We start from the raw sequence: 56,299 nt of genomic DNA on the forward strand, positions 1-56,299 counted from the left end.
GGCCGCATTGGGCGTGTTCACGAAGCCGCTGCCGCTGAAGCCGCCGTGGTCGCTGTCGACGGTCGACCCCGCGCTGTACGAGGCGTTCTCGGCCTCGTACCGGGCGCCGGTGCCCGACTGCGGCGTGGCGCGGATCAGCCGGGTCTCCCCCGGACGCAGCGTCGCGCTGTAGGAGCCGCTCACCACTGGGCTGCTCTGGCCCGACCAGAGGTCGGTGACGGCGGCGGCCCCGGAGAAGCCGACCTGCGACCAGTTCACGCTGACGGTCTGGTTGCCCGAGGTCCCGGTGTTGAAGAGCGCGACGATGTAGTCGCCGCCTGCCTCGCGCTTGCTCCAGACCTGCCTGGGACTGGAGTTGACGATGCGTTTCGCCGCGACGCCGTCCTGGTTGACCGCGATCAGCCGGTCGTTGGTCAGCATCGCCTTGTCGGTCGCGTTGAGCGCGGTGAGGTCGGTGCCGAGCAGCAGCGGGGAGGCGGCCATCGCCCACAGCGTCATGTGCGAGCGCCGCTGGTCGGCGCTCAGGCCCACCTGGTCGCCGTTGCCGATCTCCAGCGAGTCGAGGTCGTTCCAGCCGCCCGGTCCCGCGTACTGCTGCCAGTTCGCGGCCGAGGCGAAGCGGGAGGTCACCTTGTCCCACGTGGTGAGGGGGAAGCCGCTGCCGTTGGGCCCGGGGCCGCAGTAGCACTCGACATCGCCCTGGGTGCGCCAGCTGTTGGCGAGCTGCCGCCAGGTGGGTGCGTCGGCGATGGCGAGGTTGTTGGACAGGCCGTAGTTGATGGGACGGCCCGATGCGCGCAGGGCCTTGTCCCAGGCGCGGACGTCGGGGATGTCATGGCTGCCGACGCCGTCGATCTTCAGGTAGTCGACTCCCCAGGAAGCGAACTGGCGGGCCCAGGAGTTCACGAATTCCTGGGAGCCGGGCTTGCTGTAGTCGATGTAGTACATGTTCTTGCAGTTGTAGTTCTTCTCCAGCTTGGACGTGTCGGCGATGTCCTTCGCGTGGTACGAGGTGCCTTCGATGGGTGTGTTCCTGGTGACGGCGTTCTTGGCGATGCCGGGGGTGACGTAGAAGCCGAACTTCAGCCCCTTGGAGTGGATATGGTCGGCCAGCGCCTTGATGCCGGAGGGGAATTTCGCCTCGTCCACGGCCCAGCGTCCGTACTGGTCGACCGTGAAGCCGTTGGAGTCGCACTTCTGGTAGAAGTCGTCGAGGTTGATGTAGACGTAGCCGTGGTCCTTGAGGCCGCTGCTGACCAGGGCGTCGGTCTGGGTCTTCAGCTTGGCCTCGGTGGGCCAGCGGCGTACGAAGCTCCAGCTGGACCAGCCCATCGCGGGCCGCAGGGACAGGCCGTTGTCCGATGCGGCGGCGGGCGGCGGGGCCGCGGTCAGTCCGGCCGCGGCGAGCGGCAGCGCGAGCGCCGCCACCAGCGTTGCTCTCAGAAATCTCATGGCGCCTCCACGTCGAGGTGGTCGAGGTTGGGTGCGCCGTTCGCGCTGGTGGCGGTGACGCGTACGGAGTTGGCCCCGGCAGCGAGCGGGACGGTGAGGGTCGAATCTGCCCAGGTGGTCCACGCGCCGGTGCCGTCGAAGGCCCGGTTCGCGGACACAACCGTGCCGTTCACCACGACGTCCAGCGGACGGCCCGCGGCGGCGCCGTTGGCGTATCTGATCGCGATCGAGGCATGGCGGGCGGTCGCCGACGGGACCGTCCACTCCACAGAGGACCCGGCCGCGTTGGGCGTGTTGACGAAGCCGGTCCCGGTGAAGCCGGTGTGGTCCGAGTCGACCGTGGCACCGGCGGAGTAGACGGCGTCCTCGGCCTCGTAGCGCTGCGGCGCCGGGGTGCTGCCGCCGCCCGCCGCGTACGCGCTGCCGATCCATGCCTCGTCGATCCGCAGCCGCTTGTACCGGGTCGAATCGCTCGATGCGGCATGGGTGTTGACGACCTCAAGGCGCACATGGCGGGTGGTGGTCGCGGGGATGTCGATGACGGCGACGCCGCGGCGGCTCGGCAGGGTGCCGGTCTTGACGGGGCTCCCCCAGTTGGTGCCGTCGCTGCTGACGTACACCCGGTAGTCCCTGATCCGGGCGGACTGTTCGGTGTCCGAGCGTGCGTAACTCACCGAGTCCTCACGCTGGTTGATGCCGAGATACTGCACCCGCCTCGCCGACCCCAGGTCGAATCGGAGCGAGACGGGGGTGGTCTTGTTGCTGTCCCAGTAGGTGCGGTAGTCGCCGTCCGCGGCGGCCTCGGCGCCGTGTCCGCTCACCGATGCACTGGCGCTCATCGTGTACGAGGAGGCGGGGATGATGCCTTCGCGTCCGGCCGTCGTGACCTTGAAGACGGTGTCGTACGCATCCCAGCCGCCGAGCCCGGTGAGGCTGAGAGTTCCGCCGTTCTGGGTGTGGGCGATGGGCGCGCCGGTGCGGAGGTTGGTCACCCCCGTCACCCGGTAGCCGTTGTCCCGCAGCCGCAGGGTGGGGGTGGAGGGCGGGGTCAGCACATGGATGTAGTGCTTGTCCGGGTCGGCCTTGCTGACGGTGGTGACTCCGTGCGCGCCGTCGTTCCAGAACCCGGGCGCGAGGCCCCCGTGCAGATAGCCGCCGCCCTCGGTGGCGCCCAGCGATTCCCCGATGGCGTCGAGATAGCCCTTGGCGAAGTTGTTGAACGCAACCTGGTTGGCGGGGAGTTTGCCGTTGACCATGGCGGTCTCGGCCATCAGCGCCTTCACCGAGGAGCCGACGTTGGTGATGAGCCGGCCGAGGGTGAGTTTGCGGTCGACGGAGGGATCGGAGCCGGTGTACCACCACGATCCGGTGGAGGGGAGCTTGAAGTCGGCCTCGATCAGCCGGGGCGCCGCCGTGTAGACCGCCTGGGGGTAGTCGTACGACGGGCTCATCCCCGTCTTCTGCTCGTTGCTGATCATGTCCATGATCGGCGTGTCTTCGTTGTTGTTGCTGATCGTGTAACCCGGGCGCTTCTGGTACACCTGCGCGTAGAGGTTGTGGCTCTCCCAGTACGCGTTGTCGTTGTCGATCCAGAAGCCGCCGAGGTCCGGATAGCGGTCCATGACCTCGAAGAAGTTGTCGTAGCTGAACTCCCCGAAGCCGTCCCGGCCGGTCAGATCGACGCTGCGGCCCTTGTACTTCGAGTACGCCGCCGAGTCGAGCCACTCATGCCCGCCCTCGTTGTGCCACTGGGGGTCGTCGGTCATGTACAGGATCGTCTTGAGTCCCTTGGCCTTGGCTGCCGTGATCAGCTCACCGAGGAAGTCACGCTTCGTACTGCAGCTTCCGGGGATCTTGGACGGCCAGGGGCGTGCGTAGCCCAGGCGGCTGTGGAAGGTTGCGAGCACCAGGTACTGGGTGTGCAGCTTCTGCGCCTCCTGGACCCAGTAGTCGGGTGTCCAGCCGCCACCGGTGACATCGGTCTCCCACTGGCTGCAGCTGTTGTGCGACGGTGCGGTCCGCTGCCCCCAGTGCAGGAACAGACCGCCGACGGAGGCGCGCAGGAAGTCCTGGCGCGGGTGCTGGAGATCGGCACGGGCGGGTCCCGGCAGGGTGAGCGCGCCCAGGAGCAGCGCGCCCACCAGTGCCAGACGCGCCCAGAGGCGTGTGGTCATGCGGGGCCGTCCAGATAGTCGATGTTGGGTGCGCCGTTCGCGGTGGTGGCGATGGCGCGGACGATGTTCGACCCCGCCTTCAGGGCGGCGGGCACGGTGACGGTGCGCCAGGTGGTCCAGGCGCCGGTGCCGGCGAAGGGGGAGCCCGCGGCGACGGTGACGCCGTTGACGGTGATGTCCATCGGGCGTGCGGTGGTGGTGCCGTTGGCGTACGCGAGGGACAGGCCGGCGGTGCCCGCCTCGGTGGCGTTCACGGTCCACTCCACATACGCGCCCACCGCATTGGGAGTGTTGACGAAGCCCGCGCCGGAATAGCCGGTGTGGTCCGAGTCGACGTTCGAGCCGGTGGAGTACGTGGCGTTCTCGGCCTCGTACCGGGTGGGCGAGGGGCCTGGGCCGCCGCCGTCACAGTCCTGGCTGGAGCCGGTCTGGCTGATCCGCAGCGCGCCGCCGCTCGTATTGGCGCTGCCGGCCACGCAGTAGCCGTTCACCGTCTGGAAGAGGAGATCCGATGGGCTGTTGCTGCCGGGCTGCGCGGTGAAGCGGTCGAAGCGGATACCGGTGCTGTTGTTGGCGATGACAGCGGGCCGGCCGTCGTTGGCCGCGAACCGCACCTCGCTGTCGGCGAAGCGGACGTTGTCGGCGTTTCGGATGTACCAGCCGTAGGCGGGACGGGTGCCGATCGCCTTGGGGTTGTAGTCCCTCGGGTCGTTGCTCGGCGGGTTGGTGGACATGGTGCCGTTGCCGCCGGGCACGGTGATGTCGACGTTGTTGAAGGTGATGTCGTGGATGCGGCCGCTGCCGGACTCGCCCCAGACGGTCGGCGAGAAGGACGGGGTGGTGCCGGTCGCCTTGATGTTGGTGTACGTGATGTTGCTGATGGAACCGACGCCGGGATTGTTCCCGCACCGTTTTCTCGTACCGACCTTCTGCATGATCGGCGAGCGGACGTCGGTCATGGTGATGTCCTTGTAGTGGACGTCCGAGATCTTGGCGCCGTCCATGGAGACCAGACCGAGGCCGGACTTGTCCGAGCCCTTGATGGTGATCCGCTCGAAGCGGTAGTCGGTGAAGTCGCCACAGGTCTCGGAGCCGAACATCAGCGCGTTGCAGCAGCCGGCGGAGAGGTAGGAGTCGGAGACGGTGACATGCCCGTTGTTGAGCTTGGCGCCGAGCGCGTAGTCGCTCTTGAAGGCGAGCGCGTCGTCGTTGGCCTCGAGATGGGCATTGGTGATCTTGACGTTGGTGGTGGAGATGATGTTCCAGCCGTCGCGGTCCATCGCCGTGTCGATGGTGAGGCGGTCGGAGACGACGTTGTCGCAGTTGTTGAGGAGCGCGGCGAAGTGGCCGCCCTCGCGCAGCGTGATACCGCTGAGGGTGAGGTTCTTGCAGCGCGTCAGCGAGATGATCTTGTCGGCCTCGCCGGACTTGGGGTTTCCGGTGATGAGCGCGCCGTCGCCGTCGATGACGCCCGAGCCGGTGAAGCCGATGTTGCTGAGGTTGTCGCCGTAGATCATGGCGTTGTGGAAGTGACTGTGGCCGTAGTCCTGGTAGTTGTCCCACTGGTTCGACTCGGGCGGGTCATAGGTGTCCGCGCCGTTGCCGCTGATGGTCGACCCCGCGTCGAGCTGCAGGGTGACATTGCTCTTCATCTTGATGGTGTTCTTGGACTCGTACGTCCCCGAGGGGAAGCGGACGATTCCGCCGCCCACGGTGTTGGCGGCCGTGATGGCCTTGTTGATGGCGGCGGTGTCGTTGGTGGAGCCGTTGCCGACGGCGCCGTAGTCGCGGACGTTGAACTCGGCGGCAGCGGGTGCGGGTTCCGCTGCCGCCGCGGAGGCCGCGAGTGGGGGTGGTCCGGGCGGCGGCTCGGCCCCGGCCGGCGGCTGCGCGATTCCCAGCGCGACCAGGAAGCCGAGCAAGGCGGTGGCGGCAGTTCTCGTTAAGTTCTTCACGTCGTCCTCCTCAGACGAGCTGATAGCCGCGCATATTGGTGAGGAGCATGTGGCAGTTCTGCAGGGAGCCCGAACTGTCGCCCAGAGAGCGGTAGATGCCCCACTTGGGGCGCACCCGGTCGGCGAGGAAGGTGTCCACGCCCGACGTCGACTTGTCGATCACCGTGGTGCCGCCGCTCCTGAGGATCCAGCGGACCGATCCCGACGTGCCGTTGCCGATCTTGATCTGGAAGTCGACGTCGGTCCACTTGTTGTGCAGCGGTTCGAGGTTCGTACGGCCCACGAGCACATCGCCCGCGATGACCCTGAGCTCGATGGTCTGCACGCCGTTCACGCGTCGCAGCGACTGCACGACGATCGGCGAGGAGCCGGCGCCGGGCTGCTTCATCTGCATGATGTGCGTGAAGCTTGTGGTCGCCTTCAGCGTGCTCGGGATGTACATCGAGTACGTGACGCGCCAGGTCTGGCCGGACTTCCACTGGAGGTAGGAGCTGCCGTTGCGGCAGCCGGTGACCTCGTGGCGCTGCCGGTCGGTGCTGGTGTCCCGGTCCACGGTGTGCATGGTGAACCGGAAGTTGTCGCCCTCGGCGAAGATGTGCGGTGCGCCGGCCGGGTGGGAGCCCGCCCGGTCGTCCTCGATCGTCTCGAAGGCCTTGAGCTTGTCGCTTCTCGCGGAGGGCGACCAGCGCAGCTGCCAGGAGGCGGTGCTCGCCGCGGTCGCGAGCGACGGCACTCCTGCCGCCACTGCGCTGCCGACGGCTGCGCCCAGTACGGCTCTGCGGGATGTGTTCATTTTCCTTCACCTCGACCAGAGTTGTTCGCCCGGAGTTGTTCGTTCATGATGAGAAACGCACCGAGACCGTGGAAATCATTGGTCTTCCGGTCGCGCTGGATGTAGTAGCTGTAGTTCCCGACATTCGTCCCGATGGAAATGTCGGTGAGATTGGTGCGTCCGTCGCCGCCGAGCGAGATCTTCTGCAGCACGCCCTGATATCCGCGCTGCGCCACCTGTGCGTAGTGGGCATCGACATATCCCTGCTGCACGGCGCGGGAGAGGGCGAAGGTGAACATGCTGGAACAGGACGTCTCGGTCCAGTTGTCGCTGTGCGAGCCCTTGTCGACGACCTGGAACCAGCGGCCGGTTGCCGGGTCCTGGTATTTCTCGATGCCCGCGGCGAGATTCCGCAGCAGGGTCAGCAGCTGGGCTCGGCGCGGATGGTCGGCGGGCACGGCGTCCAGGACGTTGACGATCGCCATGGAGTACCAGCCGATCGCGCGACACCAGTGCTCGGGCGCGAGACCGGTCTTCGGATCGGACCAGCTCGCGTCGCGCGACTCGTCCCAGGCGTGCTTCAGCAGCCCACTGCCGACCTGCAAATGGCTGCCGTAGACGGCGAGTTGCTTGGCCGCCTCATTGCTGGTGTACGCCGAGTCGCCGAATTCCTTTCCGTACTCGACGAGGAAGGGATTCACCATGTAGACACCGTCGGCCCAGAGCTGGCTGCGCCGGGAGTCCGAAGTCGAATGCCAGAATCCGCCTTCCGAGGTGCGCGGATAGGTGGCCAGCCGCTCCCGGATCTTCTTCGCCGCCTTCTGGTAGCGCGCCTGTCCCGTCTCGTGGTGGAGGATGGTGAGCAGCCGTCCGGCCTGCATGCTGTCGAGATTGTTGAAGCTCTGCCCGATGTTTCCGGCGCTGTCGACGAATCGGTCGACATAGCTCTTGATGTAGCTGAGATAGCGGGCGTCGTGGGTGCGCTGATAGACGAGGTACTGGCCGTAGAGATACAGGCCCACGGGATAGGACCAGCCGCCGATCTGGCTCGGCGAGTAGCGCGCCGTAGTGGACTCGACCATCGCGACCGACCAGTCGGCGGCGGAGGGGCTTTCGCCGACGGTGAGCGAGTCGAGGTTGGGGCCGCCGACCGCGGTGGCGGAGGTGGCTCGTACGCTGTTGGACCCGGCTTTCAGGGCTGCGGTGACCGTCTTGGTCTGCCAGCCGGTCCAGCTTCCGGTGGATGCGAAGGCCACGTCGTCGGCGACCAGTTGGCCGTTCACGGTGATGTCGAGGGGCCGGTCCGCCGAGGTCCCGTTGGCGAATCTCAGGCCCAGCGTGGTGCTCTGGGCCTCGGCTGAGTCCACGGTGAATTCGACGTGGCTCCCGGCCGCATTGGCATAGTTGACGAATCCGGATCCGGTGAATCCGGCGTGGTTGCTCTCCACGGCGCCCTGGTGGATGACGGCGTTCTCGGCCTCGTACCGAGCGCCGGGGGCGGCGGACGGCTCTGCGGCCGACGGCTCTGCGGCGGACGACTGGACTGCGGTCGGCCGGGCGGCCGCGAGCGCGGGCACGGCGGACGGGGCGCTGCCGACGAGAGCGGCCGCCAGCAAGAGGGGAGTCAATCGCTTCATGGTCCTTCCTTGCGGTAGGCGTACGCGGGTGCGGCCACCGGCTCTGGGATCGGCGGGTGGTCGACGAGGTCGCGTACGAACGCGTGGTCCGGCGAGAGACGGCAGACCGGGTCTGTACGGGTGGCGTCGCCGGTGAGGGCGTACGCCTGGCAGCGGCAGCCGCCGAAGTCCTTGGTGCGCAGCTCGCAGCTGCGGCACGGCTCCTGCATCCACTCCTCGCCGCGGTAGATGGTGAACGCCTTCGACTCGCGCCAGATCCATTCCAGGGCGTGGTCCTTGACATTGGGTGCGTCCAGGCCGGGCAGCGCGGCGGCTGCCGGGCAGGGGTAGACCGTGCCGTCGGGTGCGACGGTGAGTGAGAGGGCGCCCCATCCGCCCATGCAGGGCTTGGCGGTGCCGTCGATGTAGTCGGGCACGACCCACACCAGGTCCATCCGCCCGGCCAGCCGCTCCCGCCAACGCTCGACGCGTTCGAGAGCGTCGGCGATCTGCTGCCGGTCCGGCAGCAGGGCGGCCCGGTTGCGCAGAGCCCAGCCGTAGAACTGGGCGTTGGCCAGCTCGATCCGCTCCGCGCCCCAGGCCTGACCGAGTTCGACCAGGTCGTCGAGCGCGTCCAGGTTGCCCCGGTGGAGTACGACGTTGAGGCCGAGCGGCAGCTCCGCCTCCCGTACGAGCCGGGCCGCGCGCTCCTTCGCTGCGAAGGAGCGGGCTCCGGCGATGAGCTCCGAGGTGGCGGGGTCGGCGTGCTGGACGGAGAGCTGCACACTGCGCAGCCCGGCCGCCGTCAGGGCCGCGAGCCGCTTCTCGTGGAGCCCGACGCCGCTGGTGACGAGCTGGGTGTGGATGCCCGCACCGTCGGCCGCGGCGACAATCTCAGTCAGATCGCGGCGCAGCAGCGGTTCGCCGCCGGACAGATGGCTCTGTACGACACCCAGGTCAGCGGCCTGCCGGAAGACTTCGGCCCACTGTGAAGTGGTCAACTCCTCTGACCGACCGACCAGTTCGACGGGGTTGGAGCAATAGGCGCAGTGCAGCGGACAGCCGTGGCTGAGCTCCGCGAGCAGCGCCCACGGCCGATCGACGTCCGTGCGGATGCGGTCCGTCATTTCAGCCAGCCCTCCTTGCGCAGTCGGCCCAGAAACACCGGGACTTCTTCGGCCACCGGCGCGCCCGGGTGCCGCTCGGCCAGCTCCGCCACGATCGCGTCGACGTCACGCGCGCCGTCGCAGAGCCGCACGATGGATCCGGCGTTGCCCTGGAGCACCACCACACGCTCCGGCAGTACGAGCAGATCGGTGCCGCGCACCCCGTCGTGTCGGAACACCACCGACCGTGAGAGCACCGGTTTCCAGCTGTCGGTCATGTCCGCTCCCCCGCGCCCTCGATGGTGCCGATGGCGTCGATGGCGTCGATGGCGTCGATGGCGTCGAGCAGGGACCAGAGCACGTCGCATTTGAACCGGAGGGCCCCGACGGCCGCCTCCTGCTCCTGCCTGGTCCGCGCCCATGCGAGTACCAGCGCGAGCGCCTCTTCGCTGTCGCGGCCGCCCTGCCCGATGCGAGTGCGGAAGTAGGTGAGTGCGTCGGCCTCGATCCACCGGTAGTGGCGTTCGAAGGCGTCGATGCGGGTGCGCATGATGGTGGGCGCGGCGAGTTCGGTGAGCGAGGCGGCGACGGCTTCGAGCGGGGAGCGCAGCCGGCAGAAGTTGACGTATCCGTCGACCGCGAGCCGTACGCCCGGGAGCACTTCCGCTCCCGACCACAGCCGATCGCGCTCGATCCCGGCGGCTTCGCCGAGCCGAAGCCAGCGCTCGATCCCGCCCTCGCCCTCGACGAGTCCGTCGTGGTCCTGGATCCGGCGCAGCCAGGAGCGGCGCAGCGCCGGGTCGTCGAACTTGGCAAGGATCAGCGCGTCCTTGACGGGGATGTGCCGCTGGTAGTGGAAGCGGTTGAGGATCCAGCGGCGCAGCTCCTCCGGGGTGAGGGCGCCTTCGTGCATCCGTACGTTGAACGGGTGCCGGTCGTGGTAACGCTCGGCGGGTACGGCACGTAAGTGCGCGGTGAACTCCGCCGGGCCCCACAACTCATCGGTGCCCGCAGCGGGCGGGGCGACTGTGCTCACAGCTCGATCACCATCCGGTCGGCGGCGACCTCGAGTCCCCATTCGCCGAGCAGCACATGCTGCGGGGCGTCCGGGTCCGCGAGGGGGTTGGTGTTGTTGAGGTGCGTATAGAGGCAGCGGGCGCGCAGTCCGGTGAGCCGTCGCGCCGTGCCGTTCGGCCCGTCGATCGGCAGATGACCCATTCCGGTTGCTGTCCCGGCCGAGATTCCCGTCCGCCTCGGCTCGTCGTCGTCCCAGAAGGTGCCGTCGAGGATGACGCAGTCGGCCTCCTCGACGGCCTGCTGAAAGGCGTCGGTCCAGTGGGCGAGGGCGGGCGCGTAGAGCAGACTGCGGCCGGTGGTTCTCTCCCGCAGCCGCAGGGCGACGACCCAGGTGTGCTCGTCCACTCCGGTGCCGGCGGCATAGCGCGGGCGTTTGGCCGAAACGGGTACGGCAGCTATCTCCACGCTGCCGCGCTTGTCGAGCGGTTCTGCTTCGCGGCCCAACTCCCGCCATTCGATACGGGTGTACGGGGCGAGCACCTCGCCGAGCCGCAGCCGGCCGAGCAGTGCGTCCCGTACCGGCCGGGTGGCGAGGATGTCGAAGCCCTCGGCCTCGCGCAGCCGGGCGATGCCGAGCGTGTGGTCGAGTTCGGCGTCGGTCAGGATGACGCCCGCCACGGGGGATTCACGCGGTCCGGGCCCGGGCCGCAGCGCGTGGCTCTCCTCTATCTGGTCGCCGATGTCGGGGGTGGCGTTGACGAGATACCAGCGGCCCTCGTCCGCGCGCAGGGCGAGTGAGGCGTGACGACGGCGCCGGTGCGGGTGCGCGCGTGCCCCGGCACAGCCGGGACACGCGCAGTTCCACTGGGGCAGTCCGCCGCCCGCCGCGCTGCCGAGCACCTGCAGCAGCATGGCGGCGGGGCCTAGCGGTCGGTCAGGGCGTAGGCGGTGACCTCGAGAGCGGTCTCGACGACCACATACTCCGGGGTCTGCCAGTTGACCGTTTCCTCCGATGTTTCCTTGCTGTCCTGCATGAGCCGTACCTGCCTTCCTGAGATGTGGGGGTCAGGAGTGATTCATGAGCGATTGCGCCGTGACGCATGGTGGAGCAGGACTGGACGCCTGTTCACATGAGCGACCGGCGTTCAGTTATGTGCCATAGAGTTGCGTCTTGATGAGACGCGGTCAATGGTCCGGACCGATAAGGTCGGAGCTGTATCACGCCAACTTCGGTGGCGGGAATGCACCCAGGGGGTAGATCGTTGACCCTTCGCGTGCATTCGAGTGCATCCGAGTACCAGCCGACGACGTAAGGATCGACCGCTCGTGAGCAAGGTCCCCTCCATCAGCCTCAACAATGGCGTCGCGATGCCGCAGCTCGGCTTCGGCGTCTGGCAGGTGCCCGACGACGAGGCGACGAAGGCGGTCGGCCTGGCCCTGGAGGCCGGCTACCGCAGCATCGACACCGCAGCCATCTACGAGAACGAAGAGGGCACCGGCCGTGCCGTCGCCGCCTCCGGCATCCCGCGTGAGGAACTCTTCATCACCACCAAACTGTGGAACAGCGAGCAGGGGTACGACTCCACGCTGCGCGCCTTCGACGCCTCGCTGGACAGGCTGGGCCTCGACCACATAGACCTGTATCTGATCCACTGGCCGGTGCCCTCGAAGGGTGTGTACGTGGACACGTACAAGGCCTTCGAGAAGATCTACGCCGACGGCCGCGCCAGGGCGATCGGCGTCTCCAACTTCCTTCCGGAGCACCTGACCCGGCTGATCGAGGAGACCTCGATCGTCCCCGCGGCGAACCAGATCGAGCTGCACCCGCAGCTCCAGCAGGCGGAGCTGCGCGCCTTCCACGCCCAGCACGGCATCAAAACCGAGGCCTGGTCTCCGCTCGGCCAGGGCAGGGGCCTGCTGGAGGTCCCGACGGTCGTCGCGATCGCACAGAAGCACGAGCGCACACCGGCCCAGGTGGTGCTGCGCTGGCATCTGCAGATCGGCAATGTCGTGATCCCCAAGTCCGTGACCCCGTCCCGGATCCGGGAGAACATCGACGTCTTCGGCTTCGAGCTGGACGACGAGGACATGAGCGCTCTGGCCGTCCTGGACGAGGGCAAGCGCCTCGGCCCGAACCCGGCGACGTTCGACTACGGCGCCTGAGCGACGAATCGGCCCGGCTCGGCAACAGCCTCCTCAGATCCCAATACGACAGCGCCGCCCGGCTCGTGCCGGGCGGCGCTGTCGTATGAGCCGCTCGACGCGAGCGCGTCGATTCATCATATTTACGACCACTATGTCTAGGGTTGGTGATCAACAGTTCCACGTTCCCTCACCCAGGAGAGCCCCCAATGGAGCGTTTCAGACGCGCATCCGTCGCCGGAGTCGCGACCGCCGCCGTGCTGGCCGGGTCGGTCGGCGTAGCAATGGCCGTCGTGTCCCCGACACCTCCCGCGCGGACGTCGGCCACCGGCCAGGACAGCGCGCGACCGGACCCCGTACGACCCGAGCTGACCGCGACAGCCACAGTGATTGGCGTCCGGGCGTGGGAGCAGTTCCGCGTCTACGGAGCAGCCAGGCACCTGTCCCCCGGCACCACGGTGACGCTCCAGCAGAAGCAGGGCGACACATGGGTGACTCTGCCGGCGTCCATGCAGCTCAATCACAGGTCGGCCTTCAAGATGCGCGTCTACCTCGGCCTCAAGGGCCAGAACAAGCTGCGGATCGTCGGAGGCGGCACGCGCTCGCCGGTCTTCAAGGTCGCGGTGCGCTGACCTGGCGGTGCGCCGATACACGGTGCACCGATAGGCGGTGCACCGGGCACGGGCTGAGCCCTCGCGGCCGTGAGGCGTCCGGCGAGGGCTTCGTTCCCCGGGACGGGCGGTCATTCGGCCCGGCGGTGTGTCAGACCCCTCTCGTACGATTGTTCTGCGCGAACGCGACACCGCAGAGCAAGGAGTACGGACATTGAGCGGGCCACTGAAACCCGGGCTCTATCTGGTGCGCAACATCGCCAGCGGGCTGCTCCTGGAGGTGTACGGCGGCGCCAAGGGCGGCGGCGCCGTTGTCCAGCAGGCCAAGGAGACGGGGACCCCGGGGCAGCAGTGGCAGATCGACCCCGTGCCGAACGGCAGCGGGCTCTACCACTTCGTGAACGCCGCCAGCGGCAAGCGGCTGGACGTCGCGAACGCGTCGACCGAGAACGGCGCCCGTATCCAGCAGTGGCGGCCCAACAACTTCGGCGCCCAGGAGTGGATCGTCGAGAGACATCTGGACGCGCCGGGCACCGTCACGATCGTCAGCTTCATCAGCGGTCTGCTGCTCGAAGTCGCGAACGGCAGCAAGGACGAGGGCGCGCGGGTGCAGCAGTGGGAGGACACCGACTCACCCGGCCAGTGGTGGCAGCTGGAGCGCTGCCCCTGATTCCCGCTCCCCTGCTCTCTACCGGCAGGCGGCGCCGTTACGACGAATGGTGTTGCAGGTCCGGCAAAGCGCCGCCCGCCCGGTGGCTCCTGCGGACTGATGCCCCGTACGCGTTTGAAGGCGGCGCTCAGCGCGAAGGACGGCTCGACGGGCACAACGCGAGTCTGACGGACTGCGCGGCAGGTCCTGGGCCGCGAGCAAAGGGAACGGGAGCAGTACGCGTTGGTGCGAGATCGCGGGCAGGTAAAGCCGGTTGTGGTACGTTCGGCGCCGCCAAGTGCCGCTGCGAACGTGAGGAGGTGAGACCGATCAACGCTGTGACAGGTCGGGGCTCCCTCCCTTGCATGGGCTAGGGAGTGCTCGCAGAAGGCATCCCGAAAGGCCTCAAACGCACATGCGCTTCACCTCTCAGACGTCGTCCGACGGCGTCACCGAACAGCTCTTCACCCTCTCCTTCACCTTCGGTGAAATCCCCGGCGTGCTGTGGACTCCGGACAGCGCCGCCGGAGCCCGCCCCCTGATCCTGATGGGACACGGCGGTGGCCAGCACAAGAAGGCCCCCGGCATCGTGGCGCGTGCCCGCCGCTTCGCGGCCGAGTGCGGTTTCGCGGTGGCGGCCGTCGATGCGCCCGCCCATGGCGACCGGCCGCGAAATGAGGAACACCACCGGGTCATCGCCCAGATGCGAACCCGCATGCAGACCGGAGGGGAAGTGGCTCCGGTGCTCGCCGAATTCCACACACTCCTCGCCGGCCAGAGCGTCCCGGAATGGCGGGCGGTCTTGGACGCGGTCCAGGAACTCGACCACGTCGGCGCCGGTCCGGTGGGATACTGGGGGATGTCGTTGGGTTGCGGACTCGGTGTTCCGTTCATCGCCGCCGAGCCTCGCATCCGCGCGGCGGTGCTGGGTCTGAACGGGGCGGAGACCTCGGCCGAGGCCGCCGCGCAGATCACCGTACCGCTGGAGTTCCTGGTGCAGTGGGACGATGAGAGAGTGCCGCGGGCGGCGAGTTTGGCGCTGTTCGACCTCTTCGCCTCAGCGGAGAAGACCCTGCACGCCAACCCCGGCAAGCACGCGGAGGTCCCGATGTTCGAGCTCGACAGCTCCCTGCGGTTCTTCGCCCGGCACCTGAGCTGACACCCTTGTTGTCCGCGACGTGCTGATCGGGTTCCACGCCCGATCAGCGCGTTCAGCACACACTGGCCGGCGTCGGCCGACCTTGATCCTTCTCTGCTCGCAGGGCGGGTTTTCTGCTAGGAAGCAGTCATGGAAGCTGCACTGGTCGGACTGGCAGGCACAACGGTGGGAGCGGTAACCGGCTTTGCAGGCGCATGGCTTGCTCAGCGCGGACAGGTACGAATCCAGCAGGAACAACGAGCACATGCGGAACAGGTCCGCTGGCTGGATGACAAGAAGGGCCTCTACAGGGACCTCTTGATCAGGCTCTACGGCTGGCATGACTCTCTCGCCTCCATCTTGAAGGACGAGGATGACGGGAAACTGCTCGACAATCGGTCGGCCGCCTACAAGTGGATCGTCGAGGCGTCCCTGATATCTGGCGACGAGGTTCGTTCCGCTGTGAGTGAGGTGCACAGTGCCCTGCTCCGCGTCCAGCCCGTGGCCTTCGGGGGCAGCTCAACGGCGGACGAGTGGCCGCTCCAGGGCGTGGAGGAAGGCCTTTCCGCGCTGGAAGACGCGCTAAGGGCCGAACTGGCCATGCCGGCGCGCGTGGGTTCGCGACCCCGGCCGGGCCGCCGTTGACGATCGACGACGGTCCGCCGCGTGACCGAACGGTTCCTCGCGACGCCACGCTGATCCGTCGGCGCGGCCACCGGCCCATGGGTCCGCGTCCCCGACGCGTCGGCTCAGCTCGCGCCGTGTCCTGCGGCGATGTCCTCCACCCGCTGGGCCAGCTGGAAGTCCTTCTCGGTGACCGCACCTCCCGCATCGTGGGTGTTCACCGACACAGCGACGGTGTTGTAGCCCAGCGTCAGATCCGAGTGATGATTCAGCTTGTCCTGGATCTGGGCGATGTGCACGACCATCGCGGTGGCCGCGAAGTGGTTGGGAAGGCGGTACGTGCGGGCGATCCGGTCGCCTTCCAGGGACCAGCCGGGGAGCTCCCGCAGGCGGTCCTCGATCTCCTTCTGCGACAGCGGCTCTGTGGGCATGACCGGGATCCCTTCAGGAAGCGGCTCAAAAAACGGCTCAGGAAACGGTGGCGGCTTCGGCCACCTTAAATGGGATGCCCGTGCAAACGCGCTCTGTGTACGTTCCACCGGTGGAGCCACTGACCGAAAAGCAGATACGCGGATCCTTCGTCAACTGCACGAAAGGCGAGGCCACGCGCATGAAACTGCCCGTCGACTTCGCCGAGCTCCCCTGGGACGACCTCGACTTTCTCGGCTGGACCGATCCGGGTGCGCCGCTGCGCGCGCATTTTGTGTTGCCCCGGGAGAGCCGTCCGGTGGGCGTGACCCTGCGGGTGCCTTCCGCCGGACGGACCAGTGCCGTCAAGTCCAGCATGTGCCAGGCCTGCTTCACGGGGCATGCCTCGTCCGGGGTGAGCCTGTTCGCCGCCCCGCTGGCCGGGGCCGCGGGGCGGGAGGGGAACACCGTGGGCACGTACCTCTGCGCGGATCTCGCCTGCTCGCTCTACATCCGCGGCCGGAAGCAGCCCAAGCTGCGCGGCGGACTGCACGAGGAGACGCTCGGCCTCGACGAGCGAATCACCCGCACGGTCGACAATCTCACGGCCTTCACCGAGAAGGTGCTGGGGCTGCGCTGACCCGGAGTCAGCCGCGGGAATCCAGGACCTGCTCGATGGTGTCGGCCTGCTCGGCCGGCTTGTCGGGGCGGTGGCGCAGCACGCGCGCGAAGCGCAGTGTGACGCCGGCCGGGTAGCGCGGGGAGCGCTGCACTCCGTCGTACGCGATCTCGACGACGAGTTCGGGGCGGACGGTCACCGTGAAACCGTCGTCGTCGGTTGCCAGTTCACGCAGCCGCTCCGTCTGCCAGCGCAGCATCTCGTCGGTGAGGCCCTTGAAGGTCTTGCCGAGCATGACGTACGTACCGTCGGCGGCCCGTGCGCCGAGGTGGAGGTTGGAGAGAAGCCCGGTGCGTCTGCCGTGGCCCCATTCGGCGGCCAGGACGACGAGGTCGAGGGTGTGGACGGGCTTGACCTTGAGCCAGGAGCGGCCGCGGCGGCCCGCGACGTAGGGCGCGTCGAGCGCTTTGACGAGGACGCCCTCGTGGCCGCGGCGCAGGGTTGCGGTGAAGAACTCCTCCGCGGCGGCGGTCTGCTGGGCGTCCGCCGGGTCTTCGATGAGGGTACGGCGCACGCGCATCGGCTCGGGTACGAGGCGGGCGAGGGCGCTGTGCCGTTCGGTGCCGGGGAGGTCGAGGGTCGGTTCCCCGTCGGCGGCGAGCACATCGAAGAAGACGGGCGAGAGAGGCAGCGTGGCCCGCGCGGCTTCCACGTCGACGCGTGAGCCGACGCGGGAGGCGATGTCCTGGAAGGGCACCGGGCGCCCGGCCGGGTCCAGCGCGATCACCTCGCCGTCCAGGATGAACTGATCGCCTGTCATCTGCCGTGCTGCGTCGGTGACTTCGGGGAGGCGGTCGGTGATGTCGTCCAGGGACCGGGTGTAGATCCGGATGTCGTCGCCGCGGCGGTGCAGCTGGATGCGGATGCCGTCCAGTTTCTCCTCGACCGCGCAGGGAGCGTCGAGGGCCCCCGCCGCTTCGGTGACCGTCTTCGCGGTGTGGGCGAGCATGGGCAGTACGGGGGTGCCGACGCGGAGTTGGAACTGCTGGAGGGCGGAGGGTCCTTCGGCGAGCAGGGCGCGGGCGACGCGGGGCAGCGAGCCGTCGAGCATGACGGCACGGCGTACGTCTGTGGCGGGTGCGCCGGCGGCTTTCGCGACGGCCTCCAGGGCGATCGCGTCGAGCGCGCCCTGGCGTACTTCGCCTATCAGCAGCCGCCTGAGGAACTCCTGCTCATCGGCGGTGGCGGCGGCCATGAGGTCGTGGACGAGGCGCTTGCGCTCGCCCTGAGAGCCGGGGCCCGTGACGTCGGCGAGCGCGGTGAGCGCGGTGTCGGTGGCAGAGACGGTGAGGGTGGGGGTGGCCGCGGGCGGGGTGGGTTCTTTGAGGACGCTCCAGCCGATGCCGATGCGGCCTTGGGGGAGACGGCCGGCGAGATAGGCGATGACGAGGGCGACGTCGTCGGGGCGGGTGCCGGCGAAGAGATCGGCGAGCGCGGCGATCTTCCGTGAGCGGGCGGAGGTGGCGGCGACGTCTCGTGACGTGCCGGCGAGCCGGGCCAGAAGCATGGGGCCATGGTGCCTCGCGGGGGCGGGGGGCGCACGTGGGGTCGCGGTGCAGTGCGGTGCGGTGCGCGTTGCGTGGGGTCTGGGGGGTGCGGGGGTCCACGGGAAGCGTCGCTCGGGCGTCCGTCGGGTGCGGGGTGCCGTGGCTCGGCCGGGAAGATCCCCCACCCGCCCCTTCCCGAAACCGGGGCTCCGCCCCGGACCCCGGGAGAGTTCGGGGCTGCGCCCCCGGCCCCTGAAGCGCCGGCTTCGCGGCGCCGGAACCCGGCCGAGTCCACCGCACCCACAGTGCGGCGCGTTGCAAGGACCTTTGGTCGTTGCCATGCGCCCCTCGAGGGCGCGGCGCCGGTCCCGGCACCCCGAAGCGCCGGCTTCGCGGCGCCCGCCGCCCGGAAGAAACCCGGACGAGCCACCACAGCCCCGGTGCGCTGCGCCGTTCCGGGGTCCGTTGCGCAGGCGTCCGCTCGCGCGGCGGCCGCGGCACGCCCGACGCCGAACCCCACTCACCCCACGAACAGCCCCTCCAGATACCCGTCCAGCAGTCCCAGCGCCCGCTCCGCCCCCTGCACCCCCAGCAGCGTGTACGCCGTCAGCCCGTCCACCAGGCTGATCAGCCGCATCGCCTCGTCATCCGCATCCCGGCCCGCCACCACCTCCCCCCGCTCCATCGCCTCCCTCAACAGCCCCGCGAAGAACTCCGCCAGCTTCGGGATGCCCTCCTGCGCCTCCGCGCTCAGCCGGTCGTCGTGGACCGCGCGTGCGAAATACGCCGCGCCCACCAGTGCCCCCACCCGGCTCTTCTCGTCCAGCGGCAGCATGCCCGCCAGGCATTCGCGCAGCACCCTCCGCGGTGGCGGCTCGCCGCCCAGGTCCGCGGCCACTGCCGACACGCGCTCCCGGATCCGCCGGTCCGCCAGGACGTTGATGTGCCGCAGGGCGAAGAGCAGCATCTCGTCCTTCGTACGGAAGTAGTGCTGCAGCCTGCCCAGCGAGATGTCCGCCTCCGCGGCCACGTCCCGCAGGCTCACCCCGTCAAGCCCCCGCGTGCTCGCGATCCTCCAGAGCGCCTCGGAGATCTCCAGGCGTCTGGCCTCGTGGTCGACCTTCTTCGGCACGGGCAACCGCCTTTCTTTTACAAGTCACTTGTACCGTTGTAACGTATCGCCATCCAATACAGTTGACTTGGAAAGCGGTGACCGCCGACATGTCCCTCCGTGCCGCCCCCACCCTGCGGCCGCCCCGGCACCGGGTCGACCCTCGAGCCCGGCGCTGGTGGACCCTCCAGGCACTCATAGTCGTGAGCGGACCGATGCTCCTCACGGCGTTCACCCTCGCCCCGCTCTCCGCGCTGTTCTTCGCCGGAGCGCTCCCCTGGCTCGGTCCCCTTCTCCTCGTCACTCTCGTACTGCCGGCGCTCGGCTATCTGATCCTCATGCCACGCCGCCGCTACGCCGTGCACGCCTGGGAGCTCGGCACCCACTCCGTCTACGCGGCGGGCGGCTGGCTCCGGCACAAGCGCAGGATCGCGCCGCTGTCACGGGTGCAGACGGTGGACACGATGCGCGGTCCCGTACAGCGGTGGTACGGGCTTGCGACGCTCACCGTCACCACCGCGTCCACCGCGGGCGACATCAAGATCGCCGGGCTGTCCGACGCGGATGCCGAGGAGCTGTCGCGGCGTATCGGCGAGGCAGCCCAGGCAGTGCCGGGGGATGCCGCGTGAACAACGCACCGGCGTCCACGCTCTGGCACCGGCCCGATCCGCGCACGTTGCTCGTGCACTGCGGCTGGCTGACCCCGCCCCTCGGCTCGCTCGCTCTGACCGCCCTGGCCACCGGCGGGCGGATACCCGCACGTGGCTGGATCACCCTCGCCGCTCTCGCGCTCTCGTTCGCCCTCGTCACCACCGTCGGCCTGATCCGCTGGTCCCGTACGCACTACCGGGTCACCGCCGACTCCTTGGCCATCCGCAGCGGAGTGCTGACCACGCGGCTGCGCACCCTCCCGCTGCACCGCGTCCGCAGCGTCGATCTGACCGCCACGCCACTGCACCGGTTGCTCGGCCTCACGGTCGTCAGGGCGGGCACCACCACAACCGGCGACGGCCGGGGCGAGATCGCCCTGAACGCGGTGCCGGTCCGCGACGCCCACCGGCTGCGCGGCGCGCTGCTCGCGCGGGCCGACAGCCGCGCGCTCGCCGACGACCCGGTGCTCAGCCGGATCGACTGGCGCTGGCTGCGCTATGCCCCGCTCACCTTCTGGGTGATCGGTGGCGTGGGCGTCGTCGCCGGCACCGTCTACCGGATCCTCGACGGCGTCGGCGTGGAGCTGTGGCGGGTGGGCTTCGTCCAGAACGCGTTCCGGGAGTTCGGCAACAGCGTGCTGTGGCTGACGGTCCCCGCGGCCCTCCTCGCCGTGATCGCCCTCGGCTCCATCGGCGCCCTCGCGACGTACGTCGAGAACTGGTGGGGTTTCTCGGCCGCATGGACCGACGCGCGCACGCTGACCGTCCGCCGCGGGCTGCTGACCACGCGCTCGGTCAGCATCGAACGCGCCCGGCTGCGCGGAGTCCTGCTCCGTGAGCCGCTGCTGCTCCGCGCAGGAGGCGGGGCGAGCGCAGCCGCGGTCGCCGGCGGGCTCGGCAACCGGGAGGAGGCCCGCGCGCGCAGCGTCCTGCTCCCGCCCGCGCCGCGCGACGAGGCGGTGCGCGTCGCCGCGGGTGCGCTGCGTACGCCCCGACTCCCACTCGAATCAGTCGAGTTGGAGCGACATCCCCGCGTCGCCCTGCGGCGCCGGGTGATGCGCGGGATGCTTCTCTTCGTCCTCCCGGTGACGGCCGCGCTGCTGATTCCCGGCGCGCTGCTGACATCCGTACTGCTGCACTGCGCGTGGATCTTCGCGCTGGTGGCGACGCCTGTGGTGTGGCTGCTGGCCCGGGACGCGTACCGCAGTCTCGGCCACGCGCTGCATGGCCCGCATCTACTCGTCCGCGCCGGTACGTTCAGCCGCGACACCCTCGCCCTGGAGCGAGACGCGATCGCCGCCTGGACCTTCTCCAGCTCGCCCTTCGCCCGGCGGGCCGGGCTCGTGACGATCACGGCGGCGGTGGCAGCGGGCGAACACGGCTACCACATACGGGACTTCGCGGCGGACCGGGCGCCCGCATTCGCCGCCGTGGCGGCTCCCGGAATCCTGGACGAGTTCCTCGATCACGGCTCACGCCCGAAGCATCCATAACGGCGAAGCATCTGTAACGGCCGGGTACAGTCTCCCCACGGTTCACACAACTCCCCTAACCTTCCGTCGACTTGATAGACACGACGTAAAGACAGGGGACCCATGGGGAAGTTCTCGCGTGCTGCCGCGACCACCACAGTCACGGCCGGGCTGCTCGCCGCCGCACTCGCTCCGGCACACGCCGCCGCGCCCGGTTCGGCGGACCCCGGGCAGCTGCCCTACTCCTCGGCCACCTGGGTGGGCGTCCACAACGCCTACGAGAAGGGGAAGTACAGCTACTTCGCCGACGCACTCGACTCCGGCGCTGGGATGCTCGAACTCGACGTCTGGACCAATGTGTTCGGCCGGTCGTGGCGGGTGTCGCACAGCAATCCCGTCGGCAACGACAACAACTGCGAGAACGCTGCGAACCCCGCCGAGCTCCGGACCAAGTCCCGCAACCAGGATCTCGGCGGCTGCCTGGCGGACATGAGAGCCTGGCACGACGCCCACCCCGGCCACCGGCCCATCCTCATCAAGGTCGAGATGAAGGACGGCTTCCAGGGCAAGAACGGACGCGGTCCCGCCGCGCTGGACGCCCTGCTCTCGGCCAAGCTCGGCGACGCGCTGTACCGCCCGGCGGACCTGGCGGGCGGGCAACCGAACCTCGACACGGCCGCGCGGACGAACGGCTGGCCCGCGCGTTCGGCGCTCGCGGGCAAGTTCGTGATCGAGCTCATCCCGGGCACGGTCGAGGAGGGCAACCCGTTCGACACGCTGTGGACCGACCGGGAGTACGCCACGTATCTGCGTGATCTCGCGGCGGCGGGCCGGCTGCGCGAGGCGGGCGCGTTCCCCGCGGTCCACGGTGCGACGGCGGGCGACCCCCGCACCCGGTACGCCGACGCCGGCATCCGCCCCTGGTTCGTCCTCTTCGACGGTGATGCCTCCGCCTACGCGGGTGGCTCCATCGACCCGTCCTGGTACGACCGGAACCACTACCTCGTCGTCATGACCGACGCGCAGGGTGTCGCGCCCGCGATCGACGGTACGAACCCGACGGAGACTCAGGCCCGGGACCGGGTCGCGCTGTTGGCGGGCCGCAGTGCGAGCGTGGTCTCGGCCGACTGGTATCCGCTGCCTGCCGTGCTGGCGACGGTGGTGACGCGGGGCGCCGGTCAGTAGCGAGAACGCATAACTCACGCCACAGGAGTCACAGGGGCTACACAGAACGCACTCCAATGGTTTACCTTTCACCCACATGTGGTGAGCGCCACGGGCGCGCCCCACATGCCGCCCCGGCCGGAACCCCCGTCCAGCCGGGGCACTTCTTTGCCGCCACGGCGCCGCCACGCCGTATTACGGTCGAGGGTATGACAACTGTCGTGTCCGGCACGGGAGTAGGACCACTGTTGCGCGGCTGGCGCGAGCGGCGCGGGGTCAGCCAGCTGGAACTGGCCCTTCGCGCGGACTCCTCGGCCCGTCACATCAGCTTCATCGAGACGGGACGCTCCCGCCCGAGCGAAGAGATGATCCTGCGCCTGGCGGAGCACCTGGAGGTTCCCGTACGGGAGCGCAACGCCCTGCTGCTGGCAGCCGGTTATGCGCCTCGGTATGCCGAGACCTCGCTCGACGACCCCGCGATGGGGCCGCTGCGCGAGGGGATGGAGCGGTTGCTCCAGGGGTACGAGCCGTATCCGGCCATTGTCGTCGACGGCGTGTACACGGTGGTCGCGGCGAACCAGGGCATCGCGATGCTGCTGGAGGGCCTGCCGGAGCACCTGCTCACGCCGCCGTTGAACGCCATGCGGATCACGCTCCACCCGGAGGGGCTGGCCGGACGGATCCGCAATCTGCGGGAGTGGCGCGGACATCTGCTGGCCCAGATGGAGCGCCAGATCGCGCTCGCCCGCTCAAAGCCGCTGCGGGAGCTGTACGACGAGGTCGCCGCGTATCCCCTGCCGGAGACGGGCGGCGTCCCGGCGGACCGGGGGGACCCGACTGCGTACCCCTACTTCGCGCTTCCGCTGCAGATCGAGCACGACGGCCATGTGCTGTCGTTCGTGTCGTCGATCTCGACCTTCAACACCCCGATGGATGTGACCGTCGCCGAGCTGGCCATCGAGTCGTTCCTTCCGGCGGACCCGGCGACGGTCAAGTACTGCCAGGGGTTGGCAGCCGCTGAGGGTCGAGCCTGACCGTCTCCGGTCCGCCGCACCGAGGGCGGCTGGTCAGACCCGGGTGACGTTCCGGTCGAGGACGGCCCGCAAGCGGTCGACATCCGCCGACTCCGCGCCGCGAGGCAGAGCACTGTCGACCTGGGGTTGGGCCCCTCGGTACCGTGAGGCTCTCACGTCCTGACCGTCGCCCGCAGCGCGGACCACTGCAGGACCGCGAATCCGGCGACGGTCAGTGCCTGCAGGGGAATCCAGACGGCGCCGGCGGTCTTCGGCTCGAACCAGAGCGCGAGGGAGGCGATGCTGAGGGCGGCCCAGAGCAGATTGGCGTCGATGACGAGCTTCACGGGGAAGAGCGGTGGCCGGCGGCGCGAGGCGAGGTAGCCGACTCCGGCCGCGAACACGGCGAGAAATAGGCCCAGTTCGAGGAGGATCGTGTCATCGACTCCGAGCAGCCGCCCGAGAGGGCCGGAAGCTGCGATGTACGCCAGTCCGTTGGCGCCGGTGACGACGGCGTCGAGCGCGAGGAATCGGCGCAGCATCGTCTGCGGCTCGGTGCTGCGGGAGATGCCGGTGAGCAGCGTTGCGGACATGACGGATCAGCCTCCATCGAGGTCGTACGGGCTGGTCGGGGACCCGGAGCTCGGACGGAGTGCGCCGCCCGAGTTCCGGTAGCGCAAGACTGCCGGGTGGCGCGGGGGCGGTCGATTACCTGCGACGTAATGGCGGAGCAGGCCGGACGACTGGGTGGGAGTGGTCCCGGACCCCGCGGCCCGGGACCACTCCCAGGCCCCTTGGGCTGACGCAGCCAACCGGCTACAAGGCCACAACGAGGGCGCAACAGGTGGGTGGCGGCGCTACGGCTCGACGCGGGTCGTCCCTACCATCCGGCGTACAGGGGGTACCCATAGCAATCCCCCGGGCAAGGGGGGCTCTGTGCAGTCAACCGTTTCACGGCCGGTTTTCCGGCGCTTCGTCGGCGCTCTCGCGGTCGGCGTGGCCCTGGCCGCAACCTCAGGGTGCACGGCTCCCGTCGATGCCGTCGCCGGCATCTCCGTGACCGCCGACGGCCATCTGCTCGGCGTCATGATGGTCTGCGGGCATCAGATCGACGGCGCGACCCTCTACGTGGACAGCACCGACGTCGACAATGAGGTGACGGTCGGTTCATGGGCCTCCGACCGTCCCCTCACGGCCGGTCTCGCCACCTGGACCCTCGATTCTCCTTCCGCCGGCTGGACCGCGACCAGCTCTCTCAAACCGCTCACCGCCAAGACCACCTATGCCCTCTACGGCTGGACCAAGGACAACTCGTGGTCATCGAGTGGCGTCTCCTTCACTCTGACCGACCGGGACCGACTCACCCCCGGAACGGTCCGCTACGACGACGTCGCGGGCAACGGCGACGAATCCGCAATCACCGTCCCCGTAGCGGAGTTCAAAGCCGGGGCCTGCGAGAACAGTTAACGACACGGCGCCTTCGCAGGGACGCGGGGCGAGGCGACCACACCTGCTGCACGCCGGCCGGCAGACACCGGCAGAGACAAGGAGCGTCAAGGTCAGCAAGAACACTTCAGTTCTGACCAGAGAGACACAAAACCCCGAATCGCTTTCCGGAGCCGTTCCCAATTACCCGTCAGACCGCGAGAGGTACCTGCTCACCCTCGACCGGGTTCCGGTAATGGGTCCAGATTTGGTTCAGCTCATGCTGGTAGTACAGCGGGTACAAAACAGCAACAATCAAGAGGACGATTCCGATCCAGGGGTTGCAGGTGGGCTGCATCCCCGCCGACTTCTGCATTCGGGCAATGCGCTGACCAGTGTTGTAGACCGAAACGAAGGGGGGCACGATCACCACCCAGCCAACGGTTATTGCCAGCACGGCCAGTACTGGGTTGACTTCGATTCGCTGATCGAAATCCTGGGCCTCGCGGTTCACCTTGTAGTACCAGACGAGGTGGTAGATGCCCAGCGTGATCAGCGGCCAGATCAGCCCGACGAGGAAGATGTTACGAATCTTGCCGGCGTGACCAGACATGAAGCACCTTCCAATCCGGTGGATTCGGTTACTCGCATGGAACGCGCCGAGGACCCCGACACGGCAATTACTGTCCGCGCCGTCGCAGCGATCACTCTTCATCGACACGCGAGGCTTGCGGAACCGCTCCTGCGAGCGAGAAATATTCGTTACATGAGGTCTGATTCCTACATGTCCAGTGCACCACTACCCATCGGAATGCGCACGCCAGCCCCGGCGCGGGCGGCACCCAGGGCCGCTCGTAGCAGGCGGACGGCGCTCGGGCAAGGGGGTGTGCGCCGTCGTCGGCGGGCGGCGCTATGGGTGGCGTCACCATTTCGGGGGCGCGGGGTGGTTTCTAGCGTGACCGGCACCTCGGTTCACCTGCGGGAGGTCCTTGATGCCGTTGCCCCCACACCTGCCCTGTCCGGTCAGGATCCTCGGTTCCCTACTCGCCCTGCTCCTTGCCACCTTGTGGCTCGCCCCGCCGCCCGCGGCGCACGCAGCCGCAGTGGACACGCCCGCGCCGCACGCGGCCGCCGTGCCACTGGAGCGAGTGAGCAACTTCGGTGCCAATCCCGGCGCTCTGAACATGTATGTGTACCGGCCGGCGAGCCTGCCCGCGCATCCCGCGGTCGTCGTCGCACTGCACGGCTGCACACAGAGCGCCCAGGTCTACGCCGACAACTCCGGGCTGACCACCTTCGCCGACCGGCACGGCTTCCTGCTGGTCTTCGCCGAGACGACGTCCGCGAACAACTTCAGCACGTGCTTCAACTGGTTCCAGCCGATCGACAACCGACGCGGCCAGGGCGAGGCCGCGTCGATCCGGCAGATGGTCGCTCATGCGGAGGGCGCGTACGGTGCCGACGCGGCGCGTACGTACGTCACGGGGCTCTCGGCCGGCGGAGGGATGACCTCGGTGATGCTCGCGGCCTACCCGGACGTGTTCGAGGCTGGTGCCGTGATCGCCGGGCTGCCGTACGACTGCACCAAGGACACCGGGCCCTTCGTCTGTATGGACCCCGGGGTGGACCGGACGCCCGCGGTGTGGGCGCAGCGGGTGCGCGACGCCTATCCGGGGTACTCGGGGCCCTGGCCGCGGGTCGCGATCTGGCACGGCGACAAGGATGCGAAGGTCGTCCCGAGGAACGCCGACGAGCTGCGGGACCAGTGGACCGCTGTGCACGGGGTGGACCAGAGTCCGGACCGTACGTCCACGATCGGCCCCGACCAGACGCGCAGGGAGCAGTATCTGGCGGCGGACGGCAGGGTCGTCGTCGAGGTCGACCGGGTGCCCGCGATCGGACATGGCACGCCGGTGGACCCCGGCAGCGGGTCCGAGCAGTGCGGACAGACCGGCACCGCGAACTTCATCGCCTCGATCTGCTCCAGCTACTGGATCACCGGCTTCTTCGGCCTTGACGGGACGGCGACGGCCTCCTCCGTCACCGGGTCCAAGGTTGCCGCAGCCGCCGCCCGGACCGGGCACTGCCACCGGACCGAACGACTGCGCGTGCCCGGCGCCGAGCGTCAAGTCGTCTCCTGCCTCGGCGAGTTGACGACGGCCGGGACGCTCGCCTCCGGCCACACCGATCAGGCCGACTGGGCCGGGCTCACCCCGGCCGGCCTTGCCACGCCCACTGGCGTGCCCGGCATCCAGATCGACGGCTACTTCCCCGACACGTCCACCACCAACACCAACCACGGGTGGAAGCACGACGCGCAGTTCGTCGTCAGGCTGCCCGACCACTGGAACGGCGGGCTCGTCGTCACGGGCTCCCCCGGCGTGCGCGAGCAGTACGCCAACGACCGGGCCATCGGTGACTGGGTCCTCTCCCGCGGCTATGCGTTCGCCGCCACCGACAAGGGGAACACCGGCGCGGGCTTCTACCGCGACGGGGCCGCGCCCGGCGAGGCGATCGCCGAATGGAACGACCGGGTGACCGAGTTGACCAGGGCCGCCCGTACGGTCGTCGCCCAGCGCTACCACCGCCCGCCGTCCCGCACCCTCGCCACCGGCATGTCCAACGGCGGCTATCTGGTGCGCTGGCAGCTGGAGAACCACCCCGAGCTCTATGACGGCGGCGTCGACTGGGAAGGCACACTCTGGCGCGCGAGCGGGCCGAATCTGCTCACCTTCCTGCCGCCCGCGCTGCGCCACTATCCGGTCTACGCCACCGGCGGACCCGGCGCGGACGAGGCGCACCGGGCGATGCTCGCAGCCGGCTATCCGGCGGGGTCGGAGTTCCTGTGGCCCTTCCACCATCAGTACTACTGGGATCTGACGCAGCGGATCTACCGGGAGGAGCTGGACCCGGCCTACGACGGGCCGACCGAGGCAGGGACCCCGTACTGCGCACCGGGCACACCCGCCTGCGACGCGGACTACGACTACGCCTCCCGGCCGCGGCAGGTGCACCGTGCCGTCGCGTCGATCGGGCTGACCGGCCGGATCGGCAAGCCGCTGATCACCCTGCACGGCACCCTCGATGTGCTGCTGCCCATCGCGCGCGACTCCGATGTGTACGCCCGCATGGTGCGCGACGCGGGCCGCGGCGGGCTGTTCCGTTACTACCGCGTCGACGGCGGCACCCACGTCGACTCGCTGTACGACGCCTTCCCGGACCGGCTGCGGCCGTTGACGCCCTGCCACCGCTCCGCGTTCACGGCGCTGGAGGCATGGATCGGGCGGGGCAGCGAGCCGCCGCCCAGTCACACCCTGGCCCGCCCGTCCGAGGCCGGTCCCGGCGCCCTGCTCACCGACTGTCCGATCGGCGGCACAAAAACCCGGTCCTGAGCAATCCCCTGCGGTACGGGCACCGAATAACAGCCGTGTGGCGGCGCGCCGGACGGCGGTGTGCCGGACCGGCTGGTGGGGGCACAGGTGCGAGCGACCGTACGGGTACGGGTACTTGCGGTGGACGGGCCGCAGGTGTGGATCGCCGTGAGCGGCAGGCTCTCCAGGACCACCGCTCCGGCGCTCGCGCAGGCGTTGCTGCTGCGCGAGGCCGACGGGTTCACCGTGTTCTTCGTGGATGTCAGCACACTCACCGACGACTGGGAGCTGACTCTCGACGAGGTACGGGAGGTGTTCCCGTGCGGCCGGAGGCTGGCGTTCCACCTCATCGGTTCCGCCGATGACCTTCGACTGCAACCCGGCCGCGATCCTCGGTTCGTCTTCCATCCCGGGCCGGCCTCGGCATGGTCCGTGTGGGCGCACGGCCCCTCGACGAAGGGCCGGCAAGTCGGCTGTCCGTCGTCCGCGCGTACCAGGAGCCGCAGGAGTTCCCTCGGCAGCATCACCTGAACGGGCCGGTGGCCACGGCGAATGCCGCCGTGGCCACCGGCCTGCTTCAGGCAGCCGGCGGTACGCGCCCGGGGCGGCCGGAGCCGCGAGTGATCGAGTAGCCCGCGATGGCCGCGAGCGCCCCCAGCAGTCCCCCGGCCACGGTCCAGATCCAGCGGTCGGACCACCAGCCGGACGCCCAGCCGCCGTCCGGCTCACTGAGGGCAGCCGCCTGCTTCGGCGCGCTTCCCTCCTCGTCCTTCGTCGTGGCACCGGCCACCAGCGGGGCGGCGAGCGATCCGTCGCCCGCGTACGCGCCGCCCGAGTCGGCCGACGTGGCCTCGACCTCGGCGCGCACCGGCAGACCGAGGTCCTCCTCGGGAAGGTCGGTGACCGTCAGGCGTACGTAGTAGCTGCCGGGCAGCGGGTCGTTGTCCCACGGCTCCGCCCACGAACGCACCGTACGCAGCGTGCAGGACAGTTCGACCGTTGCCGCGTCCTTGGCCGCGCCCCTGGTCTGCATGCCGTACATGCAGGACTGGCGTCGGCGCAGCCCGTCGAACACATCGAGCTGCCAGGTGGATCCGCCGTGCCGGTCGGCGGACTCGGGCAGGGTGAGCGTGGCCTTGACCGTAGCCCGCTGCCCGGCGTCGGCGGGAAAGACCCAGTACAGGTAGTCGCCGGCGGATGCGGTGGCTGTCGCCTTCTGGCCCTGCTCGATCGCGGTGGCGTCACGGAAGCCGGTGCCCGCCTCGGTCGGCCCGGCCGCGTTCTTGCTCGGGGTCGGCGACGGGTCGTCCGCCGTGGCGGCGCCCGCGGCGGAGAACAGGGCGGTGGCGGCCAGCAGAGCTGTCGTCAGCGCGCGTGCGGTACGCATCAGTTGGTCCTCCAGACGGCGATACGCCAGCGCGATATCCAGCCCCACAGCAGTCCGGCGACCAGACCGGTGAGCACGAGGGCGGCCAGCAGCCACCAGCCGCGGCCGAGGCCGAAGGAGGCGACGTCCGAGGCCCCGTCGGGCGCGTCCACGAGGTCGACGGTCAGTTCGACGGGCAGTCCCGGCTCGGTCTTCACGGACGGGGGCGCCGAGAAGGAGTTGCTGACCTGCAGACAGACGGTCTCCGCGGCGGGTTTGACCTCGTCGGCGTCGTCGAGCTGGGCCTTGGGATAGCGCAGCCCGGCGGAGATCACATCGGTGCGCCCGTTGCCGGCCTCCGAACCGCGGACGATTTCCCGGCCGTGTACGGTCACGGCCCGCAGCAGGACCCCGTAGTCGTTGTTGACGGCCCGGTCGGCGGCGACGCTGACGGAAGCGCGCAGCTCCTGCCCGGGCAGGACGTCGACGCGATACCAGCGGTGCCGGCCGAACGTCTCGCGGTCGCTGTAGAGGCCCGGCTTCAGCTGCGGGGCCTTCGCGCACTCCTTCGCGCCCTCGGTCGCCACCGGAGTGACGACCGGTTCGGCGGCGCGGTCCACCAACTGGCTCACCCGGTCGGAGAGTTCGTCGGTGTGCTGCACCGAGGTATAGGTGCCGCCGGTGGCCTCGGCGATGCAGCTGAGCTGGTCACGGGTCTTGGCGTCCGGGACCAGGCCCAGGGTGTCGATGACGAGGTGAATCCCCTTGGCGGCGATGTCGCGTGCCACGACGCACGGGTCGAGCGGGGCGCAGGTGTCCTCGCCGTCCGTGATGAGCACGATCCGCCGGGTCGCGTCGCCGCCTTCGAGGTCGTCGGCGGCGCCGAGCAGCGCGGGTCCGATCGGCGTCCAGCCGGTGGGGGCGAGGGTCGCGACGGCGGTCTTCGCCTCGGTCCGGTCGAGCGGTCCGACGGGGTAGAGCTGCTTGGTGTCCTTGCACCCGAGCTTCTTGTCCTTGCCCGGGTAGTCGGCCCCGAGCGTGCGTATGCCGAGCTGTACTTCTTGCGGTACCGCGTCCAGTACCTCGTTGAACGCCTGCTTCGCAGCCGCCATCCGGGTCTGGCCGTCGATGTCGCGGGCCCGCATGGAGCCGCTGACGTCGAGCACCAGCTCGACCTTGGGGGATGCCTTGGCCACCGGTTCGTCGGCGGCGGCGCCTGCCGGGAAGAGCCCGGCAGCCAGGGCGGCGAGCAGGCCGCACACCCCGGCCGCCAGCCGTTTTCTTGTGATCATCGCTGGATGGTAGTGATGATCGCCCGGCGATCCAAAACGGGTCGGCGGCACGGGGGTTGCGGGCCGGTCACCCCTGCCCGGGGGCGGGCCTCAGGCTGCCCCGTCGTCGGCCGCGCCACGACGGTCGCCGACTGCCGGTGGGACGGCATCGGGGTCGGTCTCGACGCTGCGGGCCGGGTCCTCCGGCTCCGTGGAACGTGCTGCTTCTGCGCGGAGCATGGCGTTGAGTGCTGCGAAAGGGTCGATGGGCATGGCTGTGCACCTCACGGTGTGATGGCTGCTGATGGGGCTCGAACATGGCCGGGCTCATCAGCAGCGCAGGACCACACAGCGCACAGCGTGCATCGGCAGCGGCAGTTGTGCCTGCCGACTCGGGCCGGGGCGGTACGGGGCGGGCCGGCCCGGACCCGAACGCACCCCGGACCGGGTGGCCGGTGCGACGGGGCGTGCCGCGGGGCACGCCCGGCCCGTGGCTTCGGTGGCCGCCTCCTCCGGCTGGCCGGCACTCGCCGGGTCGGCCGGGGCGGAGGCGGGGGTCCGGATCTCACCGGCTCCGGCCGCCGCCGCGGCGGAGCCGAAGGACGTGCCGAGCAGCGCCAGAAGCACCAGGAGGACGACCGCGGCGGCCCGGCGCGCGACGGCGCCTGTCGCTGCCTCGACGCTCTGGGGCTGCTTCATGGGGGCGACCTCCTGGACATGCCTAACTGCCCAGGAGACGCCAGGTTCTGCCGCGCTCCGGCCGAGATCCGCTCTACCGGGGTACGCGCATTACGCCGAATTCACCGCCGTGTGCGGAGTGATCACGGTGACGCCCGTCCCGGACGCGGCGCCGAGAGCGACGAGCGCCGCGGGCACCTCGTCGAGCCCGATCCGCGTGGTCACCAGCAGGTCGGGGCGGAGGGCGCCGGAAGCGACCATCGCCATCATCTCGGGGTAGGCGTGAGCGGCCATGCCGTGGCTGCCGAGGATCTCCAGCTCCAACGGGACGACCCGGTCCATCGGCAGATGGACCCCCTGGGGCAGCAGGCCCACCTGCACATGGCGGCCCTGACGGCGCAGGCTCTGCACCGAGTTCACACAGGTCACGGGCGCTCCGAGGGCGTCGAGCGAGAGATGAGCGCCGCCGCCGGTCGCCTCGTGAACCGCGTCGGCGACACTTCCCTCCAGTCCCGAGGCATCCACGCACACCTCCGCCCCGAGCGTCCTGGCCAGCTCCAGCGCGCCGGCCGAGACGTCGACCGCGACGACCCTGGCCCCGCACGCCGCGGCGATCATCACCGCGGACAGGCCCACTCCCCCGCATCCGTGCACGGCGACCCACTCCCCCGGCGCCACCCTGCCCTGTGCCACGACGGCGCGGAAGGCGGTCGCGAACCGGCAGCCGAGGCTCGCGGCGGTGGCGAAGGACGTCGACTCGGGAAGGGCCACCAGATTGACGTCGGCGTGGTGGACGGGGACGTATTCGGCGAAGGATCCCCAGTGCGTGAAGCCGGGCTGCTCCTGACGCTCACAGACCTGCTGTGCACCGCGCGCGCAGGCCGAGCACCGTCCGCAGGCGCAGACGAACGGCACGGTGACCCTCTCGCCCGGCCGCCAGTTGGCGACGTCGTCGCCCACCGACTCGATCACTCCGGCCAGCTCGTGCCCGGGGACGTGCGGAAGGGTGACGTCGCTGTCGTGGCCCATCCAGCCGTGCCAGTCGCTGCGGCACAGACCCGTCGCCTCGACCCTGATCACCGCGCCGCCGCGGGACGGCACGGGGTCGGGCACCTCGCGTACCTCCAGCGGCTTCCCGAACTCTTCGAACACCACAGCACGCAAGGGGCACACTCCCTGGTCCGGCGGATCTTCCGCTGCCTCTGCCGACTCAACGTAGCCGGACGGGCGGCTTCTACGGCAGCCCCTGACCTGGGCCGCCCGGCCCGTCCGGCCCGAGCGGCACCTGCGGTCCTTCGCACTCCCGCAGCCAGCGCCGCAGCACCCGGTGCACCCGCTCGGCGCCCATCAGGCCCTGGCCGTCGGAGACCGGCGCGGACAGGTCGAGCGGCGACAGCAGAAAGGGCTGGGACTGTTCGCCGCCGAGGCCGCCGTGCGAACCGATCTGTTCCTCGAAGGCGTGCACCGTGCCCGCGTCCGGGTCGTGCATCGAGTTGACCATGATGTCGGCGACATGCGGATAGGAGTCGGTGCGGCGTACGGCCTCGGCCGCACCCGGGCCGTAGACCGCCAGCGGGCCGTCGTCGTCCAGCGCCGTGACGGGCACCTCAATGCCGCCGGGGCCGAGCACCAGTGAGCCGTGCCGCTCGCTGCGCACCAGCAGGAATCCGATGCCCGGGTGGGCCGCGAGCGTACGCAGCAGCGCCGGGTGGCGGCGCTCGATCTGCTCACGGCTCAGACGCCCCGCCGTATCGGGGAAGGAGATCAGCGCGAGATTGCCCGAGGCGAGCACGATCGGGTCGGAGCCCCGCTCCGGATGCTCGTCCGCTCCGTCGGCGAAAGGCCGGTGGAGCGCGCTGCGCAGCGCGTCGCCCGCCGCGTCGCGTGCCTCGGCACCGCTCTTGGAGCGATCAGCGCGGCGTGGGACGGGCAGCCCGCAGCCGGCCCGCACAAGATCCTTGAGGGTGAGGCCGTAGGCACGCTCAAAGGTGATCCCCGGGCTCTGCCCGTGGTCGGACAGCAGCACGATCCGGTAGTCGCGGGGCGCGTGTTCGGCGGCCTTGGCGATCAGCGCGATGGAACGGTCGAGCCGTTCGAGCACCAGCGAGGCGTCCCGGCTGTGCGGTCCCGAGTGGTGCGCCACTTCGTCGTACGCGACGAGGTCGGCGTAGACGGCGGTGCGTCCGGCGAGCATGTCCCCGATCACCGCGGCGACCACGACGTCCCGCTCGACGACGGTCGCGAACGCCCGGATGAAGGGGTAGAGCCCGCCGCGCCCGACCCGCGGCCGGTCGCCGCGCAGCCGCGCCCGGGTCGACTGGCCGATCTCCCGGGCGACTTCGGCGATGAACGACACCGCGGTGCGCACGGCGTTGGCGGGGTCGCTGAAGTAGGCGAAGTAGCCCTCCCTGGAGCGGTTGGCCTTACCGCGCCTGGCGGCCATGGACAGCACGAGCGCGAGCTGGTCCGCGCCGCCGCTGAACAGATTGCCGCGGCTGGCGCCGTCGACGGTGAGCAGTCCGCCGTCGCCGGTGCGCTCGATGGCGCGGCGCTGGAGCTCGGCGGCGCTCGCGGGCCGGTTGCTGACCATGACCCGGCCGCTGTCCTTCTCGTACCAACGGAACGCCGGGACGTCGTGGTTGGTGCCGTGCAGAATGCCGAGCTGGCTGGCGCCGGTCTGGCTGGACCAGTCCGTGCGCCAGGGCGTGAGCCGGTGGGTGGTGCCGATCCAGCCGGCGACGGTGGGCATCACACCGTCATCGGCCGCGCGCCGCAGCACCTCGTGCCCGACCCCGTCGAGCTGCAGGAAGACCGTGCCCGGGGACTGCTCACGGACCTCGTCCTCGCCGCGTCGCCGTCTGCGGCGGGCGGCGAGCCGGGAGAGCCTGCGCCGGTAGGCGTTGTCGTCGCGGACGGCGAGTGCGGTGGACGTTGTGGAGGCGACGGCGGACATCACGGCGGCGACGACGACCGCGGTCTCCGGGTCGGCCGCGCCGCGTCCGTCGGGGATCAGCCAGAGCGCGATCAGCAGCAGCGAGCCGTTGAGGAAGAAGACCAACAGGCCGAGCACCAGGGCGGGTACGAGCAGCAGGGCACGTACGACGACCGGCCAGACGAGTGCGGTCAGCAGACCGAAGGCGCCGGCGCCCCAGGCGGCTGTGATGGCGGTCCTGGTGATGCTGTCGCCGTCGTCGGACTGCAGCTGGAAGTCGGGCAGCAGCCCGGCGAGCGCCAGCATTGTCAGCGTGGACACGGCCCACACCACGATCACGCGCAACAGGGCGCTGCCGACGCTGCGCCATCGCCCCTCGGCCACGCCGTCTCACCTCACCTTGGATCTGCCTCCAGCCTGGCACAGGACCGGGCACGATCCGCGGGGGGCTCGGACGGGGCCGTCGGGCGACCCGCTGAGCAGCCGTTGCACCCGGCCGTCGGGGCGAGCCGCTCAGCAGCCGTCGTACCCGGCCGTCGGCATGGAGAGCCTGCGGTGCACATTGGCCTTCATCGCCGCGTCGTATACGGGCTCCTGGAGGCCTGCGGTCTCCAGCCGTACGCCCCTGCGCCCGCACTCGGCGCGGAAGTCCGGCACGGACCTCAACGCCCGTTCCAGTACCTGCTCATTGGGGGCGACGAACAGATCCACCCGGCCCTCGTCGACATCGGTCCACAGCCCGCAGTGGTCGGCGCGCAGTCCGCAGAAGAGCAGTTCCCGCGTGACGACATGGCCACGGTCGGCGGCCCAGCGGGCGCACATCGCGTGCTGGCTGCGGGTGTCCACGAGAAAGGGGGCGCGGTCGAGTTCCTCGAGGGGGATCAGGCAGGCGATCGCCGCCACGCGTAAACCGTCCATGGAACGTCCCCCTGCACTCGCCGTCACCCCGACCCTACTCCGCAACCGGCCCCGGCCCCTTGCCGCGTCGGGGGATCTAGGCTCGTAGGTGTAGGTGGAACGAGGAGGCGCTGCGTGCCGGTGGAAGTCACCTGGTGGGGTCATGCCACCTGTACGGTCGAGGACTCCGGGGTGCGGGTGCTGACCGATCCGCTGTTCGTGCGCCGGCTCGCCCATCTGCGCAGGCGGCGCGGTGAGCTGCCACCGCCCGAGGCCGCCCGCGCCGAGGCGGTCCTCGTCTCCCATCTGCACTCCGACCATCTCCATCTGCCGTCGCTGGCGCGGCTGGCACCCGGCACCCGGCTGCTCGTGCCGCGTGGCGCCGCCCGCTCGGTGCCCGCGCTGAAGCGGCTCACGGACAGGACGGGGCTGCGGATCACCGAGGTGGGCCCGGGCGACGAAGTGCAGGTGGAGGATCTGGTGGTGCGGGCGGTGCCCGCGCTGCACGACGGGCGGCGGCTGCCGCTCGGGCCGCACCGCTCGCCCGCTCTCGGCTATGTGATCAGCGGCGAGGCCCGGACGTACTTCGCCGGGGACACCGGGCTTTTCGACTCGATGGCCGACGAGGTCGGCCCGGTCGATGTGGCGCTGCTGCCGGTCGGCGGCTGGGGGCCGTATCTCGGGCACGGGCATCTGGACGCGGCCCGTGCGGCGCAGGCACTCGCCTCGCTCGCGCCGCGCGCGGCTGTGCCGGTGCACTACGGCACCTACTGGCCGATCGGGATGGACGGAATCCGGCCGCACGAGTTCTACGCCCCGGGCGAGGAGTTCGTACGCAAGGCCGCGCGGCTGGCTCCGCAGGTGGCGGTGCACCGGCTGGGGCACGGCGAGCGCGTCCGCCCGGAGGCGGCCCGGTGAGCGCGAAGCCGTCACAGGTGCTCGGCCGTCTGTCGGAGGTCGTGGGACGGCTGCCGCCGGAGTCGACGCAGCAGGCTGTCGGCTATCCCTCGCTGTTTCTTCTGGTGGCACTGGGCTCGCTGGTGCCGGTGGTGCCGACGGGGGCGGTGGTGAGCTCGGCCGCGGTGGTGGCCTTCCATCAGACGTCTCCGGTCGCGCTGCTGTTCGTCTTCCTGGTGGCGTCGTTCGCCGCGTTCCTCGGGGATGTGACGCTGTACTGGCTCGGGCAGCGCGGCGTCGGTTCCAAGAACGGCTCGCGCTGGCTTGCGGTGCTGCGTGAGCGCTCGGCGCCGGACCGCCTTGAGCAGGCGCAGCGCAAGCTGGACGAGCACGGGGTGACGGTGCTGGTGCTCTCTCGGCTGGTGCCGGCCGGGCGGATTCCGGTGATGCTGGCCTGTCTGCTCGCCAGGATGCCGCTGCGCGCGTTTGTGCGCGGGGATGTCCCGGCGTGCCTGGCCTGGGCGGCGACGTATCAGCTGATCGGGATTCTGGGTGGGTCACTGTTCGACGAGCCGTGGAAGGGCGTGGTCGTCGCGGTGACGCTGGCGGTGGTGATCAGCGTGGCTCCGACGGTGTGGCGGAGGGTCCGGCGCGCCGCCCGGCCGGGCTCGTCCGGCTCAAGCGGTCAGCAGGCGTGAGCCGCCGACCGGCAGGTCCCACAGCTGTTCGCGCGGCCGGCCGGCGCGCTCCCAGGCGGCCCTGACCCGGGTCAGGGGTTCGAGGACCGGCTCGGCGGAGAGCACGAACGTCGCCCAGTGCATCGGTGCCATGTTCCGCGCGCCGAGGTCGTCGAAGGCGCGCACCGCCTCCTCCGGATCGGTGTGCACATCGCTGAGCCACCAGCGCGGGTCGTACGCGCCGATCGGCAGCAGCGCCAGATCGAGGTCGGGATGGCGGCGGCCGATCTCCTTGAACCAGTGGCCGTAGCCGGTGTCGCCGGCGAAGTACACGGACTGGTCGTGCTGGTCGGTGAGCACCCAGCCGCCCCACAGCGAGCGACAGGTGTCGGTGAGGGTCCGCTTGGACCAGTGATGGGCCGGTACGAAGTCGAAGCGGACGCCGCCCAGATCCGCGCCCTCCCACCAGTCGAGTTCCGTCACCCGGGTGAAACGGCGGCGGCGGAACCAGCGGGCGAGGCCCGCCGGGACGAAGACCGGCGTGTGCCGCGGCAGCCGCTTGAGGGTGGGGGCGTCCAGATGGTCGAAGTGGTTGTGGCTGATGACGACTGCGTCGATGGCCGGCAGATCTTCCCAGCGCACGCCGACGGGGGTGATCCGGACAGGGGTGCCGAAGATCCGGCGGGACCAGACGGGGTCGGTGAGGACGGTGAGCCCGCCGATGCCCAGCACCCAACTGGCGTGTCCGGCCCAGGTGACAGCCACGGTCGCGGTGTCCACGACGGGCAGCGGTCCCGGTGCGAAGGGCAGCAGCGGAATGTCTCGCAGCCCGTCGGCGCCGGGGCGCACCGCGCCCTCCCTGGCGAGGCGGGCCATGGCCCGTACGCCGGGCAGCGGAGCGGTCAGCCGGTCGGCGAAGGACCTCGGCCACCGGCGGATCTCGCCGAGGGGGCGGGTGCGCGAGCGGGGCCGTAAGCCGTCTGTCGTGCCCGCGGCTCCCAGGTGCGCCGGAGCCGTTCCTGCCTGTCCTGTCTGTGCCGGGTGCCCGGGCCGCTCCGGGTGCCCCGTCTGTGCCGGGTGCCCTGTCTGTTCCGAGTCGGATGCCTGTCCCGAGTCGGCTGCCTGTCCCGAGTGCTCCGCCTGCTCCGTCTGTTCCGCCATCCGGGGCTCCGATCAACGCAGTTCGTCGAAGGCCGTTCCAAGAATGGTCAACGCCCCCGCCACATGCGGCAATTCCAGAGGTGCCGGTGAGGTGAGGGATTCCTGCTGCTGCTCGGGAGTCGCTCCCAGCAACGGTCCGGTGGCCAGCCGCACCCGCAGCGCGCCCAGCTCGTCGCCGAACCGGTGCCCGCCCGGCACGGGTGCCCCCACCCGGTCGGTCAGATACTCCTCGAGCTCCATGGAGTCGGTCACACCCCGCTCGGCGAGGCGGGCGCGCAGCGGCCCGAGGTCCGCGTACATATGGCGGCCCGCCTGCGGCGGACGGGCGAGCGCGCCGGACACGAGCACCGCGCGGTGCACGGCGGCCGCCACGCGCGCGTGCAGCGCGGCCGCCTGCTCCATCCTGGCGATGACCGGTCCCGGCTCGTCGAGCGCGTGGGCGGCGGCAGCGGCGACCGGTCCGGCCACCACCGCGCCGAGCGCGGTGAGGATGTCGAGGGTCCTGGCGCGCCGGGCGGCTCCCTCATCGGTGGCCGGGAACCGGGCGACGGCGACCGGCCAGGAGGCGGGCATGAGCGCGCCCGCCAGATCGCTGATGACGGTCACATCGCCAGGGCACATCTCGGCGGGACTGAGCAGCACGGTCTCGTGCGGCCTGTGCAGGGTGTCCCGCCAGGTCTCGTCGCTGATGATGTGCAGCCCCTCGCCCACGGCGGCTTCGCATGCCTCGAGGACGGTCTCGGGCGGGGCGACCGTCGCGGTGGGGTCGTCGGCGACGGAGATCAGCAGCAGCCGGGGCATCCCACCCTCGGCGCGCACTCTGCGTACGGTCTCGAGCAGCGCATACGGATCGGGCACGCCGCCGCACTCGGCCGGGGTCGGCACATGGTAGGCGGGCCGCCCGAGCAGCCGGGCCTGCGGCGTCCACCAGGCGGGGCAGGGGCGGGGCATCAGCACATCCCCGCCGTACGCGCCGATCAGCGCGAACAGCAGGGGTTGCGCTCCGGACGCCGCCACCAGTTCCTCGGGGTGGGAGCGCAGCCCGCGCCGCCACCAGTAGCCGCAGGCCGCCTCGCGCAGCTCGGCGCCGCCGCCGGGCGGCTCGCTGTCCGCCCCCTCCGACGCGGCCGCGAGCACTGCGGCGAGCTCGGGGAGCACGGGCAGTCCGGACACGGGGGCGGGCGGCCCGTAACGGATGGGACCGTGGCTTTCCGGAGCCGTCCGCTGCATGCCGTCACCTCCGCTGCTCGCGCCCCCGGACCACTGTCCGGCCGACGAGCCCTTTGGGCCCACGAGCCCTTTATACGGAGGTTTGCGGGAGCCCGCCGCGCGGGAGCGGTGGGCGGCCGGGCGTCAGACCACCGTGACCGGGTGCCTGACCACCGCGTCGAAGAGGTAGCCCTGGGTGTTGTGGACCGTGCGCTCCGGCTGGGTGTTGCCCGCGCAGTCAGTCGTACGGGCCAGCAGCTCGGCCGGTCCGGTGCGACGCGGGTGCCAGTCCGCCGTCCAGCGGACCCAGCTGTCCCGGCGCGGGGTGTCGCGCAGCCGCGCCCGGTGCCAGTGCGCTCCGCCGTCGGTGGAGATCTCGACATGGTTGACCGGGGCCTTGGCCGACCAGGCACGGCCCGTCAGCCGGTGCCTGACGCCCGCCGCGAGGCTCGCGCCGAGCGGCAGCTCCAGCGCGCTCTTGATGGTCTGGCGGGTGATCGGCGCGCTGCCGCCCGGCGGGTAGGCGGCGCCGAAGAGCCGGTAGAACTCAGTGGTCCAGGGCGAGGACAGCGGCGTCTCGCTGACCTCGATGTCACCGAGCCACTTGACGGAGGCGAGGCCGATCCAGGACGGGACGATGACCCGGACCGGGTAGCCGTGGTCGTACGGGAGGGGCTCGCCGTTCATCTCGTACGCGAGGATCACATCGTCGAGCGCCTTGCAGACCGGCAGCGGGCGGCGCACCCGGCCGTGGTTCACGCCGTTGCTGATGAACTCGTCGTCCAGCCCCCGGGGCATCACGTCCACGGCGGACGACGAGATCCCGGCGCGCCGCAGTACGTCGCGCAGCCGCACCCCGCGCCAGCGGGCGGCGCCGATCCCGCCGAGCGTCCACGGGGTGCCGGTGACGGTTTCGCCCTGCTGGGTGGCGTAGAAATTGCGGCCGTTGCCGGCGCATTCGACGACCGCGGTGCGGGTGACGGAGGGCAGCGAGCGGAGGTGGCCGTAGCCGAACTCGACCGGGCGGCGGCCGCTGAGTCCGCTGCCCCAGACGGTCAGCTTCCAGTCCGACTCGGCGAGTACGGGGGTGGAGGTGTGGTTGCGGACGAAGAAGTGGTCCGCGGGGGTGTGCAGCCCGGTGGAGCGCAGTGCGGTGAAGTTGGTCTCGGCGTTGGTGCCGCGGATGGTGAACAGCTCGGGCGGCAGCGGCTTGACGATGCCGGGCGCGGCAGGCGCGGGGGCGGCCGCGGCGGGTGTTGGGGCCGCGAGGTGGGCCGCGAGCGGTGCGGCGGCGAGCAGCTTCAGCAGGTCACGGCGGTCCAGGGCAGGGGACAACGCAGGTCTCCTCGACAGAAGGCGGATGCGCGGAATCGGGTCGTCGGTCTCGTCGCTGTGGGTGCGGGCGTCCTTGTCGGCGAGGACACGGTCAACAGGGACGGAGACAAGGGCACGGACACGACGGCGCGCGGCGCCAAACGGCAGCCTGAAGCGCGCAGTTGTCCATGTCGACGACCATGTGCGCGATCCTAGGCGCGCCCCGGCCGGCCGGGCACCGCCCTACGCCGAGTCGGGCGCGACCGTGGCCGAATGCGTTCCCTGCGTGGGCGCGCTCTTCACGGGGTGCCCACGTTCCATGTCCGACGGGAGCCCGGCAAGGTCCGGAAGACAGGCCTAAGGTCGTCGTTGCTGCAGCGGGAGGCGGCTCGCCCCGCGTGCCGGTCCGCTTGCCGTCTACTACCAGGAGGCGTTCTCCACCCTGCGGTACTAGTACTGCAGCGGTTCTTTTCGTGACTGTTGGGCTGAGTGAGAAGCCCTCCCCACGACCGGAACCAGTGCCGCCGTTCGCTCATCCTGTACCCCGGGTGGGCCTGCTTGCTTACCCTCTCGCGAACGCAATAGGTGGGGGTGGGGGCGCATCGCACGGCAGCCGCTGTCCACCTCCCGCCTCCCCGGTATGTGTTCCTCCCCGGCACTGCGCACTTTGAGAGGTCTTCACCATGCCCGTGGTCAGTCCCCATTTCAGCATCCTGTCCGAGGACTTCGCCGCAGACCCCTACCGCTACTCCGCACAGCTGAGGGAGCAGGCTCCCGTGCACCACGAGCCGGCGATCGACAGCTATTTCCTCTCCCGCTACCAGGACGTCAAGCGGGTACTTACCGACCATGAGGCGTTCACTACCCAGACGCTGCAGGTGCGCGCCGAGCCGGTGATGCGCGGGCCGGTCCTCGCCCAGATGACCGGGGCCGAGCACACCGCCAAGCGAAAAATCGTCGTCCGGGGTTTCACCGGCCAGGCCCTCCAGAACCAGATACGCGCCATCCACGCCAACGCCGCCGAACTCATGGCTCCCTTCCTTTCCCGAGGCCGGATGGACCTCGTCAACGATTTCGGCAAGCCCCTCGCCGTCCGCGTGACCCTCGATGTCCTCGGTTTGGACAGAGAGGACTGGCGGCAGGTGGCCGCCTGGCACAGCGGGGTCGCCGAATTCATCACGAGCATGACTCTCACCCCCGAGCGCCGCCGGCACTGCATGGACTGCGCGGAGCAGCTGGAGGCCTATCTCGTACCCGTCATCGAACAGCGGCGCCGCCACCCCGGCGAGGACCTGATATCGACGCTGTGCACCGCCGAGTTCGACGGCGTCGCCATGAGCAATCGCGACGTCACCGCGCTGATCATCAACGTGTTGGCTGCCGCCACCGAGCCCGCGGACAAGACTCTCGCCCTGCTCTTCAAGCACCTGATCGACCACCCCGAGCAGATGGCGCAGGTCCGCCAGGACCCGAACCTGCTGGCCGCCGCGATCGCCGAGACCCTGCGCTTCACCCCGCCGGTCCAGCTCATTCCCCGCCAGGCGGAGGAGAACGCCGTGTTCGCGGGCACCACCGTCCCGGCAGGGGCCACCGTCTTCTGCATGATCGGCGCGGCCAACCGTGACCCCGATGCCTTCACCGCCCCGGACACCTTCGACATCCACCGCCCGGACCTGGGCACCGCCCGCTCCTTCACCGCGGCCGCCCAGCACTTGGCCTTCGGTACCGGACTCCACCAGTGCGTCGGCGCGGCCTTCGCACGCGCCGAGATCGAGACCGTCGCCGCAATGCTCCTGCCCCTGCTCGACCAGGTCCGCTACAGCCCCGGCTTCCGCTACCACGAGACCGGCCTGTACACCCGAGGCCCTGTGTCTCTGTCGCTGGACTTCACTCCGTCCACGAAGGTGGCACCGGCCACGACTGACGGCCGTCCCTGACCCGGCCTCTCCCGGGCCGGCCCGGCGTCCTGTCCTCCACGGCTCCAGCAGCCAGGACCAACTCCATGCCCCTACAACCTCGGGCTCATCAAGTGACATGGACAGGGCCTCCGTTAGGATCTCCCCGGAGTAGCGGCCCTGGAGAGGGAATCGCCCTCCGAAACGCCGGATGCGACACCTCTTCACACCCGTGCCCGGCAGAGCCTCGACCAGCCGGAGCCGGGTGGTGCACAAGGAGCTCGGACCACCGCCCTGCGTAACTCGTGCCGGTGGCTGTCGCCGCGGGGCCCGATGGGTGTCTCCGGGCATGGCTGTCCAGTGTTGGAGCAAAGGGGATGGGAGCCGCCATGGTGTCCGTGGGAGAGAGACTGAGCAAAGCGCGCGTGCGGGCCTTCATCGGCCGGGACGAGGAACTCGGGCGCTTCGAGGAGGCTTTGGCCGGCGATCCGCAGGCACCGTTCGCTTTCTACGTGTGCGGGCCGGGCGGTATCGGGAAGTCGACGCTGCTGAGGCGTCTGGCGGACCACGCTCGTGCGGCGGGTCGGCTGCTCGTCGAACTCGACGGCCGGTTCGTCAGCCGGGACCCGGCTGATTTCGAGCACGCTGCCGGTCCTTTCCTGGATGTTCCGGGCACGGTCCTGTTCGTGGACTCCTTCGAGCACTGCCAGTGGTTGGAGAGCTGGCTGTGGCACCACTTTCTGCCCCGCGCCGCGGACGACACCCTGGTCGTCCTGGCCGGACGGCGCGCTCCGCAGCCGCAGTGGACTGCCGACCCCGCCTGGTCCCGGCTCCTGCACGTGACCGAACTGGAGCCGTTCTCCGCGGAACAGGCCCGGAGCCTGCTGGTCGCGGCGCAGATCCGGCCCGAACTGCGCGACCGGGTGCTCCGCTTCGCCGGCGGCAACCCGTTGGCCCTGTCCCTCGCGGCCGCGGCAGGATCGGCGGGCTGCTCCAGGGAGGAGATCTGGGCCCCGTCGGCGGATGTCCTGCGCACACTGTTGGCGGGGTTGATCGGTGAGGTCCCCACGGCTGCCCACCGCCGCGCCCTGGAGGTGGCGGCACAGGCCCACTCGACGTCCGAGGAACTGCTCGCCGCCGTGCTTTCCGGGGAGGATGCCCATCTGCTCTTCTCCTGGCTGAGGGACCTGCCCTTCATGGAGGCCACGCATCGGGGGCTCCACCCGCACGACGCCGCACGCGAGACGCTGGCCGCCGACCTGCGCTGGCGTGCTCCCAACGCGTTCGAGACGATGCGCCAGCGCCTGGCGGACGAGTACCTGCGCATCCTGCGCGAGGCACCGGAGGAGCGGGTGTGGACCGTCACCGACGAGCTCTTCTACCTCTTCCGGGAGGGGGAGACCCTGGCCCGGCTACGCACCTGGAACCGCGAGGACGAGGTGCACGACCGCCCTCTGCACCTGGATGACATCGATGTCGTGCTGCGCATGGCCGAGGAGACCGAGGGAGCCGCCTCCGCGGAACTGGTCCGCTACTGGGCGCAGCGCCAGCCGCAGGCTTTCAGCGTCTACCGTCTCGTGAGCACGGGCCGGATCGTGGCGTTCACTGCCCGACTCGCTCTGCCGGCCCCGCCCGACCCCCAGGACCTTGCCACCGATCCTGTTGTCGCCGCCGCCTGGCGGTACACCGATGCCACCGCCCGGGTGAGCCCCGGCGAACACATCGGCATAAGCCGCTTCTCGATCTACCCCGAGCGGTACCAGGTGCCGTCGCGTGTCATCGACTTGAGCAGTTCCCGGGCCCAGGCGGAGGCCGCCCGCGCCCGCGGTCGCGCCTATGGCTTCGCCGTCTACCGGGACGCCGAGACCTGGGCCGAGCGCGTCAAGGGCACTCTCAGCGACACAGGGGCGCGCCCGCGAGTCGGTGAGCACACCTACGGGCTGTTCAGCGTCGACTGGCGTCAGGTACCCGTGGAGACCTGGCTTCTCCACTTCATATCAGCCCCCGACGTACCGGTCCCGTCCGGACCGTCGGCCGTATCGCGTACCGCGTTCGACCAGGCCGTGCGCGAAGCGTTGGCGCACTGGCGCGATCCGGGCGCCTTCGCCGCCTGTGCCCTGATGCGTACGCGTCTCGCAGCCGACTTCGGTGATCCCGTCGCGGAGTTGCGCACCCTGCTGCGCCAGGCCGTCGACGACCTCGCCCATGACCCGCGCGGAGTGCGCGCCTGCGAGGCCCTGACGGCAGGCTACTTCTCCGGTGCACCCACCCAGGAGGCCGCAGCCCGCCGCCTGGGCCTTCCGTACGGCACCTACCGTCGCCACCTGCGCCAGGGCCTGGACCTGCTCTGCGAAGCCCTGTGGCAGCAGGAGTTGCACGGCCGCTGACAGCGACCGAAGCCGCACGCTTCTGCGGATGCGGGTGGACGGGTGCGGACAGCAATGGACAGTCCCCGCCCCTGTCGGGCCTGGAAAGTGGACACAGTCCGGCACGAGCCTGTGCGCCATGAACGTTGCACGCACGCAGACGAACCAGGCAGCACGCCAAGCACGCCGGCCGGGAGCCGTGCTCGCGGCACTCGCCGCGGCGCAGTTCACCGTCATGCTCGCCACCTCGATCGTCAATGTTGCGCTTCCGCAGATCCGCGCCGGAGTCGGGCTGTCGGACGGCGGGACCACCTGGGTGGTCAACGCCTACGGCCTGGCGTTCGGGGCACTGCTCCTGGCGGGCGGGAGGGCGGCCGACCTCCTCGGCCGCCGTCGGGTGCTGATCGCCGGGCTCGCGTTGTTCGCCGCGGCTTCGCTGTCGGCGGGACTGGCCACCGCTTCGGGCGTGCTGATCGCCGCCCGCGCCGTTCAGGGCCTTGCCGCCGCCGCCATCGCCCCGGCCGCGCTCGCCCTGACGATGGACCAGTTCCCCTCCGGCCAGGGGCGTGGCAAGGCACTGGGGGTGTGGGGGGCTGTCTCCGGCGCGGGAGGAGCGGGCGGCGTCCTGCTGGGCGGTGTGCTCACCCAGGCGTGGGGCTGGACCTGGGTCTTCCACTCGGTCGCGCTCGGGGCGGCGGTGGTCCTGGCCGCGGTGGCTGCGCTCGTGCCGCGGGCGGCCGGACGGACGGCCGGGCGGTTTGACCTGCTGGGCACGGCCACCGTCACTCTCGCCCTGACCTGCCTGGTCTGGAGCCTGACCACCGCACGCGGCGCCGGCTGGACCGACGGCCGGGTGCTGGGCGCCCTCGGCGCCGCCGCCACACTGCTCGTGGCCTTCGCCGTGATCGAGCGCCGCCGTCCGAACGCACTGATACCGCCGCGTCTGTTCACTACCGGCCAGGTCGCCGCGGGCAACCTGCTGATGGCGCTGCTGGGCTCGGTGTGGATCGCCCTGTTCTTCTTCCTGCCGCTCTACCAGCAGCAGGTCCTCGGATCCAGCCCCTTGGCCACCGGAGCGGGACAACTCCCGCTCGCCGGCGCCAATATGCTCGGCGCCGCCCTGGCGCCGCGCATCTCCCGGCGCATCGGGGCCGCCGCGACCGTGACCGCGGCCCTGCTCACCGAGGCCGGGGGCCTGATGTGGCTTTCACGGATCAGCGCCCACGGCAGCTACCTCGCCAACCTCCTCGGCCCGAGCATCCTGATCGGCCTGGGCCTCAGCATCGCCTTCGTCCAGCTCACCGCGCTCGCCGTGGACGGCGTCCCACGGGAGGACGCGGGCCTGGCCGGCGGCCTGGTGAACACCACCCGCCAGGTCGGCGGCGCCGTCGGGCTCGCCGCCCTGGCCACCCTGGCCGGCTCCGTCACCGCCCACGCGTCCACCCATCAGCCCCATCTGGAAGCCCTCACCGCCGGCTACCGCGCCGTCTTCACCTTCGCCGCCGCGGTCATGGTCGCAACAGCCCTCCTCGCGCTGCTCCTCACCCGCTCCACCGGCCCGCGGACCGCAACCACCTCCACCGGCCCGGCTTCCGACCCGCAACCCGCCTGAACTTCCTGAATCCGGCTGAACCGATGGATCAGCCGCGCCACCAAAACATGTCATCCAGAGAGAGGAACCCGCAGCCGTGGTCACCATCGACGAAAGCGCCCCCGTCATCGTCCGCCTGAGCACCGAGATCAACGCCCCGCTCGCGACGGTGTGGGGGCTGCACACCGACATCGCGGCCTGGCCCACCTGGAACGCGGACATCGACCAGGCTGAGCTCAACGGCCCGCTGATGCCCGGCAGCTCCTTCACCTGGCGAACCCACGGCCTGGAGATCACCTCCACCGTGCGCGAACTGGTCCCCGACGAGCGGATCGTGTGGGGCGGCCCCGCCGCCGGCATCACCGGCATCCACGTGTGGACGTTCGAGCAGGACGGCGACCACGTCACCGTCCGCACCGAGGAGTCCTGGAGCGGCGGCCCGGTCGAAGCCGCGGCCGACCACCTCGGCAAGGCCCTCCACGACTCCCTGGAGAACTGGCTTTCCCACCTCAAGGCCCGTGCCGAACAAGCTGCCTGACAAAAAGCATCACATCCACTGAAGGAGATTCCTGCCATGACTGCTGCGAAGCCCTACCTGACCGGCCACTACACCCCGGTCGCCGACGAGGTCACCGCCACCGGACTCACCGTGGAGGGCACGCTGCCCCAGGAGCTGGACGGCCGGCTGATCCGCAACGGCCACAACCCCAAGCCCGGTGTCACCCCGACCCACTGGTTCAAGGGCAGCGGCATGGTCCACGGCATCCGCCTCCGTGAGGGCCGCGCCGAGTGGTACCGCAACCGCTGGGTGCACACCCCCGCCCTCGACGGCGCGCCCTACATGACCGAGCGCGGCCCCGACCTGACCGCCAGCGCCGCCGGCACCCACGTCATCGAGCACGCCGGACGGCTGCTCGCCCTGTGCGAGGCGAACGTCCCCTTCGAACTCACCCCGGACCTGGAGACCGTCGGCGCGTACGACTTCGACGGCACGCTGCGCAGCGCGATGACCGCGCACCCCAAGGAGGACCCGGTCACCGGGGAGTTGCACTTCTTCGGCTCCTCGCCCGTCCCGCCGTTCCTGACGTACTACGTCGCGGACGCCAAGGGCGGGATCGTCCACAGCGCCGAGATCCCGGGAGCGACCGCCTCCCTCAAGCACGATTTCGCCCTGACCCGCCGCCATGTGGTCTTCATCGAGGGCAATGTCACCTTCGACCCGGCCGAGCACTCCGGCATCCCCTACGGCTGGAGCGACGCCCAGCCCGCCCGTCTCGGCATCATGGCCCGCGGCACCGACGGCGCCCCGCAGGTCAGCTGGTTCTCCATCGAGCCCGGCAACCTGCTGCACGTCGCCAACGCCTACGAGGACGGCCAGGGCCGGATCGTCCTGGAAGGCCCCACCGTGGACCGCGAGGGCTTCCAGCTCTCCTGGAACTGGTGGGTCGGCGCCCCCGGGCGCGGTACCGAGCCCGTCGCCCGCTCCTACACCCGCCGCTGGGTGGTCGACATGGCGGCCGGTTCCGTCGACGAGCAGATCATCGACGACCTCACCGTGGAGTTCCCGACCCTCAACGAGGACTACCTGGGCTCTGAGAACCGCTACCAGTACGCCGTCTCCTTCCCCGACGAGAGGGGCTTCGGCGGCTACGGCATCGTCAAGTACGACCGCACCACCGGCGCCCGCCGCATCCACCAGGTCGGCGACGCCCGCATGCCCAGCGAAGCGGTGTTCGTCCCGGCCGCCGGAGCCACCGGCGAGGACGACGGCTACCTCCTCACCGTGACCTCGGACCTCAAGCAGGACGCCTCCCAGCTCCTCGTCCTCGACGCCTCCGGCCTCGGCCGGATCGCCACCGTCCACCTGCCCCAACGGGTAAGCGCCGGAGTCCACGGCTCCTGGATCCCCGACACCGCCCTGGAGGCCACCCAGGGCTGAGCCACTCGAAGAGGCACCTCAACTCCACCGGCGGCGTGTTTACGCAAGGCTGACTGCCCCCGGAGCCCTCACGGGACCTGCCGACCCGCTGAAGCCACTCGTGCGCCTCCGACGCCGCCGACTCGCGAGGCGCACATCGGCCAACGGCACACCGCACACCGCCGAAAGGCCTTCCCGCCAAGGCAGCCGCCGACCCGCGAGACGCTCACGGCTCCGGCACCGCCCACAGCTCCGTAAGCATCGCCGTTTCCCCTGCCCCGCCTCCTCCCGGAGCACCCCGAACAACGCCTCGAACCCGCACAGGTCGAGGCACACGACCAAGGAAGTCGACATGACAAGAAACCGGAAGACCGCCGGTTGGATCGCCGCCCTCTCCGCGCTCGTAGCCACCATCGCCGTACCGGCGCTCGCACAGACCGAGGATGCCGACCACCGGACCCCCGCCAACGGCATCGACTGGCACGCCTGCGCCGACACCGACTTCAAGCACATGCAGTGCGGATCGATCCAGGTACCGGTGGACTGGTCCCACCCCCACGACGGCAGCACCACGCTCGCCCTGGTCCGCCGCCCGGCGGATGACCGGGCCCACCGCCAGGGCACCCTGCTCCTCAACGACGGAGCCGGCGGCTCCTCCATCGAGCAGCTGCGACTGGCGATGCACATCGGCATGCCGAACTTCGCCGGCGCCATGACCCAGAAGTTCGACCTGGTCGCGGTGGACCCGCGCGGAGTGGGGCACAGCACGCCGATCCTCTGCGGCGAACCGCTCAAGCCCGCCGGAGTCAGCCACTTCCCGCAGGGCCGGGCCGCGTTCAACGCGCTCGTGTCCCACAACCGGGCCTTCGCCGAAGACTGCCTGCGCCGCAACGGCCGGCTCACCGCCCACGTCGACCAGACCAGCACTGCGCGGGACTTCGAGGCGGTCCGGATCGGGCTGGGCGAACAGCAGCTGAACTGGTACGGCATCCACTACAGCACGCTCCTCGGACGCACCTACGCCAAGCTCTACCCCGGCAGACTGCGCACCATGGTCCTCGACACCGCCCTGGACGACACCGGCTCGCCACTCTCGCGGGTCACCCAGGAGGCGGCCACCGCCGAGACGGCCTTCAACCGGTTCACCGCCTGGTGCGGCACGTCGAAGGACTGCGCCCTGCACGGCAAGGACGTCGCGGCCGAGTACGACGCCCTCGTCGCCCGTGCCGACCGCGATCCGATCCCGACCGGGGGCACGGCCCACCAGCCGCTGACCGGTGAGGACATCCGCGAGGCCACCCAGGACTACCTGACCCTGTCCGGTCTGTCCTGGCCGGAGCTGGCGAAGGTCATCGTCAAGGCCAAGGGCGGCGACGCGACGGACTTCACCCACGACCCGGACAACACCCTCGACCCCGTCCAGGTACAGGTGCCCGCCTGCCTCGACAACGCCCGCCCGGTGCACACCCTCGCCCAGCTCACCCAGCTGCGGAAGGAACTCGCCCAAGTATCCCCGCACCTCGGCGGCGCCGTGCGCTCCTACAAGGCCATCGCCGGCTGCCTCGGCTGGCCCACCCCGGCCAAGCCCGTCAAGGCGGGCGCCCCGGTCCACGGCGCACCGCCCGCACTGATCCTCCAGTCCACCCACCAGGCCCTCGCCCCGTACCGCGCGGGCGCGGCCATGGCCGCCCAACTGCCCGGCAGCGTCGTACTCGGCCACGAAGGCGACGACTACAGCATGTTCCTGGTCTCCAAGTGCGTCCAGGAGGCCACCAACCGCTACCTGACCACCCGCGTGCTGCCCGCTCCTGGCACCACCTGCGCCGACTGAGAAGCATCGCCTTGCCGAAGGTGACCGTCCGGCCGCGCGCCCGACGTCACCCAGGTCTTCGGAGCCCTCTGAGTGGTGACCTCACCGCTCAGAGGGCAGCGAGCGCTCGTGGGCGACCTGCCTGGTCATCAGGAGACCCTGCGCAATCTCTTCCTCTGGCTCTGTGAGCAGTGATCATTTGTCAGACAGAACCTAGGGGGCACCGGCGACTGGACCGTCCGCGCTCCGGGTGCGATAGGTCGCCAGCCCCCACTGCTGATCCACAATCAGTGTCAGTCCGTAGTCGGCGAAGACGGGCAGCAGCCGTTGGATCCGTGCCTTGAGTGCCCGAAGCGTCATGGGAAGGAAGGGTGTTCCCAGGAGCAGTCTCAGATGGTGGCAGCAGACGGGAGCCTGCGCTCTGGTGATCACGTCGAACAGGAGGCGCTGGCTGGCGGTACCCCCTGCCGACGCACGCGGCACCGGCATAGGCGGGCAGCGTCTCAGGTTGGCATGGATGCGCCAGGCCAGCTCTGCGGCCGGTATCTGCCGGTCGAACACATCGAACGCCCCGGCGGTGAATGCGGCTACGGCGTCCCGCCCGTCGTCCCGCAGGACGGCGACGGGGGCGATCAAAGACGCGGCCCGGACGAGCCCTGCCAGCCCCTCAGCCTCCGTCGTCGGCGCATCGAGCAGGATCATCACCGGTCTTCGTTCCAGCATGGAGGCGCAGGCTGACTCGCTTCCCCAACGCACAGCGTCGTCGAGGGCGAGACCTGCATGGCCCAGCCTCTGAGCCAGCGCCGAACTCAAGGTCTCGTCAACCGACACGAGGGTCGGCAGGTGTGCGCGGACCGGCGGGGCCGGATGGATGCGCCGTATCGTCTGGGTCTGCATCGCCTAGAGGGCGATGCCCGTGGCGGCGGTGTAGCCGATGTGCGGGCTCAACGCGGTGACCAGGCCGATGGAGTGAGCGACCGCGGCGCGCATGGCGACGGTGCCGGCTGTGATTCCCGCCGCGCAGCGCTCGGCGAGTGCGAGGCAGGTGGTCCGGAGGTGCGTGATGCTCTCCGAGAGCGAGTGGAAGATCACCGGTTCGAAGACGTTGCGCTGGAGCTGTCCGGCCTCGGCGGCCATGGTGATGGTGGCGTCGTTGCCGATGACATCGAAGGCGACCCGGCTGACTACTTCCGGGATGACCGCGTTGACCTCGCCCGGCATGATGCGGGAACCGGCCTGCCCGGCCGGGAGGCTGGTCTCGTTCAGCTCTGCGGGGGGGCCCGAGGAGAGCAGGCGCAGATCGTTGCAGTTCATGGACAGCTTGACGGCGATGCTCTTGAGCACACCGGACAGACGGACGAAGGCACCGTAGTCCTGGGTGGCTTCCACCGGGTTGCCGGCGGTCACCAGGGACAGTCGGGTGATGTCGGCCAAGTGGCGGCCGGCGGCCTCGGCGTATCCGGCGTATCCGGCGTATCCGGCGTATCCGGCGTATCCGGCGTATCCGGCGGGAGCCTGGAGCCCCGTGTCGATGGCGGTGGCTCCCAGGTTGATCTCGTGGACCGGGCCGACGGCCTCGGCCAGCCCACCCTGGCTCTCCTCCAGCATGACCGCATACACCGAGAATTCCTGGCCGAGGGTCATCGGCACGGCGTCCGCCGGCTGGGTGCGACCCATCGTGAGTACGTCGCGGAACTCCTCGGCCTTGGCGGTGAAAGCCTCACGCAGGACGGACATCGCGGCCAGCAGTTCAATCACGGCGTTGATGGTGGCGACCTTGATCGCGGTCGGGTAGGCATCGTTGGTGGAGTGACTGAGATTGACTTCCTCGCTCGGGTGCAGGCTCTCGTACTCGCCCTTGGCGTGACCGAGGATCTCCAGTGCCCGGTTGGCGATCACCTCGTTGGCGTTCATGTTCGCCGAGGTCCCAGCCCTGCCCTGGATCACGTCGACGACGAATTGACCGTGCAGGTGCCCGTTCCGGATCTCTCGGCAGGCTTCGACGATGGCCAGTGCCTTCTCCGGAGCGAGCAGGCCGAGTTCCGCGTTGGCACGGGCTGCGGCGGCCTTCACCGCCGCGAGCGCGTCAACGAGCTGAGGGTAGGCGGAAATCGGCGTTCCGGTGGTGGGGAAGTTCTCGCACGCGCGCAGGGTCCGGATGCCCCAGTACGCGCCGGCAGGCACCTCGCGGTCCCCGAGCAGGTCGTGTTCGGTGCGGTGGCCGGGGGTCATCGGTGCGGTCCTCCTCATGCCCGGGCAACCTGTCTGGCTGTCTGACAGGTTCTCGGGCGATCCTGCGGGTCATCGGGAGGCGCTGTCAAGGGTTACGACGGCACGATCGCGCCTTCTTGGAACCTGGGGCCGCGCGGTGGCTGTCGGCGCCCGTCCAGCGTGGCGGCCGCGTCCACGGGGTACCCGCGATGCATGTCCGACGCTTACGCACACACAAATCCGCAGGTCCCCTCGCGCGTGGCTGCACTGCTCAGCGGCTGGGACCGGAAGATCCTGCACGCCGTCGCCAGCCGGCACTGGCCCCTCGCCGAGCCGGTGCTGCCGCGGCTGAGCCGCAGCGCCAACCACGGGCTGCTCTGGTTCGGCACGGCTGCCGGGATGGTGGCGCTGGGGCGCAGTGTTCGCTCCCGGCGGGCCGCCGTACGGGGGGTGGCGTCCCTCGCGCTCGCCTCCGCCGTCATCAACACCGTCGGCAAGCGCTCGGTGCGCAGGGAACGGCCGCTGCTGGATGCGGTGCCGGTGATACGACAGCTGAAGCGGCAGCCGTTCACCACGTCCTTCCCGTCCGGGCACGCCGCCTCGGCGGCAGCGTTCGCCACGGGAGTCGCGCTGGAGTCGAAGCGCTGGGGCGCGATCGTCGCCCCGGTGGCCGCGTCAGTCGCCTTCTCGCGCGTCTACACGGGCGTGCACTATCCGAGCGATGTGCTGGTGGGCGCGGCGCTGGGCGTGGGTGCGGCCTTCGCGGTACGGGGCGCTGTGCCGACGAGGTCTCAGCTGCCCACGCCGGGCCGGCCGTTGGCCGACGCGCCCGCGCTGCCCGGCGGGGAAGGGCTGGTGGTCGTGGTCAACCGGCAGGCAGGCTCGGCGGATTCGGCGGCTCTCGTGCGCGGGACGATGCCGCTGGCCGAGGTCGTCGAGTGCGCGCCCGACGAGCTGTCGGCGGAGCTGGAGAAGGCGGCGGGCCGCTGCCGGGCGCTGGGCATCCTGGGCGGAGACGGCACGATCAACAAGGCGGCGACCGTCGCGGCCGCGCAAGGGATTGCGCTGGCCGTCTTCCCCGGCGGCACGCTCAACCACTTCGCGTACGACCTGGGCATCGAGGCGGTCCACGACACCTGCCGGGCCGTTGAGGGCGGCGAGGCCGTCCGGGTCGACCTGGGACGCTTCACGCCGGGCCCGGACGGCAGAAAGACGGGCCACTTCCTGAACACCTTCAGCCTGGGCGTCTATCCGGAGCTGGTGCGCATCCGCGAACGCTGGTCACCGCGGATCGGCGGCTGGCCCGCCGGGGTGCTGGCGGCGGCCCATGTGCTGCGCGGCGAGCACCCGCTGGAGGCCGAGGTCCAGGGCCGACGGCGCCCGATGTGGCTGCTGTTCGCCGGGAACGGCATCTACCAGCCGGTGGGGCCGACACCCGGCCACCGGCTGGATCTGGCGGACGGCCTGCTCGATGTCCGGGTGGTGCACGGCGGCCGCTTGCCGGGGCTGCGGCTGCTGGCCGCGGCGCTCGCCGGTCCGCTGAGCCGCTCGCCGGTGCATGCGGCGCACAAGATGCGGCAGCTGCGGATCGCCGGGCTCGCGCCGGGCACTTTGCTGGCGTACGACGGTGAAATCGCGGCGGCCCCACCGGAGTTGGTGGTGGACAAGGAGGTCGACGCGCTCACGGTCTACCGCCCGCAAGCCCTGCTCTGAGCGCTCGCAGTCCGCTGCGGACTTCCACGGAAAACCCGATCGACGGGCTCAGGCTGCTTCGCGCACCATGAGCACATGCAGATACGCCGCGCACAGACCCATGACGCAGCGGGCATCGCCGCGGTCCACGTACGGTCCCGTCAGGCGGCGTTCTCCGGTCTCGTACCGCGGGAGCATCTCGACGCGCTCGACCCCGCGCGGGAGGCGCTGACCTGGACGGGCCGGCTCACCGGGCCCCGTGGACCGGCCGTGGGAGTGCTGGTGGCCGAGACGGACGAGGGCATCGTCGCCTTCGCCGGTTTCGCACCGGCCCGCGCCCCCGGCACCGCGGAGATCGGCACACTGTACGCGTTGCCGGAGGTCTGGGGCACCGGAGTCGGCCGCCGGCTGCTGACGGCAGTCGTGCGGGAGCTCACCGATGCCGGGTGCACCCGGGCGACGCTGTGGGTGCTGGAGGCCAACGAGCGTGCCAGGCAGTTCTACGAAGCCGCGGGCTGGCGCGCGGACGGCGCAGTCGAGGTGGACACGACGGGCGGCCTCCCGCTGATCAAACTGCGCTATCAGCGGCAGCTGCTGCCCGCTTCAGCCGGGGCAGCCGCCCCGGCCTGACGTGTGTGTCCACATCCCAAGACGGGGGTCTCGTCATGCGGACTAGCGGCGTACCGTTGTCGTACCCGCTTCCGGAAAAGGAGTTCGGCCATGTCGAAGGAGACCGCCGTCTACACCCATGGGCACCACGAGTCGGTGCTGCGTTCGCACCGCTGGCGGACCGCCGCCAACTCGGCGGCGTACCTCATCGGCGAACTCCGCCCGGGACTGGACGTGTTGGACGTGGGCTGCGGGCCCGGCACCATTACTGCCGATCTGGCCGAGCTGGTCGCGCCGGGGCGGGTGACGGCCGTCGACGCCGCCGAGGACGTCCTGCGCCAGGCGCGCGGGACCGCCGCCGAACGCGGCCTGGACAGTGTCCACTTCGCGGTCGCCGACGTCCACGCACTGGACTTCCCCGACGACTCCTTCGATGTCGTCCACGCCCACCAGGTGCTCCAGCACGTCGGCGACCCGGTGCAGGCGCTGCGCGAGATGCGGCGGGTCTGCCGGCCCGGCGGCATCGTCGCGGCGCGGGACAGCGACTACGGCGCCTTCACCTGGTTCCCCGAGGTCCCGGCGCTGGACGAGTGGCAGCAGCTGTACCGGCGCGTGGCCCGCGCGAACGGCGGCGAGCCGGACGCCGGGCGCCGACTGCTGTCCTGGGCGCGCGCCGCGGGCTTCACCGACATCACCGCCTCCGCCGCCGCCTGGTGTTTCGCCACGCCTGGCGAGCGCGAGTGGTGGAGCGGTCTGTGGGCGGACCGTACAACCGCGTCGGTGTACGCGAAACTCGCGGTCGACGGCGGCCATACGACCCCCGAACACCTGTCCGCGATCGCGGACGGCTGGCGGGAATGGGGCGCCCAGGACGACGCCTGGTTCATGGTTCCGCACGGCGAAGTGCTCTGCCGCGTTTGACTCCTCCTCCTCGTAAGCGAGAGGGATTCCTAGCTCACGTCGCCTGCGGCCCGGCGGGCGCACATCACGCGAGCGGAGTTCTTGTCCCTGGGGGGAGACAGCTCCGCACGCGGTGCACATGTACGTTCGTTGCGAGAGAGGTAGTGCGTGCTTGGCTCTCGCGCCGCACTGTGCGCAGTCCATCGTGGTGTGCGCGGGGTTGACGAGGTGCAGCTCACGGCCGTGCTTGCGGCATAGTTCGACAAGCGCCTGCTTGGTAATGCGGGGACCTCCTCCGGTTATCCGGTGAACGTCGAAGGGGCTCTCGCCGTCGGCCGACGCGAACTACCCTCGCCCTTATGGAGATCCTCGGAACCACGCTGCGCATCTGCGTCGACGACCTGGATGCCTCGACGGCCTTCTACGAACGCCTCACCGGAGCCACCCCCCTGCGCTTCGAGCGCGGCGGGGTCTCGGTGGCCGCCGTCAGCTGCTTTCTGCTGATGAGCGGCCCCGAGTCGGAGCTGGAGGTGCTGCGCAAGGTGACGGCGACGATCGCGGTGAAGGACGTGGACGAGGCGTACGCCACGCTCTCCGAGGCCGGCGCGAGGATCCTCGCGGGCCCGGTGCCGACCCCGGTGGGCCGTAATCTGATCGCCGTCCACCCGGACGGCTCGGTGTTCGAATACGTCGACCGGAAGGCGGCCGAATGACCACGCCGGCCGCCGCTCAGCTCTGAGGGGCCGTTGTTCGGTGCCGACTGGGCCAAAGCGACGGCCGTCGAACTCGACACGCCTGTCCGGCAGTTGGCTGTGACAGTCAAGAACCAGTGGGACGACGAGGCGGCCATCCGGCGGGTCAACGACCCC

General features: G+C 70.2%; 53 protein-coding genes and 2 pseudogenes (2 of these 55 only partly in view). 27 read left to right on the plus strand and 28 right to left on the minus strand.

Going from position 1 to position 56,299, the window contains the following annotated elements; genetic code table 11:
- The 10 genes in view from ACI2LP_RS01180 to pqqA are tightly spaced (at most 11 nt apart) and all read right to left on the minus strand, a layout consistent with a single transcriptional unit that may run on beyond the window.
- Nucleotides 1-1,452, minus strand: partial view of a carbohydrate-binding protein gene (locus tag ACI2LP_RS01180; protein WP_404722439.1) — the 5' portion only. 276 nt of this gene lie to the left of the window's left edge; only the first 1,452 of its 1,728 coding nucleotides appear in the window; it begins with the start codon at nt 1,450-1,452; its stop codon lies off the left edge, out of view.
- Entirely contained in the window at nt 1,449-3,626 is a 2,178-nt protein-coding gene (locus tag ACI2LP_RS01185; protein ID WP_404722440.1) for a discoidin domain-containing protein, read from the minus strand. Before ACI2LP_RS01185 ends, ACI2LP_RS01180 begins: the two co-directional genes overlap by 4 nt.
- Entirely contained in the window at nt 3,623-5,581 is a 1,959-nt protein-coding gene (locus ACI2LP_RS01190; RefSeq protein ID WP_404722441.1) for a glycosyl hydrolase family 28 protein, read from the minus strand. Before ACI2LP_RS01190 ends, ACI2LP_RS01185 begins: the two co-directional genes overlap by 4 nt.
- A 10-nt stretch (nt 5,582-5,591) precedes the next feature.
- Nucleotides 5,592-6,374: a heparin lyase I family protein gene (locus ACI2LP_RS01195; protein ID WP_404722442.1), complete on the minus strand. Its 783-nt coding sequence runs from the start codon at nt 6,372-6,374 to the stop codon at nt 5,592-5,594.
- Nucleotides 6,371-7,990, minus strand: coding sequence for a glycoside hydrolase family 88 protein (locus ACI2LP_RS01200; RefSeq protein WP_404722443.1), 1,620 nt, complete (start codon nt 7,988-7,990; stop codon nt 6,371-6,373). The genes ACI2LP_RS01195 and ACI2LP_RS01200 overlap by 4 nt, the downstream gene beginning before the upstream one ends.
- On the minus strand, nt 7,987-9,096 hold the full coding sequence (gene pqqE, locus ACI2LP_RS01205; RefSeq protein ID WP_404722444.1) for a pyrroloquinoline quinone biosynthesis protein PqqE: 1,110 nt from the start codon (nt 9,094-9,096) through the stop codon (nt 7,987-7,989). Before pqqE ends, ACI2LP_RS01200 begins: the two co-directional genes overlap by 4 nt.
- Complete coding sequence (gene pqqD, locus ACI2LP_RS01210; RefSeq protein WP_404722445.1) at nt 9,093-9,353, minus strand: pyrroloquinoline quinone biosynthesis peptide chaperone PqqD; 261 nt, start codon at nt 9,351-9,353, stop codon at nt 9,093-9,095. The genes pqqE and pqqD overlap by 4 nt, the downstream gene beginning before the upstream one ends.
- On the minus strand, nt 9,350-10,111 hold the full coding sequence (pqqC, locus tag ACI2LP_RS01215) for a pyrroloquinoline-quinone synthase PqqC (RefSeq protein ID WP_404722446.1): 762 nt from the start codon (nt 10,109-10,111) through the stop codon (nt 9,350-9,352). The genes pqqD and pqqC overlap by 4 nt, the downstream gene beginning before the upstream one ends.
- A complete protein-coding gene (pqqB, locus tag ACI2LP_RS01220) occupies nt 10,108-11,004 on the minus strand; it encodes a pyrroloquinoline quinone biosynthesis protein PqqB (RefSeq protein WP_404722447.1) in 897 nt (298 codons plus the stop codon). Before pqqB ends, pqqC begins: the two co-directional genes overlap by 4 nt.
- Nucleotides 11,005-11,015: 11 nt before the next feature.
- Nucleotides 11,016-11,126, minus strand: a complete 111-nt coding sequence (gene pqqA, locus ACI2LP_RS01225) for a pyrroloquinoline quinone precursor peptide PqqA (protein ID WP_360880703.1) — start codon at nt 11,124-11,126, stop codon at nt 11,016-11,018.
- A gap of 292 nt (nt 11,127-11,418) precedes the next feature.
- On the opposite strand from pqqA, the gene ACI2LP_RS01230 reads away from it, so the two are divergent.
- The 5 genes from ACI2LP_RS01230 to ACI2LP_RS01250 all read left to right on the plus strand — a co-directional run bounded on the left by ACI2LP_RS01230 (nt 11,419) and on the right by ACI2LP_RS01250 (nt 15,277).
- A complete protein-coding gene (locus ACI2LP_RS01230; RefSeq protein ID WP_404722448.1) occupies nt 11,419-12,255 on the plus strand; it encodes an aldo/keto reductase in 837 nt (278 codons plus the stop codon).
- A 188-nt stretch (nt 12,256-12,443) separates the two neighbouring features.
- On the plus strand, nt 12,444-12,866 hold the full coding sequence (locus ACI2LP_RS01235; protein WP_404722449.1) for a hypothetical protein: 423 nt from the start codon (nt 12,444-12,446) through the stop codon (nt 12,864-12,866).
- A 193-nt stretch (nt 12,867-13,059) separates the two neighbouring features.
- Nucleotides 13,060-13,515 (plus strand): RICIN domain-containing protein, encoded by a 456-nt coding sequence (locus ACI2LP_RS01240; RefSeq protein ID WP_404722450.1) that lies wholly within the window; start codon nt 13,060-13,062, stop codon nt 13,513-13,515.
- Between the two features lie 394 nt (nt 13,516-13,909).
- The gene (locus ACI2LP_RS01245; RefSeq protein WP_404722451.1) at nt 13,910-14,653 is read left to right on the plus strand and encodes an alpha/beta hydrolase; all 744 of its coding nucleotides are present in this window, start codon (nt 13,910-13,912) and stop codon (nt 14,651-14,653) included.
- Nucleotides 14,654-14,782: 129 nt separating this feature from the next.
- A complete protein-coding gene (locus tag ACI2LP_RS01250) occupies nt 14,783-15,277 on the plus strand; it encodes a hypothetical protein (protein ID WP_404722452.1) in 495 nt (164 codons plus the stop codon).
- A gap of 104 nt (nt 15,278-15,381) precedes the next feature.
- Here the strand turns inward: ACI2LP_RS01250 and ACI2LP_RS01255 are convergent, their stop codons facing one another.
- On the minus strand, nt 15,382-15,687 hold the full coding sequence (locus ACI2LP_RS01255; protein ID WP_404722453.1) for a 4a-hydroxytetrahydrobiopterin dehydratase: 306 nt from the start codon (nt 15,685-15,687) through the stop codon (nt 15,382-15,384).
- A 110-nt stretch (nt 15,688-15,797) separates the two neighbouring features.
- On the opposite strand from ACI2LP_RS01255, the gene ACI2LP_RS01260 reads away from it, so the two are divergent.
- Nucleotides 15,798-16,304: an FBP domain-containing protein gene (locus tag ACI2LP_RS01260; protein WP_404722454.1), complete on the plus strand. Its 507-nt coding sequence runs from the start codon at nt 15,798-15,800 to the stop codon at nt 16,302-16,304.
- A 7-nt stretch (nt 16,305-16,311) separates the two neighbouring features.
- Here the strand turns inward: ACI2LP_RS01260 and ACI2LP_RS01265 are convergent, their stop codons facing one another.
- Nucleotides 16,312-17,850, minus strand: a complete 1,539-nt coding sequence (locus tag ACI2LP_RS01265; protein WP_404722455.1) for an ATP-dependent DNA ligase — start codon at nt 17,848-17,850, stop codon at nt 16,312-16,314.
- 500 nt (nt 17,851-18,350) lie between these two features.
- Nucleotides 18,351-18,962 carry a TetR/AcrR family transcriptional regulator gene (locus ACI2LP_RS01270; protein ID WP_404722456.1) on the minus strand — a complete coding sequence of 204 codons (612 nt, stop codon included), beginning with the start codon at nt 18,960-18,962 and terminating at the stop codon, nt 18,351-18,353.
- An 89-nt stretch (nt 18,963-19,051) separates the two neighbouring features.
- Here ACI2LP_RS01270 and ACI2LP_RS01275 point away from each other — a divergent pair, with 89 nt between their 5' ends.
- The 4 genes from ACI2LP_RS01275 (at nt 19,052) to ACI2LP_RS01290 (ending at nt 23,261) form a co-directional block, all read left to right on the plus strand.
- On the plus strand, nt 19,052-19,570 hold the full coding sequence (locus tag ACI2LP_RS01275; protein WP_404722457.1) for a PH domain-containing protein: 519 nt from the start codon (nt 19,052-19,054) through the stop codon (nt 19,568-19,570).
- On the plus strand, nt 19,567-21,084 hold the full coding sequence (locus ACI2LP_RS01280; protein WP_404722458.1) for a PH domain-containing protein: 1,518 nt from the start codon (nt 19,567-19,569) through the stop codon (nt 21,082-21,084). Before ACI2LP_RS01275 ends, ACI2LP_RS01280 begins: the two co-directional genes overlap by 4 nt.
- A 102-nt stretch (nt 21,085-21,186) precedes the next feature.
- Nucleotides 21,187-22,248: a phosphatidylinositol-specific phospholipase C domain-containing protein gene (locus ACI2LP_RS01285; RefSeq protein ID WP_404722459.1), complete on the plus strand. Its 1,062-nt coding sequence runs from the start codon at nt 21,187-21,189 to the stop codon at nt 22,246-22,248.
- Between the two features lie 188 nt (nt 22,249-22,436).
- Nucleotides 22,437-23,261 carry a helix-turn-helix domain-containing protein gene (locus ACI2LP_RS01290; protein ID WP_404722460.1) on the plus strand — a complete coding sequence of 275 codons (825 nt, stop codon included), beginning with the start codon at nt 22,437-22,439 and terminating at the stop codon, nt 23,259-23,261.
- Nucleotides 23,262-23,413: 152 nt separating this feature from the next.
- On the opposite strand, the gene ACI2LP_RS01295 is transcribed toward ACI2LP_RS01290, so the two are convergent.
- Nucleotides 23,414-23,833: a hypothetical protein gene (locus tag ACI2LP_RS01295; protein ID WP_404722461.1), complete on the minus strand. Its 420-nt coding sequence runs from the start codon at nt 23,831-23,833 to the stop codon at nt 23,414-23,416.
- Nucleotides 23,834-24,176: 343 nt separating this feature from the next.
- Between ACI2LP_RS01295 and ACI2LP_RS01300 the strand changes: the two genes are divergently transcribed.
- Nucleotides 24,177-24,707: a hypothetical protein gene (locus ACI2LP_RS01300; protein WP_404722462.1), complete on the plus strand. Its 531-nt coding sequence runs from the start codon at nt 24,177-24,179 to the stop codon at nt 24,705-24,707.
- A gap of 169 nt (nt 24,708-24,876) precedes the next feature.
- On the opposite strand, the gene ACI2LP_RS01305 is transcribed toward ACI2LP_RS01300, so the two are convergent.
- Nucleotides 24,877-25,278: a DUF4234 domain-containing protein gene (locus ACI2LP_RS01305; RefSeq protein WP_404722463.1), complete on the minus strand. Its 402-nt coding sequence runs from the start codon at nt 25,276-25,278 to the stop codon at nt 24,877-24,879.
- Nucleotides 25,279-25,849: 571 nt separating this feature from the next.
- On the opposite strand from ACI2LP_RS01305, the pseudogene ACI2LP_RS01310 reads away from it, so the two are divergent.
- The 3 genes and pseudogenes from ACI2LP_RS01310 to ACI2LP_RS01320 form a co-directional block, all read left to right on the plus strand.
- Nucleotides 25,850-26,416: pseudogene (locus tag ACI2LP_RS01310) on the plus strand (PHB depolymerase family esterase); the annotation flags it as partial.
- 216 nt (nt 26,417-26,632) lie between these two features.
- Complete coding sequence (locus tag ACI2LP_RS01315; RefSeq protein WP_404723032.1) at nt 26,633-28,057, plus strand: tannase/feruloyl esterase family alpha/beta hydrolase; 1,425 nt, start codon at nt 26,633-26,635, stop codon at nt 28,055-28,057.
- 87 nt (nt 28,058-28,144) lie between these two features.
- Nucleotides 28,145-28,567 carry a hypothetical protein gene (locus tag ACI2LP_RS01320; RefSeq protein ID WP_404722464.1) on the plus strand — a complete coding sequence of 141 codons (423 nt, stop codon included), beginning with the start codon at nt 28,145-28,147 and terminating at the stop codon, nt 28,565-28,567.
- A 46-nt stretch (nt 28,568-28,613) separates the two neighbouring features.
- Here ACI2LP_RS01320 and ACI2LP_RS01325 read toward each other — a convergent pair whose 3' ends face one another.
- From ACI2LP_RS01325 to ACI2LP_RS01355, 7 genes are all read right to left on the minus strand, one after another.
- A complete protein-coding gene (locus ACI2LP_RS01325) occupies nt 28,614-29,423 on the minus strand; it encodes a hypothetical protein (protein ID WP_404722465.1) in 810 nt (269 codons plus the stop codon).
- A complete protein-coding gene (locus ACI2LP_RS01330) occupies nt 29,423-30,694 on the minus strand; it encodes a VWA domain-containing protein (protein WP_404722466.1) in 1,272 nt (423 codons plus the stop codon). The genes ACI2LP_RS01325 and ACI2LP_RS01330 overlap by 1 nt, the downstream gene beginning before the upstream one ends.
- A gap of 90 nt (nt 30,695-30,784) precedes the next feature.
- Complete coding sequence (locus tag ACI2LP_RS01335; RefSeq protein WP_404722467.1) at nt 30,785-30,946, minus strand: hypothetical protein; 162 nt, start codon at nt 30,944-30,946, stop codon at nt 30,785-30,787.
- Nucleotides 30,947-31,003: 57 nt separating this feature from the next.
- The gene (locus tag ACI2LP_RS01340; protein ID WP_404722468.1) at nt 31,004-31,372 is read right to left on the minus strand and encodes a hypothetical protein; all 369 of its coding nucleotides are present in this window, start codon (nt 31,370-31,372) and stop codon (nt 31,004-31,006) included.
- Between the two features lie 90 nt (nt 31,373-31,462).
- Entirely contained in the window at nt 31,463-32,515 is a 1,053-nt protein-coding gene (locus tag ACI2LP_RS01345; protein WP_404722469.1) for a zinc-dependent alcohol dehydrogenase family protein, read from the minus strand.
- Between the two features lie 70 nt (nt 32,516-32,585).
- Nucleotides 32,586-34,667 (minus strand): phage holin family protein, encoded by a 2,082-nt coding sequence (locus ACI2LP_RS01350; protein WP_404722470.1) that lies wholly within the window; start codon nt 34,665-34,667, stop codon nt 32,586-32,588.
- Between the two features lie 129 nt (nt 34,668-34,796).
- Nucleotides 34,797-35,201 (minus strand): hypothetical protein, encoded by a 405-nt coding sequence (locus tag ACI2LP_RS01355; RefSeq protein WP_404722471.1) that lies wholly within the window; start codon nt 35,199-35,201, stop codon nt 34,797-34,799.
- A gap of 114 nt (nt 35,202-35,315) precedes the next feature.
- On the opposite strand from ACI2LP_RS01355, the gene ACI2LP_RS01360 reads away from it, so the two are divergent.
- Entirely contained in the window at nt 35,316-36,098 is a 783-nt protein-coding gene (locus ACI2LP_RS01360; RefSeq protein WP_404722472.1) for an MBL fold metallo-hydrolase, read from the plus strand.
- Complete coding sequence (locus ACI2LP_RS01365) at nt 36,095-36,775, plus strand: DedA family protein (protein WP_404722473.1); 681 nt, start codon at nt 36,095-36,097, stop codon at nt 36,773-36,775. Before ACI2LP_RS01360 ends, ACI2LP_RS01365 begins: the two co-directional genes overlap by 4 nt.
- On the opposite strand, the gene ACI2LP_RS01370 is transcribed toward ACI2LP_RS01365, so the two are convergent.
- The 3 genes from ACI2LP_RS01370 to ACI2LP_RS01380 form a co-directional block, all read right to left on the minus strand.
- Nucleotides 36,755-37,915 (minus strand): MBL fold metallo-hydrolase, encoded by a 1,161-nt coding sequence (locus ACI2LP_RS01370; RefSeq protein ID WP_404722474.1) that lies wholly within the window; start codon nt 37,913-37,915, stop codon nt 36,755-36,757. The genes ACI2LP_RS01365 and ACI2LP_RS01370 overlap by 21 nt on opposite strands.
- A 12-nt stretch (nt 37,916-37,927) precedes the next feature.
- Nucleotides 37,928-39,145 (minus strand): aminotransferase class I/II-fold pyridoxal phosphate-dependent enzyme, encoded by a 1,218-nt coding sequence (locus tag ACI2LP_RS01375; RefSeq protein ID WP_404722475.1) that lies wholly within the window; start codon nt 39,143-39,145, stop codon nt 37,928-37,930.
- A gap of 123 nt (nt 39,146-39,268) precedes the next feature.
- A complete protein-coding gene (locus tag ACI2LP_RS01380; protein ID WP_404722476.1) occupies nt 39,269-40,459 on the minus strand; it encodes a sulfite oxidase in 1,191 nt (396 codons plus the stop codon).
- A 662-nt stretch (nt 40,460-41,121) separates the two neighbouring features.
- On the opposite strand from ACI2LP_RS01380, the gene ACI2LP_RS01385 reads away from it, so the two are divergent.
- The 6 genes from ACI2LP_RS01385 to ACI2LP_RS01410 all read left to right on the plus strand — a co-directional run bounded on the left by ACI2LP_RS01385 (nt 41,122) and on the right by ACI2LP_RS01410 (nt 50,039).
- Nucleotides 41,122-42,375, plus strand: a complete 1,254-nt coding sequence (locus ACI2LP_RS01385; protein WP_404722477.1) for a cytochrome P450, cyclodipeptide synthase-associated — start codon at nt 41,122-41,124, stop codon at nt 42,373-42,375.
- A 356-nt stretch (nt 42,376-42,731) separates the two neighbouring features.
- Nucleotides 42,732-44,720 (plus strand): ATP-binding protein, encoded by a 1,989-nt coding sequence (locus ACI2LP_RS01390; RefSeq protein ID WP_404722478.1) that lies wholly within the window; start codon nt 42,732-42,734, stop codon nt 44,718-44,720.
- A 118-nt stretch (nt 44,721-44,838) separates the two neighbouring features.
- A complete protein-coding gene (locus ACI2LP_RS01395) occupies nt 44,839-46,311 on the plus strand; it encodes an MFS transporter (protein ID WP_404722479.1) in 1,473 nt (490 codons plus the stop codon).
- Nucleotides 46,312-46,387: 76 nt separating this feature from the next.
- Nucleotides 46,388-46,828: an SRPBCC family protein gene (locus tag ACI2LP_RS01400; RefSeq protein WP_404722480.1), complete on the plus strand. Its 441-nt coding sequence runs from the start codon at nt 46,388-46,390 to the stop codon at nt 46,826-46,828.
- Between the two features lie 36 nt (nt 46,829-46,864).
- Nucleotides 46,865-48,229, plus strand: coding sequence for a carotenoid oxygenase family protein (locus ACI2LP_RS01405; protein ID WP_404722481.1), 1,365 nt, complete (start codon nt 46,865-46,867; stop codon nt 48,227-48,229).
- Nucleotides 48,230-48,560: 331 nt separating this feature from the next.
- Nucleotides 48,561-50,039 carry an alpha/beta fold hydrolase gene (locus tag ACI2LP_RS01410; protein ID WP_404722482.1) on the plus strand — a complete coding sequence of 493 codons (1,479 nt, stop codon included), beginning with the start codon at nt 48,561-48,563 and terminating at the stop codon, nt 50,037-50,039.
- A gap of 192 nt (nt 50,040-50,231) precedes the next feature.
- Here the strand turns inward: ACI2LP_RS01410 and ACI2LP_RS01415 are convergent, their stop codons facing one another.
- Together ACI2LP_RS01415 and ACI2LP_RS01420 are read right to left on the minus strand one after the other, a co-directional pair.
- Nucleotides 50,232-50,741, minus strand: coding sequence for a hypothetical protein (locus tag ACI2LP_RS01415; protein ID WP_404722483.1), 510 nt, complete (start codon nt 50,739-50,741; stop codon nt 50,232-50,234).
- Nucleotides 50,742-50,918: 177 nt separating this feature from the next.
- Nucleotides 50,919-52,250, minus strand: a complete 1,332-nt coding sequence (locus ACI2LP_RS01420; protein ID WP_404722484.1) for an aspartate ammonia-lyase — start codon at nt 52,248-52,250, stop codon at nt 50,919-50,921.
- 192 nt (nt 52,251-52,442) lie between these two features.
- On the opposite strand from ACI2LP_RS01420, the gene ACI2LP_RS01425 reads away from it, so the two are divergent.
- From ACI2LP_RS01425 to ACI2LP_RS01435, 3 genes are all read left to right on the plus strand, one after another.
- On the plus strand, nt 52,443-53,942 hold the full coding sequence (locus tag ACI2LP_RS01425) for a bifunctional phosphatase PAP2/diacylglycerol kinase family protein (protein ID WP_404722485.1): 1,500 nt from the start codon (nt 52,443-52,445) through the stop codon (nt 53,940-53,942).
- Between the two features lie 75 nt (nt 53,943-54,017).
- On the plus strand, nt 54,018-54,551 hold the full coding sequence (locus ACI2LP_RS01430) for a GNAT family N-acetyltransferase (RefSeq protein WP_404722486.1): 534 nt from the start codon (nt 54,018-54,020) through the stop codon (nt 54,549-54,551).
- 90 nt (nt 54,552-54,641) lie between these two features.
- Entirely contained in the window at nt 54,642-55,451 is an 810-nt protein-coding gene (locus tag ACI2LP_RS01435; protein WP_404722487.1) for a class I SAM-dependent methyltransferase, read from the plus strand.
- Between the two features lie 53 nt (nt 55,452-55,504).
- Here the strand turns inward: ACI2LP_RS01435 and ACI2LP_RS01440 are convergent.
- Nucleotides 55,505-55,709: pseudogene (locus tag ACI2LP_RS01440) on the minus strand (zinc ribbon domain-containing protein); the annotation flags it as partial.
- Nucleotides 55,710-55,789: 80 nt separating this feature from the next.
- On the opposite strand from ACI2LP_RS01440, the gene ACI2LP_RS01445 reads away from it, so the two are divergent.
- Together ACI2LP_RS01445 and ACI2LP_RS01450 are read left to right on the plus strand one after the other, a co-directional pair.
- Entirely contained in the window at nt 55,790-56,143 is a 354-nt protein-coding gene (locus ACI2LP_RS01445) for a VOC family protein (protein ID WP_404722488.1), read from the plus strand.
- Between the two features lie 99 nt (nt 56,144-56,242).
- Nucleotides 56,243-56,299: the 5' end (the start) of a hypothetical protein gene (locus ACI2LP_RS01450; RefSeq protein ID WP_404722489.1), read on the plus strand. The gene runs 162 nt beyond the window's last position; 57 of the gene's 219 nt are visible here — the first part of the coding sequence; its start codon is at nt 56,243-56,245; its stop codon lies off the right edge, out of view.

The organism is Streptomyces sp. NPDC019890 (assembly GCF_044903445.1).
In the GTDB taxonomy this organism is placed as follows: Bacteria; Actinomycetota; Actinomycetes; order Streptomycetales; family Streptomycetaceae; genus Streptomyces.

Bases quoted from the DNA above. Each gene is read 5' to 3' on its own strand.
- ACI2LP_RS01185 (WP_404722440.1), bottom strand. From the start codon at position 3,626: ATGACCACACGCCTCTGGGCGCGTCTGGCACTGGTGGGCGCGCTGCTC.
- ACI2LP_RS01195 (WP_404722442.1), bottom strand. From the start codon at position 6,374: ATGAACACATCCCGCAGAGCCGTACTGGGCGCAGCCGTCGGCAGCGCA.
- ACI2LP_RS01200 (WP_404722443.1), bottom strand. From the start codon at position 7,990: ATGAAGCGATTGACTCCCCTCTTGCTGGCGGCCGCTCTCGTCGGCAGC.
- pqqE (WP_404722444.1), bottom strand. From the start codon at position 9,096: ATGACGGACCGCATCCGCACGGACGTCGATCGGCCGTGGGCGCTGCTC.
- pqqD (WP_404722445.1), bottom strand. From the start codon at position 9,353: ATGACCGACAGCTGGAAACCGGTGCTCTCACGGTCGGTGGTGTTCCGA.
- pqqB (WP_404722447.1), bottom strand. From the start codon at position 11,004: ATGCTGCTGCAGGTGCTCGGCAGCGCGGCGGGCGGCGGACTGCCCCAG.
- pqqA (WP_360880703.1), bottom strand. From the start codon at position 11,126: ATGCAGGACAGCAAGGAAACATCGGAGGAAACGGTCAACTGGCAGACC.
- ACI2LP_RS01235 (WP_404722449.1), top strand. From the start codon at position 12,444: ATGGAGCGTTTCAGACGCGCATCCGTCGCCGGAGTCGCGACCGCCGCC.
- ACI2LP_RS01245 (WP_404722451.1), top strand. From the start codon at position 13,910: ATGCGCTTCACCTCTCAGACGTCGTCCGACGGCGTCACCGAACAGCTC.
- ACI2LP_RS01250 (WP_404722452.1), top strand. From the start codon at position 14,783: ATGGAAGCTGCACTGGTCGGACTGGCAGGCACAACGGTGGGAGCGGTA.
- ACI2LP_RS01255 (WP_404722453.1), bottom strand. From the start codon at position 15,687: ATGCCCACAGAGCCGCTGTCGCAGAAGGAGATCGAGGACCGCCTGCGG.
- ACI2LP_RS01265 (WP_404722455.1), bottom strand. From the start codon at position 17,850: ATGCTTCTGGCCCGGCTCGCCGGCACGTCACGAGACGTCGCCGCCACC.
- ACI2LP_RS01275 (WP_404722457.1), top strand. From the start codon at position 19,052: ATGTCCCTCCGTGCCGCCCCCACCCTGCGGCCGCCCCGGCACCGGGTC.
- ACI2LP_RS01285 (WP_404722459.1), top strand. From the start codon at position 21,187: ATGGGGAAGTTCTCGCGTGCTGCCGCGACCACCACAGTCACGGCCGGG.
- ACI2LP_RS01290 (WP_404722460.1), top strand. From the start codon at position 22,437: ATGACAACTGTCGTGTCCGGCACGGGAGTAGGACCACTGTTGCGCGGC.
- ACI2LP_RS01295 (WP_404722461.1), bottom strand. From the start codon at position 23,833: ATGTCCGCAACGCTGCTCACCGGCATCTCCCGCAGCACCGAGCCGCAG.
- ACI2LP_RS01305 (WP_404722463.1), bottom strand. From the start codon at position 25,278: ATGTCTGGTCACGCCGGCAAGATTCGTAACATCTTCCTCGTCGGGCTG.
- ACI2LP_RS01325 (WP_404722465.1), bottom strand. From the start codon at position 29,423: ATGCGTACCGCACGCGCGCTGACGACAGCTCTGCTGGCCGCCACCGCC.
- ACI2LP_RS01330 (WP_404722466.1), bottom strand. From the start codon at position 30,694: ATGATCACAAGAAAACGGCTGGCGGCCGGGGTGTGCGGCCTGCTCGCC.
- ACI2LP_RS01335 (WP_404722467.1), bottom strand. From the start codon at position 30,946: ATGCCCATCGACCCTTTCGCAGCACTCAACGCCATGCTCCGCGCAGAA.
- ACI2LP_RS01340 (WP_404722468.1), bottom strand. From the start codon at position 31,372: ATGAAGCAGCCCCAGAGCGTCGAGGCAGCGACAGGCGCCGTCGCGCGC.
- ACI2LP_RS01355 (WP_404722471.1), bottom strand. From the start codon at position 35,201: ATGGACGGTTTACGCGTGGCGGCGATCGCCTGCCTGATCCCCCTCGAG.
- ACI2LP_RS01370 (WP_404722474.1), bottom strand. From the start codon at position 37,915: ATGGCGGAACAGACGGAGCAGGCGGAGCACTCGGGACAGGCAGCCGAC.
- ACI2LP_RS01375 (WP_404722475.1), bottom strand. From the start codon at position 39,145: ATGCAGCGGACGGCTCCGGAAAGCCACGGTCCCATCCGTTACGGGCCG.
- ACI2LP_RS01385 (WP_404722477.1), top strand. From the start codon at position 41,122: ATGCCCGTGGTCAGTCCCCATTTCAGCATCCTGTCCGAGGACTTCGCC.
- ACI2LP_RS01395 (WP_404722479.1), top strand. From the start codon at position 44,839: ATGAACGTTGCACGCACGCAGACGAACCAGGCAGCACGCCAAGCACGC.
- ACI2LP_RS01405 (WP_404722481.1), top strand. From the start codon at position 46,865: ATGACTGCTGCGAAGCCCTACCTGACCGGCCACTACACCCCGGTCGCC.
- ACI2LP_RS01410 (WP_404722482.1), top strand. From the start codon at position 48,561: ATGACAAGAAACCGGAAGACCGCCGGTTGGATCGCCGCCCTCTCCGCG.
- ACI2LP_RS01415 (WP_404722483.1), bottom strand. From the start codon at position 50,741: ATGCTGGAACGAAGACCGGTGATGATCCTGCTCGATGCGCCGACGACG.
- ACI2LP_RS01420 (WP_404722484.1), bottom strand. From the start codon at position 52,250: ATGACCCCCGGCCACCGCACCGAACACGACCTGCTCGGGGACCGCGAG.
- ACI2LP_RS01425 (WP_404722485.1), top strand. From the start codon at position 52,443: ATGTCCGACGCTTACGCACACACAAATCCGCAGGTCCCCTCGCGCGTG.
- ACI2LP_RS01430 (WP_404722486.1), top strand. From the start codon at position 54,018: ATGCAGATACGCCGCGCACAGACCCATGACGCAGCGGGCATCGCCGCG.
- ACI2LP_RS01435 (WP_404722487.1), top strand. From the start codon at position 54,642: ATGTCGAAGGAGACCGCCGTCTACACCCATGGGCACCACGAGTCGGTG.
- ACI2LP_RS01445 (WP_404722488.1), top strand. From the start codon at position 55,790: ATGGAGATCCTCGGAACCACGCTGCGCATCTGCGTCGACGACCTGGAT.